The sequence below is a fragment of the Lentibacillus populi genome (genome assembly GCA_014642895.1).
Taxonomy (GTDB): Bacteria; Bacillota; Bacilli; order Bacillales; family Amphibacillaceae; genus Lentibacillus_C; species Lentibacillus_C populi.
Window position 1 is genome coordinate 1 of sequence record BMJD01000011.1, and the last position, 57,671, is coordinate 57,671.

The 57,671-nt window shown below is 40.4% G+C and carries 50 protein-coding genes and 3 pseudogenes (1 of these 53 running past the window's edge); 13 read left to right on the top strand and 40 right to left on the bottom strand.

The window, feature by feature from the left end:
- Together IEX12_RS08745 and IEX12_RS08750 are read right to left on the bottom strand one after the other, a co-directional pair.
- Nucleotides 1-275 (bottom strand): annotated as a pseudogene (locus tag IEX12_RS08745) (hypothetical protein); the annotation flags it as partial.
- A 443-nt stretch (nt 276-718) separates the two neighbouring features.
- Complete coding sequence (locus IEX12_RS08750) at nt 719-1,336, bottom strand: hypothetical protein (RefSeq protein ID WP_088049342.1); 618 nt, start codon at nt 1,334-1,336, stop codon at nt 719-721.
- A 415-nt stretch (nt 1,337-1,751) separates the two neighbouring features.
- Between IEX12_RS08750 and IEX12_RS08755 the strand changes: the two genes are divergently transcribed.
- The 5 genes from IEX12_RS08755 (at nt 1,752) to IEX12_RS08775 (ending at nt 3,434) form a co-directional block, all read left to right on the top strand.
- Nucleotides 1,752-2,285: a GNAT family N-acetyltransferase gene (locus IEX12_RS08755; RefSeq protein ID WP_088049341.1), complete on the top strand. Its 534-nt coding sequence runs from the start codon at nt 1,752-1,754 to the stop codon at nt 2,283-2,285.
- A 137-nt stretch (nt 2,286-2,422) separates the two neighbouring features.
- On the top strand, nt 2,423-2,647 hold the full coding sequence (locus IEX12_RS08760) for a YrvL family regulatory protein (protein WP_230856177.1): 225 nt from the start codon (nt 2,423-2,425) through the stop codon (nt 2,645-2,647).
- 24 nt (nt 2,648-2,671) lie between these two features.
- Entirely contained in the window at nt 2,672-2,881 is a 210-nt protein-coding gene (locus IEX12_RS08765) for a hypothetical protein (protein WP_088049340.1), read from the top strand.
- Between the two features lie 55 nt (nt 2,882-2,936).
- Entirely contained in the window at nt 2,937-3,116 is a 180-nt protein-coding gene (locus tag IEX12_RS08770) for a hypothetical protein (RefSeq protein WP_088049339.1), read from the top strand.
- A 138-nt stretch (nt 3,117-3,254) separates the two neighbouring features.
- A complete protein-coding gene (locus tag IEX12_RS08775) occupies nt 3,255-3,434 on the top strand; it encodes a hypothetical protein (RefSeq protein ID WP_188724959.1) in 180 nt (59 codons plus the stop codon).
- 257 nt (nt 3,435-3,691) lie between these two features.
- Here IEX12_RS08775 and IEX12_RS08780 read toward each other — a convergent pair whose 3' ends face one another.
- The 6 genes from IEX12_RS08780 to IEX12_RS08805 form a co-directional block, all read right to left on the bottom strand.
- Nucleotides 3,692-3,886 carry a type II toxin-antitoxin system PemK/MazF family toxin gene (locus tag IEX12_RS08780; RefSeq protein WP_088049338.1) on the bottom strand — a complete coding sequence of 65 codons (195 nt, stop codon included), beginning with the start codon at nt 3,884-3,886 and terminating at the stop codon, nt 3,692-3,694.
- A gap of 1 nt (nt 3,887) precedes the next feature.
- Nucleotides 3,888-4,034, bottom strand: a complete 147-nt coding sequence (locus tag IEX12_RS08785) for a hypothetical protein (protein ID WP_188724960.1) — start codon at nt 4,032-4,034, stop codon at nt 3,888-3,890.
- 3 nt (nt 4,035-4,037) lie between these two features.
- A complete protein-coding gene (locus tag IEX12_RS08790) occupies nt 4,038-4,526 on the bottom strand; it encodes an ABC transporter permease (protein ID WP_088049337.1) in 489 nt (162 codons plus the stop codon).
- A gap of 24 nt (nt 4,527-4,550) precedes the next feature.
- Nucleotides 4,551-4,838, bottom strand: coding sequence for a hypothetical protein (locus IEX12_RS08795; RefSeq protein WP_088049336.1), 288 nt, complete (start codon nt 4,836-4,838; stop codon nt 4,551-4,553).
- The gene (locus IEX12_RS08800) at nt 4,838-5,137 is read right to left on the bottom strand and encodes a DUF2089 family protein (protein WP_088049335.1); all 300 of its coding nucleotides are present in this window, start codon (nt 5,135-5,137) and stop codon (nt 4,838-4,840) included. Before IEX12_RS08800 ends, IEX12_RS08795 begins: the two co-directional genes overlap by 1 nt.
- 172 nt (nt 5,138-5,309) lie before the next feature.
- Nucleotides 5,310-6,875, bottom strand: a complete 1,566-nt coding sequence (locus tag IEX12_RS08805) for a BCCT family transporter (protein WP_088049334.1) — start codon at nt 6,873-6,875, stop codon at nt 5,310-5,312.
- 459 nt (nt 6,876-7,334) lie between these two features.
- Here IEX12_RS08805 and IEX12_RS08810 point away from each other — a divergent pair, with 459 nt between their 5' ends.
- Complete coding sequence (locus IEX12_RS08810) at nt 7,335-8,210, top strand: ATP-binding protein (RefSeq protein WP_088049333.1); 876 nt, start codon at nt 7,335-7,337, stop codon at nt 8,208-8,210.
- A gap of 15 nt (nt 8,211-8,225) precedes the next feature.
- On the top strand, nt 8,226-10,148 hold the full coding sequence (locus IEX12_RS08815; RefSeq protein WP_102415685.1) for a vWA domain-containing protein: 1,923 nt from the start codon (nt 8,226-8,228) through the stop codon (nt 10,146-10,148).
- 66 nt (nt 10,149-10,214) lie between these two features.
- On the opposite strand, the gene IEX12_RS08820 is transcribed toward IEX12_RS08815, so the two are convergent.
- Nucleotides 10,215-10,514 (bottom strand): hypothetical protein, encoded by a 300-nt coding sequence (locus IEX12_RS08820; RefSeq protein ID WP_088049331.1) that lies wholly within the window; start codon nt 10,512-10,514, stop codon nt 10,215-10,217.
- Nucleotides 10,515-10,785: 271 nt separating this feature from the next.
- Between IEX12_RS08820 and IEX12_RS08825 the strand changes: the two genes are divergently transcribed.
- Both IEX12_RS08825 and IEX12_RS08835 read left to right on the top strand, forming a co-directional pair.
- On the top strand, nt 10,786-11,181 hold the full coding sequence (locus IEX12_RS08825) for a helix-turn-helix domain-containing protein (protein ID WP_088049330.1): 396 nt from the start codon (nt 10,786-10,788) through the stop codon (nt 11,179-11,181).
- Nucleotides 11,182-11,220: 39 nt separating this feature from the next.
- Nucleotides 11,221-11,729, top strand: a pseudogene (locus tag IEX12_RS08835) (Rpn family recombination-promoting nuclease/putative transposase).
- A 311-nt stretch (nt 11,730-12,040) separates the two neighbouring features.
- On the opposite strand, the gene IEX12_RS08840 reads toward IEX12_RS08835, so the two are convergent.
- The 6 genes from IEX12_RS08840 to IEX12_RS08865 all read right to left on the bottom strand — a co-directional run bounded on the left by IEX12_RS08840 (nt 12,041) and on the right by IEX12_RS08865 (nt 18,582).
- Nucleotides 12,041-13,288 (bottom strand): YeeE/YedE family protein, encoded by a 1,248-nt coding sequence (locus IEX12_RS08840; RefSeq protein ID WP_088049327.1) that lies wholly within the window; start codon nt 13,286-13,288, stop codon nt 12,041-12,043.
- 182 nt (nt 13,289-13,470) lie between these two features.
- Complete coding sequence (locus IEX12_RS08845) at nt 13,471-14,613, bottom strand: ABC transporter permease (RefSeq protein ID WP_088049326.1); 1,143 nt, start codon at nt 14,611-14,613, stop codon at nt 13,471-13,473.
- Complete coding sequence (locus IEX12_RS08850; RefSeq protein ID WP_188724961.1) at nt 14,614-15,732, bottom strand: ABC transporter permease; 1,119 nt, start codon at nt 15,730-15,732, stop codon at nt 14,614-14,616.
- Nucleotides 15,733-15,749: 17 nt separating this feature from the next.
- Nucleotides 15,750-16,688: an ABC transporter ATP-binding protein gene (locus IEX12_RS08855; RefSeq protein WP_088049324.1), complete on the bottom strand. Its 939-nt coding sequence runs from the start codon at nt 16,686-16,688 to the stop codon at nt 15,750-15,752.
- Between the two features lie 127 nt (nt 16,689-16,815).
- Nucleotides 16,816-17,940, bottom strand: coding sequence for a sensor histidine kinase (locus tag IEX12_RS08860; RefSeq protein WP_088049323.1), 1,125 nt, complete (start codon nt 17,938-17,940; stop codon nt 16,816-16,818).
- Nucleotides 17,941-18,582, bottom strand: coding sequence for a response regulator (locus IEX12_RS08865; RefSeq protein WP_371871291.1), 642 nt, complete (start codon nt 18,580-18,582; stop codon nt 17,941-17,943).
- A 311-nt stretch (nt 18,583-18,893) separates the two neighbouring features.
- Here IEX12_RS08865 and IEX12_RS08870 point away from each other — a divergent pair, with 311 nt between their 5' ends.
- The gene (locus IEX12_RS08870; protein ID WP_102415686.1) at nt 18,894-19,742 is read left to right on the top strand and encodes a C40 family peptidase; all 849 of its coding nucleotides are present in this window, start codon (nt 18,894-18,896) and stop codon (nt 19,740-19,742) included.
- Between the two features lie 281 nt (nt 19,743-20,023).
- Here IEX12_RS08870 and IEX12_RS08875 read toward each other — a convergent pair whose 3' ends face one another.
- Nucleotides 20,024-21,196, bottom strand: coding sequence for an MFS transporter (locus IEX12_RS08875; RefSeq protein WP_088050929.1), 1,173 nt, complete (start codon nt 21,194-21,196; stop codon nt 20,024-20,026).
- A 943-nt stretch (nt 21,197-22,139) separates the two neighbouring features.
- Here IEX12_RS08875 and IEX12_RS08880 point away from each other — a divergent pair.
- Both IEX12_RS08880 and IEX12_RS08885 read left to right on the top strand, forming a co-directional pair.
- Nucleotides 22,140-22,880 (top strand): annotated as a pseudogene (locus IEX12_RS08880) (MerR family transcriptional regulator).
- Between the two features lie 426 nt (nt 22,881-23,306).
- The gene (locus IEX12_RS08885; RefSeq protein ID WP_188724962.1) at nt 23,307-24,323 is read left to right on the top strand and encodes a serine hydrolase domain-containing protein; all 1,017 of its coding nucleotides are present in this window, start codon (nt 23,307-23,309) and stop codon (nt 24,321-24,323) included.
- Between the two features lie 209 nt (nt 24,324-24,532).
- Here the strand turns inward: IEX12_RS08885 and IEX12_RS08890 are convergent, their stop codons facing one another.
- The 16 genes from IEX12_RS08890 to IEX12_RS08965 form a co-directional block, all read right to left on the bottom strand.
- Entirely contained in the window at nt 24,533-26,158 is a 1,626-nt protein-coding gene (locus IEX12_RS08890; protein WP_088049317.1) for an amidohydrolase, read from the bottom strand.
- A gap of 38 nt (nt 26,159-26,196) precedes the next feature.
- Nucleotides 26,197-27,765 (bottom strand): bifunctional GNAT family N-acetyltransferase/carbon-nitrogen hydrolase family protein, encoded by a 1,569-nt coding sequence (locus IEX12_RS08895; protein WP_088049316.1) that lies wholly within the window; start codon nt 27,763-27,765, stop codon nt 26,197-26,199.
- Nucleotides 27,766-27,886: 121 nt separating this feature from the next.
- Entirely contained in the window at nt 27,887-29,296 is a 1,410-nt protein-coding gene (locus tag IEX12_RS08900; RefSeq protein WP_088049315.1) for an NAD-dependent succinate-semialdehyde dehydrogenase, read from the bottom strand.
- Between the two features lie 14 nt (nt 29,297-29,310).
- A complete protein-coding gene (locus tag IEX12_RS08905) occupies nt 29,311-30,393 on the bottom strand; it encodes a C45 family autoproteolytic acyltransferase/hydrolase (RefSeq protein ID WP_088049314.1) in 1,083 nt (360 codons plus the stop codon).
- 123 nt (nt 30,394-30,516) lie between these two features.
- Nucleotides 30,517-31,890, bottom strand: coding sequence for an aminotransferase family protein (locus IEX12_RS08910; RefSeq protein WP_308777567.1), 1,374 nt, complete (start codon nt 31,888-31,890; stop codon nt 30,517-30,519).
- A gap of 524 nt (nt 31,891-32,414) precedes the next feature.
- Nucleotides 32,415-34,529 carry a sigma 54-interacting transcriptional regulator gene (locus tag IEX12_RS08915; protein WP_188724963.1) on the bottom strand — a complete coding sequence of 705 codons (2,115 nt, stop codon included), beginning with the start codon at nt 34,527-34,529 and terminating at the stop codon, nt 32,415-32,417.
- Between the two features lie 218 nt (nt 34,530-34,747).
- Nucleotides 34,748-36,271 (bottom strand): bifunctional GNAT family N-acetyltransferase/carbon-nitrogen hydrolase family protein, encoded by a 1,524-nt coding sequence (locus tag IEX12_RS08920; RefSeq protein WP_188724964.1) that lies wholly within the window; start codon nt 36,269-36,271, stop codon nt 34,748-34,750.
- Between the two features lie 77 nt (nt 36,272-36,348).
- Entirely contained in the window at nt 36,349-37,626 is a 1,278-nt protein-coding gene (locus IEX12_RS08925) for an NAD(P)/FAD-dependent oxidoreductase (protein ID WP_188724965.1), read from the bottom strand.
- A 263-nt stretch (nt 37,627-37,889) separates the two neighbouring features.
- Nucleotides 37,890-38,741 carry an ABC transporter permease gene (locus IEX12_RS08930; protein WP_102415688.1) on the bottom strand — a complete coding sequence of 284 codons (852 nt, stop codon included), beginning with the start codon at nt 38,739-38,741 and terminating at the stop codon, nt 37,890-37,892.
- 14 nt (nt 38,742-38,755) lie between these two features.
- On the bottom strand, nt 38,756-39,535 hold the full coding sequence (locus tag IEX12_RS08935) for an ABC transporter permease (RefSeq protein ID WP_088049309.1): 780 nt from the start codon (nt 39,533-39,535) through the stop codon (nt 38,756-38,758).
- A gap of 101 nt (nt 39,536-39,636) precedes the next feature.
- Nucleotides 39,637-40,704 carry an ABC transporter substrate-binding protein gene (locus IEX12_RS08940; protein WP_088049308.1) on the bottom strand — a complete coding sequence of 356 codons (1,068 nt, stop codon included), beginning with the start codon at nt 40,702-40,704 and terminating at the stop codon, nt 39,637-39,639.
- Nucleotides 40,705-40,754: 50 nt separating this feature from the next.
- A complete protein-coding gene (locus IEX12_RS08945; RefSeq protein ID WP_140392724.1) occupies nt 40,755-41,813 on the bottom strand; it encodes an ABC transporter ATP-binding protein in 1,059 nt (352 codons plus the stop codon).
- A 398-nt stretch (nt 41,814-42,211) separates the two neighbouring features.
- Nucleotides 42,212-43,567 carry an APC family permease gene (locus tag IEX12_RS08950; RefSeq protein ID WP_088049306.1) on the bottom strand — a complete coding sequence of 452 codons (1,356 nt, stop codon included), beginning with the start codon at nt 43,565-43,567 and terminating at the stop codon, nt 42,212-42,214.
- 93 nt (nt 43,568-43,660) lie between these two features.
- A complete protein-coding gene (locus IEX12_RS08955; protein WP_155555320.1) occupies nt 43,661-43,816 on the bottom strand; it encodes a hypothetical protein in 156 nt (51 codons plus the stop codon).
- 699 nt (nt 43,817-44,515) lie between these two features.
- Nucleotides 44,516-45,976, bottom strand: a complete 1,461-nt coding sequence (locus IEX12_RS08960; protein WP_088049305.1) for a CoA-acylating methylmalonate-semialdehyde dehydrogenase — start codon at nt 45,974-45,976, stop codon at nt 44,516-44,518.
- Nucleotides 45,977-46,030: 54 nt separating this feature from the next.
- Entirely contained in the window at nt 46,031-47,398 is a 1,368-nt protein-coding gene (locus IEX12_RS08965; protein WP_155555321.1) for an aspartate aminotransferase family protein, read from the bottom strand.
- 223 nt (nt 47,399-47,621) lie between these two features.
- Between IEX12_RS08965 and IEX12_RS08970 the strand changes: the two genes are divergently transcribed.
- Nucleotides 47,622-49,253 (top strand): PucR family transcriptional regulator, encoded by a 1,632-nt coding sequence (locus IEX12_RS08970; RefSeq protein WP_230856197.1) that lies wholly within the window; start codon nt 47,622-47,624, stop codon nt 49,251-49,253.
- Nucleotides 49,254-49,296: 43 nt separating this feature from the next.
- Here IEX12_RS08970 and IEX12_RS08975 read toward each other — a convergent pair whose 3' ends face one another.
- The 8 genes from IEX12_RS08975 to IEX12_RS09010 form a co-directional block, all read right to left on the bottom strand.
- Complete coding sequence (locus tag IEX12_RS08975; protein ID WP_155555322.1) at nt 49,297-50,532, bottom strand: Zn-dependent hydrolase; 1,236 nt, start codon at nt 50,530-50,532, stop codon at nt 49,297-49,299.
- A 35-nt stretch (nt 50,533-50,567) separates the two neighbouring features.
- A complete protein-coding gene (locus IEX12_RS08980) occupies nt 50,568-50,789 on the bottom strand; it encodes a hypothetical protein (protein ID WP_088050925.1) in 222 nt (73 codons plus the stop codon).
- 23 nt (nt 50,790-50,812) lie between these two features.
- The gene (locus IEX12_RS08985; RefSeq protein ID WP_155555323.1) at nt 50,813-52,288 is read right to left on the bottom strand and encodes an NCS1 family transporter; all 1,476 of its coding nucleotides are present in this window, start codon (nt 52,286-52,288) and stop codon (nt 50,813-50,815) included.
- Between the two features lie 366 nt (nt 52,289-52,654).
- The gene (gene preA / locus IEX12_RS08990; RefSeq protein ID WP_155555324.1) at nt 52,655-53,926 is read right to left on the bottom strand and encodes an NAD-dependent dihydropyrimidine dehydrogenase subunit PreA; all 1,272 of its coding nucleotides are present in this window, start codon (nt 53,924-53,926) and stop codon (nt 52,655-52,657) included.
- Nucleotides 53,927-53,952: 26 nt separating this feature from the next.
- The gene (locus IEX12_RS08995; protein ID WP_188724985.1) at nt 53,953-55,284 is read right to left on the bottom strand and encodes an NAD(P)-dependent oxidoreductase; all 1,332 of its coding nucleotides are present in this window, start codon (nt 55,282-55,284) and stop codon (nt 53,953-53,955) included.
- A 309-nt stretch (nt 55,285-55,593) separates the two neighbouring features.
- Nucleotides 55,594-56,079, bottom strand: a complete 486-nt coding sequence (locus IEX12_RS09000; protein WP_088049301.1) for a hypothetical protein — start codon at nt 56,077-56,079, stop codon at nt 55,594-55,596.
- A 7-nt stretch (nt 56,080-56,086) separates the two neighbouring features.
- The gene (locus tag IEX12_RS09005; protein WP_102415695.1) at nt 56,087-57,649 is read right to left on the bottom strand and encodes a sodium/proline symporter; all 1,563 of its coding nucleotides are present in this window, start codon (nt 57,647-57,649) and stop codon (nt 56,087-56,089) included.
- Nucleotides 57,650-57,651: 2 nt separating this feature from the next.
- Nucleotides 57,652-57,671, bottom strand: partial view of a hypothetical protein gene (locus IEX12_RS09010; protein WP_188724966.1) — the end only. 118 nt of this gene lie beyond the right edge of the window; only the last 20 of its 138 coding nucleotides appear in the window; the start codon falls outside the window, past its right edge; it ends in the stop codon at nt 57,652-57,654.

Genomic DNA, 57,671 nt, shown 5'->3' on the forward strand with positions numbered 1-57,671 from the left:
ATTTTTTTCAGTTCGTCCAGACTTTTTAATTGAGCCTTGGCAGCTTGAACAGCACTATTAGCGTAATAGTCGTCCAATTGATATTTTTCCTTGACGTGTACATGGATCGATTTTTCCCGTCTACTCTGGCCCGAACGCTTTTCCTTGACCAAGGTATTCAAGACGAACTGTTTTGCACGGTTGAAGCGGGAAAGGGCATCGAAAATAGCTTCAACAAATGAATTGGAAAGCGTATTTTTATAGATTCGATCGGAGAAATATGCCTTTGTGCTCATCCCTTAAAAGCCTCTTTTCTTCCATCTATGCCTATTATCACACGAATACACGTTCTTGTCAACTTCAAAAAGTCTCCCTTGGAGAGGCGATTCATCCCCTACCTACTCATTGAGTTTCACCCTATACATTCCTTGAGGAAGGGGTCTTCTCGCCAACGGAAGATAAATTCAATGGAGGCACCCTTCTCTAGCAATTTTAAAGTTACTTTCCTTTTCTCTTCAGCTTTTCCCCATAAGAAATCGGGATCTCCATAATTTTATTCGACGCATCCATGTGTTTGATTTCATCCTTCAATTATTTTTCTTCGTGTTCATTTAATTTTAAGTAACGTTCAAAAAGTCCGTAGACCTGCTTTGTTTCGTGGATCCAATTTCATTTTGACTAACCTTTTCCGTTTGGATCCCCACTTCCTACTATAAACAATCTAACCCGAAATCACCTGCTAAACCACATCGATATACTCCCCCAACGTATCTGTTGTAAAGTACTCGGCAATCCCCTTTTTTCCAAGAAGATAGGATACTATTTCATCATTGGTTAAACCCAATTCTCTTAACCCCCGCACAATCATTGTTAAATAGGAGGCTGAAGGCTTGTTGAATGTTGTTCGGTCCATCGGCGTGTTTGCTGTAAATGTAAACATCGGAAATCCGTCTTCTTCGCCAAGATAAAGAAGGCTTCCATACCATCCATCCGTTATGGTTTGCTTACCCTTTTGCAGCACCTGCTGCAACTCTACTAATAAGCCGGGCTGATTATTTTCTTGGGCAACAACCTCTGAGAATTGCTCGGCGGTAATCAAATATTTCCGGGCATACGTCCGATCCGTATAAACTGGCCTGTCCCCAATAAACGCTACTCCGCCATCACCCCATTTGCTCCGTTCTTTGGCAAAATATAGCGGGTACGGCAACTCCACCTTTTCACTTCTTTTCGGCGGGGTTTTATCCGTGCATCCGCATTCTTTTGCTGTCGATCCTTTTGGGGTATCTCCGTATATATAGCACAGAAAACGATCTTCGCAAATATTGGAACCATAGCTTACGTACCAAACATCCATTCATATCTCCCCTGTCGTACGGTAGTTTTGTAATAATTATAAAGCACGCTACCGATTTTAATCCAGTTACACGAACTTCTCATTGACGACACCAATTCATGGGTATAATATGTGACTAAAAAAGAGTCTTTTCATGAAACGCATTCAGGAACAATGGAAATCTATAAGGTTTATCAGGATGGCAAGGTGTTAAGAAATAAAAAGTTGTAAAATTTATAATAAGTCATTTAATTCACAAAAAGGTGGTTTGAATGCTGTGTGCTTACGAGAGATATATGGTACTGTTTAAGCAAAGGGTTATTCAAGAATGGAGCCAGATTATGAATAAACTTAGTAAAACGTGAATTTATAAAGTTTAGGATAGCTTCTAGGACTACCATGTTTTCCTAGAAGAATTATAGATGGGGGGAGCCTGATGAAAAACTCTATTGTGTTACGTGCAGTAGATATCGGAAACGCAGAAGACTTATCGTTTGTAAAAAATGCAGCACAGTTATTACAGGAACTCGTTTCAAACGGTGCAGCAATTGGGTGGGTTGATCCACCCTCAACAGAAGAGGTGGCTAGCCTACTTCGAGAGTTGGCCATTGCAAGTGAAAATAGTGACGCATGCCTAATTGCGATTTGGGTCGATCAAGATCTTGCGGGTGTTGGGTACTGGAGACGCTACAATCGTCCGACTCATCATCCCCATGCCGACATAGAAAAGGTGGCAATCGATCCACGGTATCAAGGTCGTGGCTTAGGTCACCAACTCATGAATCAATTGATTTCCGCTGCTATCAATGCTGGGATCGAGGTGCTAACGCTTGACTTTCGTGGTGACAATACGCGGGCCGCAAAACTGTACAAATCTCTAGGATTCACAGAATACGGTCGATTGCCCCGTTTTGTTGCCGTCGGTAATGCCCGATATGACACAATATTCTATGCCCTTGATCTGCGATAATCCAGAAATGGGCACGCTAATCGAATAAAGGACGTCCTTCTGAATTGTGCCGTTTTGTTGAAGTGAATCTGTAAGCATTTTATAAAAATAGCTTAATTAAATTCTTTGTTCTTGATTTAAGGAGAGTTGTTATTTACATGTCTGAACATAATGATGATTCATTTCGTGATATGAATATGAAACAAAAAATAGGAACAGTTGTGGGAGTAACACTTTTCATAGCCGTAGTATCAGGTTTTATTATAGGGATTTACCTGTTTGGGATGGCGGGTATTTTTGAATTGCTTGGTATTCAATACACATCTGTTTGGTCATTGATTATTTTTGTTGTCAGTTTTTTTATTCTTAAAAACTCACCGTAAGTGCAGGAAAGGAGTGTATTTATTATGAAAAAAGGTATGATGATATTTTTACTTGTTGTAAGCGTATCAATTTTACTTATGGGATGTGGTACAGGAAAGAAAAACGATGATAGCGGTCTTGCAGATAGCTTTGAAAAAACGCAAAAAGTTGAAGTATTCTCATCAGATGGTTCTGATGTTACAACAATTTCAGACGATAATGATATTGAAAACTTTGTTGATGCGTTAAATTGATAAGTAGGATTCAGCGGATATCCCTTCAGGAGCTACTAAAGGAAAAAGATTTAAAATGTATCAAAAGGATACTGTTAAACTAGGCGAGTCAGAAAAGCAAAAAGATAATTTAAATGAAGTTGCTGCTATGACAACATACAAAGATCTTCCTTATATTGAATTTAGTGTAAAAAGTTATTCATTTAATTTCAAGGTGCCAGAAGAGGTTGCTGAATACTTGAATTCAAAGCAATAATAATTACCGCAAACTGGGGCAATTATGGAATAAGAACGCGTCCTTTAACTGAACAATAGGACCAGGCTATGGAGGAACTGCTATCTTTAAAGTTGGATTTTTACGCTAAGGCGAAAATATATGAAAGGAGTGTCGAATATGTCATTAACCATTATTATCATAGTAACAACGCTTATCTGGATTGCGGTATCTCGAGAGGCTGTAAAACCTTCAGAAGAGATAAACTGGCGAAAAACAATAACTTTAATGTCAACAGGTTCCTTACTGACACTAGTCCTGACCATTTCACTCTTTCAAGACATCCCATTTTTAAAATAGTTTTTGTTTAAGTTGCCACAAACGGCCGCAATTGTTGAAGAGATATAAGAGGATCACCCATTGTATTGATGATATGGGTGATCCTCTATTTTATGTCCACGTAAAATAAGCACCAAAACAGAGCAAATTAAATACTAACTTGATAAGCTATTCATCGAATTGAAGTTCTTCATAAAGATAAGTATGTATCACCTATTCGAGCACTTCTTGTTTTCCAATTCAAATCACCTGATCACTAATGATTACACCCTCAACCGCTAAACCTTCAGGAATGGGACATCGAACCCCCATTCCCTTTCTGTTCTGCTGATGGGACAAACGGATGGATAACCAGTAACTCCATTAAATTTTTTGGTTGACAGAACAATTGCGAGTCTACGTTCTGCTTGCTCTGTTCCTGTTCGAGGATTAAAGTCAAAATAAATTAAATCCCCTCTATCTGGAACTTGCATATTATAATTCTTCCTTTCCAACTGATTCGCTAAAAAATTCTTCGTGTGGATTCTCTCCTGCACAATTCGCTAACAAATCATCCAATGATACTGTCGCGATTAAGCCGATAAATGGCAGCGAAATACCAAAAAGAATACCCGAGAACATCGTTCATTTTGTCTTTGGGATCAAGGTTGAAATGAGCAGAACAAAGCTTACAATGTAAAACAAGAATATTAGGGATTGAAGATAGTCTTTTAGAAACCATGAACCAGAAATGATCAATAATATGGAAAAGGATACGGATATGACAACAACCCAAAATAACAACGTGCCTAAAAATTTCCCGAGCAAAATTTGTAATCTGGACGTCTTTGTTACGAGTAAACGCATCGTTCTCATTTCTACTTCCCTGTTTATCGAATCGTGGGATATTGCAAAAGCAAATAAAAATCCGAATACCAGGACAATCAATGCAATTGCGGCAGTATATACTGACCCTTCCTCCCCGCCATTTTCGAGAATTTTGTTGATCAACGCTTGATTGTTATCCGCAAATTTAGCAAACTGGTAAGAAACGAACGTTATGAATAAAACAATGATAATAGACCTTATACTTCTAAAAGAATCAATAAATTCCTGTTTTAGTATATGAATCATTTTTCTACTCCTTTCTGTGATTACCTATTGCATATCGTAGGTTTTCATTTTATTTAATTCTCTTATTCTTTTTTTCTTTAATGACTCTCTTCCTTCAATCCATCCACCTAGTAAAATAGCCAATCCGAGAATAAATGCGAAATAAAAATCAGAGGTATCTCCATCTTTTACTTTTGCAAATACCCAGCCCCACATGAAGACCGTAAAAATGATTGGTAAGATGGCACCAAAATAAGCTCTTTTTCTTGTTGAAAGAAAATGTTGAATTACAAGGGTTAAAATCGCGAATATAATATTGTAAACATATTCCATCACTTGTCACCTTTTTCCTTTTTATATTTCTCAATAATCAACTTCGCATCCTCTAAACTAATGCGATCATCAATCGAAAGTCCCTTAATAAATTTCACAAAGTCCTCGTTATCCGCAGCATCATTTACTGTTATTTTCTGAATTAGCCTATCCAGCCTAATTCGTACAGTTGGATAGGAAACATCATAGATTTTGGCGATTTCCTTTAAGGAGCCTGAATTCAATACAAACTTTTTAATGAATTCCATATCTTCTTCATCTAAAGCCAAAATCCAATTTGGCACATTTTTAATATCCATCCCTTTACTCCTTTCATTTTCTAAATATAGTTTAACATATTTATTAATAAAGTAAAACGAAAAATAAATATTATTTAAGTTTATTTGTATATTTTATTTAATAATAGTTACTCAACACAAAAAAATCCTGTTTTTGAAAAGCTAATCAAAAACAGGATTTTGTATAATATCCTTAGTATTCTCGCTTTTTATCTCTCCTAACATTATTCACCCAGGCTCTATCCTCATCCATCATTTTCTTCGCCGCATAAATCGTCAGAAACTGGATGACGATAATCGGGATACCCATGATTCCGGAGAGAACTTCCAGTGGATCCAGACCGCCGATGCGCATTAATAGCAAGGCAAGCGCGGTAATAATTGCCGCTACAATAATACGTACCGATTTTGACGGCTCGGCTTTACTCATATTCTGTGTACCCGCATACGTGGCAATGGTATACGTCGTAGAATCAAGTGTTGTCGTCAAAAAGATCGTGGCGATGATAATAAATGCCGCAATCATAATCGATGAAAAAGGCAGCGAGTTTAATATTGCAGGAATAGCTGCCATTTCATCTTCAGCGACGATATCCAGTACTGACACTTCGCCGGTCAAATACCGGTGAACACCAAGACCTCCGAGGATACCGGTTGCTACCCATGATATCATCGTCGGCGCTAATAAATATGTCAAAATCATTTCTTTTATTGTCCGCCCTTTTGATACTTTTGCTGCGAAAACACTGTGTAGCATTGCCCACGTCGCACTGTAGGCATACCAGAATACGGTATTTGTTTCGATAAATGTACTGCCGTTCAGATCCAGGGAATTGGTATAAAACGATAAATCAACATAATGGGAAACGAGAAATCCAATCGTATCGGTAAAGTAATTCAAAATAAATATTCCCGGCCCAAAAAGCAGGATTCCCAGTGCAAAAATAGCTGCCAGGTACATGTTGAGCGTACTTAACTTTTTAATTCCTTTTTCAATCCCCAGGTAGGCGCTTGTTGAAAATAGACAAACCCAAATAATCGTTACAATTAAGGTCAGGCCAAACGTGATGTCAATATCAAATAACTCTGCAACATTATAGGTCACAATCGGTGCGCCAAGTCCCAGGGTTACCGCTGCCCCAGCAAGTATACTAATAAGAAAAATAATATCTAGAATTTTCCCGCCGATCCCATCGGTGAATTGGTCACCAAATATAACGCGACATGCTTCCGATATCCGCATCATCGGGCGTTTCCGAACGTGCAATATGTACCCCATTGCTGGCGCCGCCATCACGAAGATTGCGAATACTTGCAGATTCCACATAAACATGCCATACGCATTTCCCCACATCAATGCGTCAATAGATTGCGGCTCAACTCCCAAGGGCGGGTCATTCGCCACGGTTGCCCACTGAACCATCCCTGTCCGCATGATGGTCGAACCGAGCCCCATCGCAATCAAAATGGACGCATATTCGAACAACGTAAATCTTGGTTTCTCATTCGGATCACCGAGTACCACATCCCCATATTTGGAAAATGAGAGAAATAGTCCGGCGCCAACCAGAATAATCGTATACCAGATATAGCCCCATTTAAAGTTAGCCACGATACTTTCAAATATGGTGTTCATTAATTCCAGCGATCCGCTTTCATTTAATGAAAATGGGATGCTGATCGCTATAATAATAATCAATGAGGGCAGGAAAATACGATAGTCAATCAGCCCTTTTCTATCTTTTACTCTTTCTTTCATACTCAATGAAACCACCAACTCCTCATATATTTTTTCTTTATTCTGTATCCGTTTATAGTCTTTCTTAAACGGGTCTTTCCATACAAGGGGACGAAATTGATAGAATCCTGCCTAAACCCGACTGAGATTGGGAAGTTGAGCGCTAATCAGAGTGGATTCGGCGTATTTTCTAGTTTGTTCAGCACTAATCTGGGCGGGTTCAGCACTTTTCCAGTCATGTTCAGCGTATTTTGAAAAAATTGTTCAGCACTAATTCAGACGGGTTCAGCACTTTTCCAGTTTGTTCAAGCACTAATCCAGTCATGTTCACATAATCAGAGCAAGTCCGCGAGGTGCACAATTTTAAGCGTGTTCGACGCAAAAATCGATCAAGAAACCGATCCCTTTATCTCCCATTACACATCCATTGCCTTCCCTCCCCACAACCTTTACAATGATCAGTGTGAAAGGAGTCTAGCAATGAACACAAACTACAACCTGCCTGAACAGATAAAGAACATGCTGCAAACAACGAAACGGAAAAATAACCACACTTTGCAAAACCTTATCGGGGAAGGCGGCTATGTTCCACCACATATCGATTTGGTCATTGACGCGATTTCCGCCTTAAGCCTGGGGAAAAATATTTTACTAAAAGGTCCAACCGGGGCTGGGAAAACAAAATTTGCGGAGACGCTATCCAATATGTTCTATCAGCCGATGTATAGCATTAACTGTTCGGTCGATTTGGATGCAGAAAGCTTGATGGGCTTTAAAACGTTGGCATATGAAAATGAAAAACAAGTAATTGAATTTGTACCGGGCCCAGTTACAAGCGCAATGATGCATGGAACTTTTTTATATATTGATGAAATCAACATGGCAAAACCGGAGACATTGCCGCTTCTAAACGGGGTGCTTGACTACCGGCGAACCGTTACCAATCCGTTTACGAATGAGATCATAACAGCCAAAGAAGGTTTTAATGTCATTGCTGCGATCAACGAAGGTTATGTTGGTACCGTCCCACTGAATGAGGCATTGAAAAATCGCTTTATCGTAATTGACGTTCCGTATTTGGAAGGCAAACAGCTCAAGCAATTGATCCAAACGAATACAAGGCTAGCCAATGAAACGACAATTGATCTATTTGTGAAACTGTCTGCGGATCTCATTCAGTCTGTCTATCAAGGCAAGCTGTCTGAAGATGCCGCATCGATCCGTGCGCTGCTTGATGCGTGCGATCTGAGCACATTAATCCCTGCAAAACGGGCAATTATCCGGTCGATTGCAGATAAACTGGAGGAAGAGCGCGAACGGAAATTTGTCAGTAATATAGCAGATACACTGTTTTAGAAAGGAGCATGCTGGATGGTGGACAACCGGTGGATTAATACAACTATCGATACGAATCTGTTTCTGCAGTTACAAGATTTAACGGCAGTATTATCCGGAAATGCGGATTTTACCTTTGAATACACGTATGGGTCATCAATCGATATCATTGATCATAAAGTGACTGGCAGCAGCCTTTGGGATATGGATAAACGGGACATCAAGGAATCTGGCTATAAGACGGATATATTTTTGCGAACAGAAGGGACATTGCATCACACCCATGTCCCTTCTTTAAAAGCGTATTTGCAAGATATGGATGAATCGAAGTTGTTAAAATTCGCCATCCAGCTCGTCACATTATTGGAGGATATTAGGCTAGAGGAAATGATAAAAAGGGAACGACCTGGGACGAAACGGGACTTTGCCATCCGTACCAAGTATCTCAAACACTATTTTGCGACACAATTAGCGACAAACGTGACAAGAAGCTATGCCCTTGATGAACTATTCTGCCTCATTTATTTATTATTACAAGCAAATGAGCCCGATCCAGCTTTTCCTCAGGCAAACACAGCCCAGCTTGATCGTCTGGAAAGCCTGAAACCGCTCCTATTTGCAAGCTTTGAAGCGAAAACGACCGCCGATATTACCGAAATCGCCTATAATATAGCATTTTCACTAACAGATCAGAACAAAGACATGGTCAATGACTATTTTACGTTTCCGATTTCTCATATAGAGCACTTGACACAGAACACGTTGTTTGATGAATTAACCCGGACAGACGAGCTGGCGAACCAGAACACGGAAGAAGTGGATGAAGAAAACAACAAGTATTTCGATCAGCCCTTCTCCACGTGGCATCGGGAAAACCAAAATAGTGACCGGAAGCAAAATTTTCTCCAATTCGAACTGGAGGTTGGCACGAAGACAAACATCCGGGGCGGTGCAGCACGCGAAACCGAGGATGCTGATCAAGCGATGGGCAGTGTTCAGGGTGCTTCCGGAAATAGTAAACGTAACGACTATTCCGAATTAGAATCACTAGAAAAACAGGAGGATAAGCGGTCGGGAAATGAATCCAGTGACCGTATTTATGGTGAGGAAAACAAACATGCCGTCGCAATCGAAAAAAATGCAGGAACGTCATCTAACGCTGATCTGGATTTATATCGACAATACGTCCAAGAGATTGAGCCGTTCAAACGGAAGCTCGCGGCTACCATTGAAAAAACAATCGAACACAAAAAGAATGCTCCGAGAAAGGATTTGGTTATTGGCCGGCTTTCCAAGAAATTGTTGCCGCTTGTTATCGACGAAAATCCGCGCGTGTTTTATAAGAAAAGTCAGGAATCAAGTGACATGGACGCTGTATTCACCCTGCTTGTTGACTGTTCCGCATCAATGCACAATAAAATGAATGAAACGAAACGAGGGATTGTCCTATTTCATGAAGTATTAAACCAATTAAAAATTCCTCACGCCATTGTCGGTTTTTGGGAGGATGCCAATAAGGTGAAGGAAAATTACCAGCCGAATTTTTTTCACCGAATCCATTCCTATGACGATTCTTTCTACAAAAACGACGGAGCAAGGATCATGCAACTCGAACCGGAGGAAGACAATCGGGACGGCTTCAGCATCCGTGTCATGACGAAGGAATTAGCCGCTAGAAGAGAAAAGAACAAGTTCCTGCTCATCTTTTCCGACGGTGAGCCGGCAGCTTCGGGATATGATCAGAATGGCATTGTCGATACGAATGTTGCGGTTGTGGAAGCACGTAAAAAAGGCATTGAAGTTATCGGTATGTTTCTTGCAGATGGCGTGATTGACGAGCATGAAGATGCCACGATGCAGAATATTTACGGGAAAGAACGCTTGATGATCCCGAGTGTTGCCGAGCTGCCGGAGTTGTTTGCACCGTTGTTGAAGCGACTATTGTTGAAGGTAATTTAAGAGAACAGTCCCTTCCGCTCCGTTATAGCGCCATGGGACTGGTCCCGACTTAAAAACGTTCTATATTTATTGATTAACCTCGTCCTCTTCACGAAAATATTCAAAAATAGGTTGAAGATTACTAACCGCTTCTTCCTCAATACTACCTATATTTACGATTGAATAATCCAATAATGTTATCAGCGATTTTAGTTTCCTTTGCATTATTCCTTCTTTAAGCATGAAAGACGCAGCATCCGAATGAACCTGCATTTTGTCAACTAATTCTTTTAAGAACTCCAACGCACCATATGCTATTTCTGTTTCTGACTTAATTTTAATCAATTGACTGTCCAATTCAAACGCAAGTTCCCGATACCTTTTCATTATTTACCCGCTCCTCTTTTATACCCCTTTGATACTTGCAAACCTGGCACCTTAGTAATCCAGCATAACGGTTGATTAATCAACCGTTATGCAAAAAAATAGATGCGTGAACAGTAGCAGCTTTTAGTTATTTCACTTCTCCTCCCTATTTATTTGTTAACTATAGTATAGAATTTTTCGGTTGATTTGTCAACCGATTTTATAGAATTGTTTGCTCAACTTACCATTATAAAGTAAACTTAGTATATAAATTCAAAAAAGAGGTTTTCAAATGGACTTTGGAACATATATTAAGGAAATTAGGAAAAGTAAAAATGTTTCATTAAGGGAAGCTGCGAGACGTTCGGGGATATCCCATCCCTATTTGTCACAAATTGAGACAGGAAAAAACACGAAACCTACTCCTACTATTATTAAAAAACTTGCCTATGGATTGAACGTTCCATATATGCAATTAATGGATAAGGCCGGTTATACTGATTATACCTATGATACTATTGCGGAAACGTTAGATGCAGATAATCACTTAGATAAAAGTCAAGATTTATATGTTTTATTAAATAGGGAAGATGATTTGTATTACAGAAATTATTTACTAACCGATGACGATAAAAGCTTTTTGATTAACATTTTGGAGAGAACAGTTCCCAATAAAAAGTCAAATTGAAGAAGTAAAAAAGTAGCTTAAAATATATGTGAGCGGACTTTGTTTTACTGGTCCAAATTATATACGGCAGGATTTAAGAAAAGCAAGGATTATCAGGAATTAAGCCGGACAATTGCCATAAACCTCTTAGGATTTAATGTTGATACCGCAGCTGACTTTCATTTTTGTTATCAACTTCTAAACAAAAAAACAAAAAACGTTTGACGGATAAATTGGAAATCCACTTTATCGAAACATTAGAATTCATGGATTTCATAAAGAATATAGACCTTCATAACCCGCTGCACCGATGGCTGATCTTTCTAAAAGTTGATAACAATTTGCTTTTGAAGGTGGTAATTTCAATGGATAAAAACATTACCGAAGCAGAAGAAAAGCTTAGCGCTCTAAACCTCGATAAAGAACTCAAGAAAGCGTGTGGTGTCAGGGAAAAAGAGATAAACGACGAAATAACCCGTATGCGCGGCGCTAGAGATGAAGGGAAGATAGAAGGAAAAAGAGAAATAATTGAAGCAATGAGAAAAAACGGCATCACAGACGAGATATAATCAAAATGACCGGGCTTAGCCCACATGAATTAAAATTAATAAGCAAAAGAGATTTATGAACATCCTGATATTTATAAAAATCCTTCACACCGGACACGCATCCCGTATGAGGATTTTTCTTTTAAACAAAACTACAATAGCGAGGTGTTACAAGTAGCTCAGCTCACTATATCAATAAACTAGTAAATATCCCAGGGTTCATGTCTATAATATTTCATTTGCTAGTGATCAATGAATTGTTTATTTTCAGGTCGCACCAACCCAACCGGTTCACCATCGTATCACAACAAACTTGTATATGGAAAAATGAATCAACAGAACGAATCATTTTTGCGTGGATTTTTAAGTCCGAAAATTTTCCGGAAATATAAACCGAAATAGGATCCTGCGAGTGCCATCACCATCCAAACCCAGCCATGCAGACTGAATGAGGCAATCCCGCTAAAATAGGCACCAATGTTACAGCCAAATGCCAGTCTTGCACCGTAACCCATCAGAAGACCGCCGATAATCGACGAAGTAGCTACACCAGGTTTGATTTTTCCCGGCTTGAAATTGCCCTGGAAAGCAGCGGCAATAAAGGCACCAAGGATAATTCCAAAGTTCAATACACTTGTAGAATCGGCAAGTACGGTTTGCTGAAGTGCCTGTGTATTGTCTTGCCAATACGACCAGCCTGCGACATCGACACCGAAAAATTGCAGGAATTTGGATCCCCAAAGGACGAAAGCAGACGTAACGCCCCAAGGTGTCCCTCTTACAGTAAGCACCAGTGCATTAAGTACAGCGAGAACAACACCCGCGGTTACTAGCGGCCATGCACCGCGCCATAATTTTTTGACTCCTGCTGTTGTAGCGAGCGGCTTCATTTGTGGCGGTTTTCTCTTATTAGCAATTTTTACTGTAACACCATAAATACCAAAGAAAATAAGCAGTTGCACCAGCAATCCGCCAAAATAGCCCAAGCCAGTTGATTCAGCTAAAGAAAGTGGTGGCAGTGATGGCAGGTCAAGCCAAAAACCAAGGTGATATGCCCCAATGACAGATCCGGCAATAAAGCTAATCAACGTGAGTACCATGGAAGACTTTCCGCCACCCAAATTATATAATGTTCCGGATGCACAGCCATTTCCCATTTGCATACCGATGCCAAATAGGAAAGAACCAACAATGATACTAACTCCGACTGGCGAAATATTTCCTGTTGGCGTTTCTCCGGTAAAACTGAAACCAGTACTTAAGATAATGGCAAATAATATAGATGCTACGGCAAGCATGATCATGTGGGCTTGCAATCCTTGCACATTACCCACTGAGACCAATCGTCTAAAGGCTGAAGTGAAACCAAAACGTGCATGCAGTAATGTAACCCCCAAAGCGATGCCTAGCAAATATAAAACTCCTTGTACGGCGCCCGAACTAATAACAATCATTGCTAATAATATAATGGCCGCGATCGAACCAATCCATACAAATGGCCGTTGAATCGGGTCAAGATTTGTTACGATCGTTGTTGGCTGTTTTTTCTCATAATGTAAAGCGTGTGCTTCTTGTGCCATCCCAATTCCTCCAATTCTGATAAAATTACTTGTATTTAATAGTAACGATTATTGTAATACATTTTTGCGGGATTGTAAATAGTCAGTCCCTACCCCCGTTATATTCATGAACGCTCCTTCCACCTCATCCATAAAAAATCCTCCATACCGGGCACGTTACCCGTATATGGAGGTTTTCTCTTTTAAATAAAACTCTTCGTGCTATTATTGCGGCTAAATTTATATATAGCGATGAGAAAAAATGCAGCTGCAAAAGCGAATAAAATTAAAATGTTTAAATACAAACTGCCAAAGCTGCTCCCTTCCTGCAGTTTCGTCAACGTATCCAACGTCCAGCGCTGCGGCAGAAACTCGGATATTTTCTGAACCGATTCCGGCATGACTTCTACCGGCCAAAAACAACCCGACAACATGACAGTCGGCATGATAATCAAATTAGTTAGGGCATTTGCTGCACCCCGGCTATTGGAGAACGCTACAATAACCAACGACACTCCAACCGAGATCAGCGAAAATATCGCCATCACCAGTAACGCCTTCCAAAGGGAAATATTTAAATCAATATGAAAGACATAGGACAGAAAAGCAAGCGTAATAACGACTTGAACGAGCATGACCATCATATTGACAAGTACATTGGAAAAAATATATTTTCGTGCCGAAATTGGTGTGGACAATAATCGAAAGTATGTGCGATTTGCCTTTTCCGCCAAAATAATTTCTGATAGGTTAGCGGCTGATATCATCATGATCATGATCAAAAAACCAAGGGCAGACAATGTCATCGATTTGCTGGTAGATGAATCCTCAAGCGCAGTCGTATTCAACTGAAAGTCCGTTTGCTTATAATCATGATACAAGCTGCTAAATGTATCCAGTTCCCCTTCAGCTGCCTTGCTAAGCGCAGTCAGGTTATCGATATACTGATACAAATATGATTTGACAAAACCTGTAACACTTTCCCCTTTAATCGATGTCAGGTCAAGTGAATCTGGTTCTCCAGTTAACACACTTTCGGAATAGCCTTGTTCAAAGGTAATAACACTGTCAACCTTTCCCGATATCACATGTTCCTTTACATCTTCCTCCTGTATTTCCTTCACCCTGATATTGTCTAGTCCTTTTAAAAAGGAAATCGTCTCCATAGAAATTTGCTTATTATCATGATTGACCACACCAAGGGTCAATTCACTCCCTTGATCTCCGTTAGCAAGTAGCGCAATAAAGATGCCTACAAGTGGTGTGACCAAATATAATAAAATATTTCCCTTTTTTCGGAATGTGGTCCGTAATGTTTTACGCATTAACCATAAAATATCTCCCATTTATATTCCCTCCCCCCGTCGAAATGATGCCGTCGAAATCAGTAAAAATAGGAAGGCAAGCCCAATATTCATGACGATCGCTGGCATTATGAAAGATGAATCATTTGCATAAACGAGATTGAAAACAGCTTTATTTTCCAATGTCAGCGGAGACAGGCTGCTGATAACTTTTAATATACCTTCTGGATTCTCAATTGGAAAATAGGCCCCTCCAAAAAGCGATGCCAACTGGACGACAATCAAGACCACCATTGTTGGCGCTGCAGGCGTTTTGATTAAAAAAGAAACCCCAACTCCAAAGCTAACGGCAAAAATGATTTCTGTCAGCAGTACGAGAAATACCAAGCCCAAATGCTCTCCCCAATTGGCATGAAACACAAGCTTACTAAAGGCGACCACCAACATAATACAAGCCATATTAATGACAATACTGCCCATTACTTTGCCAATAAAAATGTCCCGTTTATGAATTGGTGCCACGATTAATCGGCTCGCAGTTTTACGCGAACGTTCATGGGCAATCAGTTGACTTCCCGACATGGCCGCATACAATGCAATCATCGTTGTCATTACAATCGCATAATAATCCATCGAACCAGGTTGTTTTTTCGGTACGAGTGCATGATCATCGATGTAATCATGTTTGACTGCATTCGAAAATACGATCTCAGCCTTTTCAGGAGCCACCTTGGTAATCTCAGACACCAGATTGTACCGGTCCACAAAAGAAGCAAGTGCCCCCTGTAAAATACTTCCTTCTATACTACTTTGATCATTCACAAATAGATGAAATCCCGACTGATCGACAGAAACGTACCCATCCACTTTTCCTTGCTCCACCTGTTCTTTACCGTTCATACCATCCGAGAGCGGTTTAAAATGAATCCCTGATTGTTCCACTTCCTCTGTAAATGCCTTAAACGGTTCAGAAAGGCTGTCATTCGTATTCTCATACAACACATCCATATCATCAATCGAAATATCTTCGTTGAATGCTCCCGTCAATGCCGTACCAAGCACAAGCATGAGTACAATGGGGAAAGCAAGCATAAATACCAGTGTCCGAATGTCACGAAATTCATGTTTGATTTCCTTCCAGGCTATTTGCAGCATGTTCATCGTATTTGCCCCCTTCGTTACGAATCCCGTAAATTTCTGCCGGTCAACGTTAAAAATACCGTTTCCAAATTTGGTTCCTTTTCATCGAGTGACCGGATTTCTAATTGATTACGGATAAAATAGTCAATGATTTGATTTAAGTTGTTCACGCCTAACTCTGTATGAATTTGTACCGTATTTTCATCCACTTTTACGTCTGTCACCCCTTGGATCTTATAAATAGTATCCACGTCAATCGCTTCTTGCGACTTTACCTCGATAAAGATAAGTTTGGAATCTGTAATGAGCGATTTTAGTTGCTCCTTCGTTCCTTCTGCTATAATTTTTCCATGATCGATAATCGCAATCCTACTGCATATTTCCTCAACTTCTTCCATGTAGTGACTCGTATAAATGATCGTGCATCCCATTTCATTCAGCTTGTGGACCGACTGCAATATATATTTTCTCGATTGCGGATCAATCCCGACAGTTGGTTCATCCATAATAATCAATTTCGGCTGATGGGCAATGGCACAGGCGATATTTAACCGACGCTTCATCCCGCCGGAAAATGTTTTGGGATAACTTTTCTGCTTTTCGGTTAGACCGACAAATTCCAACGCTTCTACCGTCCGATCGTGCAACTCACCACCGCGCAAGCCATACAAACCAGCGAAAAATTTCACATTTTCATAGGCGGTTAAATCCTCATAAATTGCTATTTCCTGAGGTATCAGTCCGATATGCCGCTTGACAAACTCGCTATCTTTGCTCGTTTCTTTCCCCAGAATCATGATTGATCCTTTGTTTTTGCGCAAAAGGCCGGTGATCATATTGATCGTCGTACTCTTACCAGCTCCATTCGACCCCAGAAAACCAAATATCTCTCCCTCCGCAATCGCTAGTGACATGTCATCAACAGCGATAAAATCATCAAATTTTTTCGTCAGATCTTGTATTTCTAAAATATTCATCTCTTCACCTCTCCGATTGGTGTCAGTTGTCAATAAGACTGCACTTGCTTTTTTATTGATGCTTTAATTATAAAAAAAAGAACGCACTGGCATAAGTGCATTCTTTCATGACTTGATATGAAGTTTTTCATGATTTACCTTCATCTTGTTGAATCGGCAGCAGGGTTGTCACAGAAAATCCGTCATTGCCATCAATAATGATTTTTCCGTCGAGCGTAGCTGTTCGTTCTTCCATCCCGATAATTCCCAGCCCCTTTTCGATTTTAGCTGCGCCCTTGCCATTATCCTTCACAACAATCCGAATCAGCTTATTCAGGACGTTTACATCAACTGCAATCAGAGTACTCGCCTCCGCATATTTCAACGAATTGGTAAGTGCTTCTGTCACATTCTCTTGGATAATCTTCCACTGCATGTGTGTAATTCGGTCCATATTCCCTCTATAGGTCAGCATAGTACGCTTATCGTGTCTGGCTTGAAATTCATCAATATACAGTTTTAAACGGTTAATCCCCACCTGCTCGATTGACGGTTTCAGATTTTTTAATGTCAATCGAATGCTCTCAATGCCGTCCTGGGTAATCCCAATCGCATTTTGCAATAATTGTTCTGCTTTTTCCTGATCGCCTCTCATAAGCCTTTTCGCTGCTTCCATTTGAATAAGCGCTCCCGTAATCGCATGACCGATATCATCATGAATCTCCTGGGAAATTCGGTTGCGTTCCTCCAATTTAAACATATAAGCAGATTGCTTCATATACGCATCATTCTCATTGATTTGTTTCATCAGTTTTTGCTGCATGATCCGCATTGCATCCAGCTGCTCTTCCTTTTTTACCAGCTTTTCGTGAAAAAATTTCCCCATTGTATATGTAAAAAATGTATAAATTGCTATTAATACATATATCGCTCTTATTTCTTGCTGCACGTAAAAGACAGGAACAATGGCCAGAATAAAAGACAAAATTGTGCGCGTCTTCCATTTATCCAGCAATTCCACAACTGATAATGGTAGCAGCAATATAAATAATGCACTTACATGAACATTTCCCATGATTGACAAAGTCATGGAAAAAAGTAAAAACAGGGTAACAAGCACCTGCCGGGATGAAAGGTGCAAGCAAATATTGATGCACAGATACAATAAGAGCAAAAGCACTGCCCAGGAAAGACCGATCGTTTCCTGATAAATAAGGGTCAGCCCCATAAAGAAAATAAGGATCAGCTTATTGAGAATCGCCCATCTTTCCATCTAATACACTTTTCCTGTTAAGTAATAAACGGCAATTTGCGTACGGTGCTTCAACCCGGTTTTCCCCAAAATGGTGGTGATATAATTGGCCACCGTTCCCCCTGAAATATACATATGTTCAGCTATTTCCTTGTTGGAATAACCCTTCGCAATAAAAGCCATAATTTCCAGTTCCCGCTTGGTAAATAAGCTTGTGTCGATCTTTACCTCAGCAACCTGTTCGTTATTGGATAGGCTTGATTTAAGCTTATCCAGCATTTCATCCTGGATAATGCTTGTGCCATAATAAACACTTTTGAGAGCATCGCGTATCCGCTCAGGGTCATTATTCTTCAGCAAATAACCTTTCGCCCCATTTTTGATGGCACCAAGTATGTATTCATCATCATCAAACGTCGTTAAAATGACTGGCTTTGTTCCCGTGGTATCCACAATCTGCTTTGTCGCTTCCACCCCGTTCATACGGGGCATCCGTACGTCTAATAAGGCAATATCGACATCATGGTTCTTGCAATATTCCACAGCTTCATCCCCGTCATTCACCAGTACCAGCACTTCAAATTCTTCATAGGTTGATAGAATGATATTCAGTCCTTCCCGGATGAACGAATTGTCATCCGCGATAATTAGTTTAATGGCCACAAGCATCCCTCCCGTTGGTATGTTTATTTCGAACGTATCTAATTTACATAAATCATAATGGAAACGGGGATGTTTGGCAACGTCACGAAACACAATTGTACCCTTGCATACGAAGAATCCATTTCGTTCAACAGATAGCCGTTCACAGATATTTAAAAGTCCATAATGCAGACTTCAATACTATAGGATTACATTTTGTCATATTTTGAAATGAACTGTAATTAAATTGTATCCTCTTTCTAATCTAATAATCTATATAATTTGCTAGAATAGAATCTAGTAATCAAAAATACACCAAGGGAGAGTACATAATGTTAAACAGGAACCATTCTTTAAAAAAGTATATAGTATCTACAGGTTTTGTCACGTCACTCGCATTTACACCAGTGGTCGCCGGAAGTGTTTTTGCTCATGGTGCAGCACCAAATGAGAGTACAAGCCAAAACAATGCAACCGTTAATGAAGCAGCTGGTAATGAGGAAGCTGCACCCGCTGTTACCATAAGTTCAGATCTTATTTCAGCGGGTGACAGAGGTAAAGCTGTTACGAATGTACAATCAGCATTAAATAACCATGGTTACAATCTGAATGTTGACGGAATTTTTGGACCAAATACGGATAATGCTGTAAGAGATTTTCAACAGGATAATGCTCTTGCAGTCGACGGAATTGTCGGACCAGAAACGAAAAAAGCTCTAAATACTGCATCTAACACGGAGGAAGAGGAGTTAACCATTACCGAGGCACCTACCCAGCAAACAGAATCTGCAACAGTAAACACTTCATCTTCTTCAGCGTCTGATGTTGTTTCGATTGCCGAAAGCTTGGTTGGTACCCCTTATCTATTTGGCGGAACAACGCCTGAAACAGGGTTTGACAGCAGTGGTTTCGTCAACTATGTATTTGAACAAGTCGGCATCTCATTAGACAGAACCCACGCTGAAATGTGGGAAAATAATGGTACGCCTGTAGATAACCCAAGCCCTGGCGATGTTGTATTTTTCCAGAATACGTATAAAGACGGTGTATCTCACAGCGGTATCTACATTGGCAACAACCAAATGATTCATGCAGGTACAGAAGAAACAGGGGTAGAAATTGCATCTTTGGATAACAGCTATTGGCAAAGTCATTATCTTGGTGCAAAATCGTTTCAATAGACAAGCCCAGTATTGAATTAAACACCTTCCAGTTGAAATTCCGTACTATTTTTCCACTGGAAGGTTTTTTTAGAGTCCCACTACAATGATGCATGCCTTTCCCCCAAAGCTGGCACCTATCAAGTCCTTTTTCCCAAGGCACGTAAAAATTCAATTAAAAGTTTTGCAATTAAAGGTTTTGTATGAAATTCCAAAAAAATGCAGGTGCATGAATCAATATCATGCGCCTGCTCTCGTTTTGTTCGTAACATTGGTTTTTCACTTTACAAATTGTATAATTTTTACGCATGATCTTTGGCGAGGTCCTTCCACGCAAAGGTTATGCCAATACCTACTGCCAGTAAAATAGCTGCAAAGTAAAAAGGATAATCCAAATCTATATCAAACAAAAGCCCGCCAATTACTGGACCAATCACGTTACCAATACTCGTAAACATGGAATTCATACCGGCAACAAAGCCTTGCTCGTTTCCCGCAATCCTTGACAGGTAATTGGTAACAGCCGGACGCATTAAGTCAAAGCCGACAAAAATGGTTACCGTAACAGCCAATATCGTGTAATATTCGTGTACAAGAGTCATTAAAAATACCAAAACGGTCGAGAAAATCAAGCAGTAACGGATTAAACGAATCTCACCAAACCATTTGATAAAATAGCCAAAGAAGACGACCTGAAATATCGCACCCAATATACCGCCACCAGAAATCATAATCGCAATATCTGTCGGTGTAAAACCAAATTTGTGGTCAGCAAACAATGAGAACAACGATTCAAACGATGACAGGCCAAACGAAAATATAAAGATAATCAAAAAAGAAATGAGATAAACTGGTGCGAATATCCGCTTCCAGCCTGTTGTTTGTGCTCCTGGTATCTGCTGTACATCATCATGGTGCCGCTCAGGCTCACGTAGCAGAATAACCGATAGTACAACTGCTACCAACGCGAAACCAGCAGCAAAGAAAAACGGCACTCTCGTTCCAATGCCTGCCAAAAAACCGCCTACTCCTGGTCCAATGATAAATCCAGTGTTAATGGCTGCTGACATATACCCAAGTGCCTTCGGGCGATATTCGAGTGACGTAATATCGGCAATGTACGCTGTAACGGCGGACATGATAAAAGCTGCACTAACACCACCAAACATGCGGGAAATGAACAGGACAACAACATCCTGCCCGATGCCGAACAGAAATTCAGAAAAAGCAAAGATAACTAATCCAATCACAATCATTCTTTTTCGTCCCAAACGATCCACCCATCTCCCAGCAACCGGTGAAGCCAGTAGCTGCAAAAAGGCAAATGCTGCAACAAGATATCCAACAATCGAACCGGATAAATGTAATTCATTCATAATGGTTGGTACAACGGGAATAACAAGACTAATCCCCAAAAATGCCAAAAATAAATTTATTAATACAATGACAAGTGCCATCGTTTGTTTTTTCTCCATACCATGTTACTCCTTTTATAAACTGTAAAACATAATTTAAACCTTCACATAAGGGAGAGTCAAACTTTTTTATCCTGTTGTTTTTGTTTTTACAGATAGAATAAACGATTACTTACAGTATGCGTGAAATTGTAAAAAACATGATCATACATATCAGGATGAAAATAACTTTCTGAACTTATCGTTTCATCCATTTAATCCAATCATGATTGTACTATATTTTAGTTCAAAAGGTCCTTTACGACGACTTTATTTTTCGTAAAAAAGGCAAATAGCACCTGCTACCAACAAACAATAACTGTTCCAAGCATCCTCAGCAGACTCTTGGACAGCCCTATGTCAAAAACAATATGAATCCTTATTACTGTAAAAAAGTTAAGGAGGATTAGGACTAATTTCGATCCAATAATTAATCGGGGATAAGGAGTACTCTTTTGTGGATACCTGAGGAGTTCTTATCACCTGAATTGCTTAATATCCATCTCTATGAATATACTTTATTTATGCAGTGTTTTGGAGGGCATATCAAGAGTGAGTGATATACTCTTTGACAAGCCGAAATTGTTATTCTGAAGTGCGAGAAATCCCCTGATTATACACAATACTTCGAACTTGATAATCAAGTGGCTGATGAGGACATTCATCGTTATGAATGAAAAATATTTCATAATCCTCCCGTCTAGTTTCTCTAGGATTTCCGTTATGTCGGGTGCTTATATGGAAGAGAACACGGAGGAAAATAATGTTGGAGATGACTTCGACTTCGGCCTTGAAAGGATCTTGGATGGGATTGAACAGTATCTAGGCTCGAAAAAGGGACAGCAGTCCTTCTATGATTTGCTAGTCAGGAAAAGGCAATTTTACAAGAACGTTAGAAAAAATTCATTTAACTGTTGACCCTCCTCTTGGGGAAGCCTTTAAAGTACTAAATGAGGTGGTTAAAATGCTTTACACGGTAAAAGAAATGGCTAAATTCGCAAATGTAACGATTAAAACACTTCATCACTATCACAAAATCGGCCTTTTATATCCATATAAGGTGAGTGAAGCCGGCTATCGCCTTTATGGAATGAAAGAACTCGAACGGCTGCAGCAAATTCTATTTTATCGAGAATTGGATTTTCCCCTCAAAGAGATCAAAAACTACTGGATGGTGGGCCTGACCGAATATCCGTCTTGTCCGGGCAGAAGCAGCTAATTCTTGCCCGTAAACAAAGACTGGACCAGCTCATTCAAACGCTGGATGAATCCATTCGGCATGCTCAGAAAGGAGAAATTATGGATCAATCAGCAATGTTTAACGGTTTTAAAAGCGAAGAGGAATGGAAGGCGGCCTTGTCGGAACAAAATGCGCATCTCAAGCAAGAATACGACTTCGATTTACTTGGAAAAAACGCGAGACGTTCCATCCATGAATGAAGCGGCGTTAGAAGCTAAACATTTTCAGGACGCGATGGCTAAGTCGCTAAGGGAAGGATTAAGCGTTAACGACGAAAAGGTAGAGCAGCTAATCCGTGAACATCTTGATTTTCTGAATCAGCATGGACATGAAACTAAGGCAATCGATTTTGTAGCCCAAACCAGGTTCTTCTTACACGATGACTTTCATCTTAACATGCTGGAGAACCAGCAGACGGGCCTTGCCTATTACCTCTGTATCGCGGCAGAAGCGTTTGCTTCCTAAGATGATTTAGAACAAAACAGCGACTTCTGTAACAATAAAGATCCAATCTACCCTGCTTAAATAGGGAGATTGGATTTTTTGAATTCTGCCCCCTATAAACTGGATGAAAGACTCTTTTCTTGCTATCCAAACGAGATTGGGCGCTCATCTAGAAAACAACCCAAGGCTATTGAAGATAGATGTATGCTATTATGTGCAAAGCATTTTCTCAAACTAAAAAACCGCATATTGGCGGGTGATAACATGTACTTATAATCTTTATTACACTATTTACAGAATCACCGTACCGTGCTAATCTTGTAAAAAAGGAGGGAATTTTCAAAATGGTTATGATTTATCAAATCTGAAGGCTCTAATCATTATCTTTTTTCAAAGTGGAAGACAAAACGGTACATGTAAAAGTAAAAGATAATGAGGAGAATATATATGAAGTTCAAAAACGTAATAAACAGATTAAATGCTATACAAAAAGAAGTGGATTTTTCAGGAACCGTATATGTAAAAGTAAAAGATTCCGTTTTCACAGAAAGTTATGGCTATGCAAACCGTACGGAGAAAATTGCCAATCAAGTAAAAACAAGGTACGGGATCGCCTCCGGTTGTAAAATCTTTACAGCTATAGCGATTTGTCAGCTTGTCGAGCAAGGGAAGCTGAGATTTGAGACAAGGCTGGTCGATTGTCTTGACATCCCCTTTCCTTATTTTGATGAAGGTGTCACCGTTCATCATTTACTTACTCATACATCAGGCATACCAGATTATTTTGATGAAGATGAAATGGATGATTACGAAGAGCTTTGGCTGCAAAAGCCAATGTATCTGATCAGACGTTTGCATGACTTTCTGCCATTTTTCCAAAACGAACAGATGAAATCGCCTGCTGGTGCGACGTTTCACTATAATAATGCAGAATATATTGTCCTGGGATTAATTATTGAACAGGTGTCTGGCTACACTTTTAGTGATTATGTGGAGCAGTTTATCTTTAAGAAAGCCGGTATGAATGATTCCGGCTATTTTGAAATGGATTCCTTACCTGAGAGAGTCGCTTATGGTTACATCAAAAAACCTGACGGCGGATACCGAACAAATATATATTCCATTCCCGTAAAAGGTGGCTCAGACGGCGGTGCTTATGTAACTGCAGAAGATATGGTCAAGTGCTGGGAAGAATTATCTAACTATAAGCTTTTAACGAAAGAAATGACGGAAAAACTTCTGACCCCACAGATACAGGTAGAGGAAGATATCTTTTATGGCTATGGGCTGTATATGCAAATGGATCAAGATAAAGTAGTAAAGTATATACTGATGGGCTATGATCCAGGAATAAACTTTCGTGCGGTGTTTTATCCAGAAACATCTTTGAATATTGTTGTTTGTTCAAATAAATCGGACGGTGCATATGAGGTAATTACGGGGATACAGGAAGCATTGAGGTGATGAAAAGGGAGCTGTGCTGGCTCCCTTTTTGTTATTCTCCTTTTTTTCCAGCAGTTCGATTGACTCTGGGATACGCTCAATCGGTTTCGGTGCAAGCACGATCAACTTTGGGCACGGTTCGATCAATTTAAGGTGCCCTCGATCGAATTTGTGTGCGGCTCGAGCGTTTCCAGAGCACGCCCGATCGATTTCTGAAACCGCAGCTCAATTCAATCCTGAAATACAACCTTTCCATCCATAACCGTTAATTCTACTTTCGCCTCTCTAATTTGTTCAATAGGCACATCAAACAAGTTACGGTCAAGAACAATTACATCAGCTAATTTCCCTTTTTCCAGCGTTCCCAAATCATGCTCACGGAACCCTCCATAGGCTGATCCTAATGTATAACTACGTAATGCTTCCGCCAATGTAATCTTTTCATCCGGATTCCAGCCATCTTCCGGATTCCCGTCATTAAACACCCTTGTCACGGCACGATATATTTCCACCATCGGATCCAAATCAACGACAGGGAAATCAGTTCCGAATGCCATTTTAGCTCCATGCTGTTTCAAAGTGTTAATCGGCCAGGTTAAATGTTCGCGTGTTTTTCCTAAACGATCAAGGTAGTCGTTTTCCTTAAACCTATCGGATACAGCCAAATGTTCCGGTTGCATAGATGCAATAACGCCTAATTCAGAAAAACGATTAAGATCATCTGGATGGATCACTTCAATATGCTCAATCGTATGCCGGGAATCCCGAATTCCATTAACTGTTTGTGCTGTTTCAAAGGAATCCAATCCTAAACGGACTGCACCATCACCACAAGCGTGAAGACGAATACGAAAGCCTTCGCTATCTGCATCTACAATCCATTGTTTGACTTCATCGACCGGTATAAGCGTATTGCCGCGCGTTTCCGGACGGTCCGAATAAGGTTCCAAGAGATAGGCGGTGTACGTAGTCGGGACGCCATCCAAAAATTGTTTCAGGCCAGAAAACATGAGTTTATCAGAATTGTATTTTTTTCTTAACATCCTGGGTCGCTCCAAATCTCCGTTTAATGCGGTCAGAAATTGGATACGGGTTGTTAATTTCCCTTTTTCTTCAAACGCTTGATATAGATCAAGATCCCCTAATTCGAGATTAGGAAGCGGAAGCATATCGCTTACCGTTGTAATTCCCAATCTAGCTGCTTGCCCCATGAAATTTTGCAGTATCCTCTCTTTACGCACTCTTGGAATACTAGTAAATGCTTCTTTGGCCAATCCCATCGCTGTTTCATATAAAAATCCTGACGGTTCCCCATTTTCGTCTCTTGTTATCTCGCCAAAAGGTGGATCAGGTGTATTTCGATCAACATGAATAAGCTCCAGTGCTTTACTATTCAGCCAAGCACCGTGGCATTCCGCATTGAAAAGGAAAACGGGGCGATCCGGGATAAGTTTGTCAAGGGTTGAACGATGTGGAAGTTTTTTATCATCCCAAAATACATGGTACCAGCTGAAGCCAATCACCCAAGGATCATCAGGCCGACTGTCAGCAAATATCTTGACCATTTCAGCCGTTTCCTGCTCAGACTTTGCACCAATCAGTGATACACTGTCCTGCGATAGACTCCCAAGAAATAAATGCAGGTGAAAATCCTGAAAACCAGGCATAATTAATTTTTCCCCATAGTGAAGAACCTTTGTATTTGGCCCGATGAAGTCCTTTATTTCTTCATTGGATCCCACTGCCAAAATATAACGCCCCTTAATTGCCACCGATCCGCTAATCGGTTTGTCCTCAACTCCGGTAAATATCGCTTCACTATTTAATATGAGATCTGCCTTTTCAAACGAATGCATTTGCTTCCTCCCCCTAATTTACTAACGGGCCAATTTGATTAAGAATTTACAGTTGTTATGTTTGGCGTTCCCACTATTTCTCCCTGATAAAGATCCCTTCTCTGATCCTTAAACGGTGTAACTGTTCCGACTAAACGATTGCGCCGCAGTGATTCAAGATCTACCTCTCCAACGACCATTGTCTCCGTATTAGGATCACTCTCTCCAATAATTCCATTTTCGGAAAAGGCATAATCAATTGGTGAAAAAATAGCCGATTGTGCATAGTGGGTATTCATATGATAAACCTGAGTTAGATTGCCAACTGCACCTGCAGTAATAACGATGGCCTGATTTTCAACAGCCCTTGCCTGCGCACAGTAACGAATCCTTAAATAGTCTTGTTTGTCTGTCGAAGTATACGGTGTGAAAATCAATTGTGCACCACGTTCTACTGCGATTCGCGCCAACTCTGGAAATTGGATATCATATCCGATTAAAATGGCAACTTTTCCACAATCTGTATCGAAAACATTCACTTCATTACCGGATTGAATCCCCCACCATTTCTGCTCATCTGATGAGATGTGAAGCTTATATTGTTTATCAATCGTCCCATTGCGGTGGAACAGATAAGCGACATTATACACCGAATCACTTTCGGCAACGATATGTGATCCGGCCACGATATTGATACTATATCGAATTGCAAGACTGGTAAATAGTTGTATATAGTCCTCCGTATATGCTGCGACTTTCCTCACCTGTTTACTCGGAACTGTTTCGCCAAGAAATGACAACAGCTGCATGGTGAATAGCTCCGGAAAAACAACAAAATCGGAACGTATCTTTGAACTTGCATCCACATAATATTCACTTTGAGCCGCAAAATCCTCAAATGATTTAATCCCCTTCATTGGGTATTGAATCGCTGAATTTCTTACAGGCAAGGAACGCTTATAATTTTGATCTGACAATGTTGCCAAGTAATCCGGATTGTGCCATTCCATCAAAGTCGCATATTTTAATGAATCATAGTCATCTGGTAAATAATTCGGCATCACTTTTCTTAATTTAAAACCATTCATTAGTTGAAAGGTGAGTACCGGGTCGTAAAGGTTTCGTTTCATTACTTGATCCGTATACTCATCTACAGTCATTTGGTCTGCGTAAAGATGAAAATTGGGGATCCGGCCGCCAAATAAAATACTTTTTAAATTGAACTTTTGACAAATATTGCGTCGTGCTTCGTACAATCTCCGTCCAATTTTCATATGCCGGTAATCCGGATGAACAACAACTTCAATTCCGTACAAATTTTTCCCATTTGGATTATGATTACGAATAAAACCTTCATCGGCAATCTCATCAAATGAATGATCTTCCCCATATTCGTCAAAATTCACGATAATACTCGAACAAGAGCCAACAATTTCCCCATCATATTCAATACAAGCTTGCCCTTCAGGGAAAATTTTTAATTGGCTCTCAAAATGTTCCCGTTTAAACGCGATATCCGGATTACCGAATCCGAGTTGATTCATTTTAATAATATCTTCTATATCTTCATGCTTTGTTTGGCGAACAATTAGTTTTTTCTCCATATGGGATAAATCTACACTCGACACGATGGGTTCCTCCTCTCGGCAACTTAAACTAATTGGCAGGGTTTTATAATAGCTATCAAAAGTTTATTCATAATAAAATCTGATTCTTTTATGCATCTAGGAAAAGGTTTGTTCACGTGAATTAATTTGCCTTAATGGAAACATATTTTTCTTCCAAATACTCTAAAAGTCCATATTTTCCGCCTTCTTTACCAATACCACTCTCTTTCACCCCGCCAAATGGAGCCTGAATGGTAATTGGCGTTGGATCGTTAATACCAACAATTCCGAACTCCAACTCATGCATCATCCGAAGTCCACGGCCCAAGTCCTTCGTGAAACAATACGCCGCCAACCCATAAGAAGCGTGGTTAGCCCTTTCCACCACTTCTTCTTCCGTTTTAAACGTAAAGATTGGCGCTACAGGACCAAATGTTTCTTCTGTGGCGATCTTCATTTTATCATTAGCGTAATGAATAACAGTAGGTTCATAGAAATTTTGGCTGCCAACCGTTTTTCCACCGCAGAGTACCTTTCCGTTATGTTTTTTGGCATCTTCTACATGACTTGAAACCTTTGCTAAAGCTGCATCATTAATAAGCGGGCCAACATCGACTCCACTTTCCAATCCGTTACCTACCTTTAATTTTGAAACTTTTTCCGCCAGCTTTTCCCCGAATTCTTCTGCTATATCTTCAGAAACATATACCCGGTTTGTACTGATACAAGTTTGACCGGTGTTTTTAAACTTTGAAAGCAGGACACCTTCGACTGCTGCATCCAGGTCAGCATCCTCAAAAACAATAAGCGGTGCATGGCCGCCAAGCTCCATGGAGATCTTCTTCACCGTGTCAGCTGAATCACGGATGAGCTTCTTGCCAACAGCTGTTGATCCGGTAAAGGTAATTTTTCGTACGTCAGGATTGCTCGTCATTTCCCCGCCGACTTCCTCTGCTGGACCAATCACAAGGTTCGCCACCCCTTTTGGTAATCCAGCTTCATGAAAACATTCAAACACTTTAATCGCTGATAAGGGGGTTGCTGGTGCCGGCTTGAGCACGATTGTACATCCAGCAGCGAGTGCCGGGGCGATTTTTCGTGTGATCATGGACATTGGAAAATTCCACGGGGTAATCGCTGCTGCCACCCCGATTGGCTGACGAATGACCATTAAGTGTTTATCAGGATGGGACGCGGGAATAGTATCTCCATACACCCTTTTCGCTTCCTCGGCATACCAATTAAGATAGTTAATAGCACTATTAACCTCGCTTTTGGCATCGACAAGTGGTTTTCCGTTTTCTTTTGTAATCGTTTCCGCCAATTCATCCTTTCGTTCCTTCATTATACGGACAGCCTCTGCCAAATAATAGCTTCGTTGATCACCCGTTGTTTTCTTCCAGGCAGAAAATGCCTCCTTGGCACATGTAATAGCTTCTTTTGTTTCTGCTCTGCCAACAGTTACCACAGAGGTGATCAATTCTCCTGTCGCCGGGTTCATAACATCTATTGTTTCGTTGGATTGTCTCCATTCTCCATTTATATAAACCATGTGATTTCCCCCTCCTATATTTCTACAAATTTACCTTCAGATGGTTTTCCGATACAAAGCAGCATTTTCCGCTTCGATAGATTCATAATGACCGAAAAGACCGTCTCCATCCTGCGATGTTCTGGAGCTAACTCGTTTGGAAAATGATTAATAGAATTCGGGGCATTAAATTCATCAGCAAGCCATTCTTGGAATGATCCCTCATTAATCGATTGTTGTTTTGCAATGGCCGTATTGATGAGTTGTTCCGCCCTCCGTTTTCGAAGCATGGAATCGTCGTACTTAAACTCATTCATGTCTTGTAAATGTTGTTTAATAGAATCCGAGCAAATGTGGTTCGTATGTACGAGCTTACCATCATCACCACCGATATAATCAATTCCAAACGGAGAAACCTCCGCATTGACAGCCATTCCATTTCCATTTCCCTCATCACTGCCAATTAAAAAACTTGCTGCAGCAGCAATTTTCCCATCTTTAATCTTCGAGATCGCTTCCGTCAAAGAATAGGAATTTAAGACAGCCCGCAATCCTAGATGAATTGGTAAACCTTCTGATTTTTTATCGGTAATTAATGCATTAAAACAAACACCTACCCCCGCTGAATTAAAACCAATTTTTCCGATAATCCCACCCTCTGTAACCATTTTCACAGCTGGTTTTGTATCGCTCTGAATGTCAAGCAGCAGCAGGCTATTCTTTTGTGTTCCTTTCCAGTCCCAATTCTGGCCGATGATCGTATCATCTGTCACCGGCGGCATTACTGCAATAGCTGTGCAGCCATCAGAGAAGGCTGATCCTTTATAACCTGCCAAAGCAATTTCACTTCGAGCATTTAATGCCAATATATCTTCAAAGTCAACACCCGCACCCTCAGCAATCCCTTCCATTTCCTCTACCATTTGCAAATCATGCTTCTCAATGGCTTGCAAATGAGCAAGCGCTCGTTCCCTGGCATCCTTCCAGCTAATATGCTGATACCCGTGAAACAGTTTTTCATACGTTTTCAGGCTTTGAATTACTTCTTCTTTTCCTTGATGACCATGTTCTCTTCCAATTTCTTTAGCAGACCCAGCAAGTGTCAGACTTTTGATCATTTTCCCGCCCCTTCCATACTAGAGGTGAGATGTTGGAATTGAACCTTTTGAAAAGATGACCAATTCCAACTCTCCTGTTTTATCCTCTTCCAAAAACAATAGCTAAACAGATGCTGTATCTCACTACTCAAGCTTCTTTTCAAACGCGGTGATAGCGTCATCGATAATCGTAATCATTTCTTCTACCTCTTGCTTATTGATGACAAGCGGTGGGGCGATCGCTACTATTTCACGATTGGAGCCAAGTGTTCTTAAAATTAATTTACGGTCAAAGCATTCATCCACCACAGTAGTTGCTGGTGCTACAGAAAGATCAAACAGTTTTCCAGTATCACGATCCTCATAAAGTTCAAATGCAGCTAGCAAACCAATAGCCCGGCAGTTCGTTACATGCGAATGTTTATCTTCCAAATAATTAAACCCTTCTTTTAACGTTTGTTCCATTTTAGACGTATTCTCGATAATATGATCCCGTTCCAGAATCTCAATATTCTTCAAGGCAACCGCACAAGCTGTCGGGTGTCCGCTATACGTAAAACCATGAGACAATACTCCTTCATACTGTACAATTGTATCCCGGATGCTTTGCTTCATCATTACGCCACCTAGTTGGGAATAACCGCTTGTAACCCCTTTCGCAAAGCACATTAAATCGGGAACGACATCCCAATGTTCGACGGCAAACATCTCCCCTGTGCGGCCGAATCCGCAAATGACTTCATCGGCAATAAACAAAATACCGAATTCATCACAAAGCTTGCGAACGGCTCGTAAGTACCCTTTCGGAGGTATATGAACACCACCTGACCCTTGAACAGGCTCCATGATGACGGCAGCAATTGTCTCCGCACCTTCTTTTTCCACGATATCCCTAATACACCCCTCATAATTTGGGTCATGCCTATCTCCTGATTCACAATTGGTGAGATGCGGCTTCGCATGGAACACATCGGCAATATTGGAATCTGCAAAATCATGAAATGCCGGAATACCTGTTGCTGTTTGTGCGGCCACAGTAACCCCATGATAGCCATTTTCCAAGGCAATAATTTTCCGTTTTTTATATTGCCCTTTTAAGCTCCAATAAAAGCGAGCCAACTTAAAAGCGGTGTCATTCGATTCCGACCCACCAGATGTATAGAAAACTGCATTTAAGTCACCAGGAGCCAGCGCAGCCAATTTTTCAGCAAGTTGAATAGCTGGTTCATTGGAATATCCTTTGAAAGAGGATGCATATGCCATTTTTAACATCTGCTCTTTTGCTGCTTCAGCAAGTTCTTGCTGACCATGACCTAAATTTACGTTCCAGAGCATGGATAATCCATCGAAATATCTTTCACCATTCGTACTATTGCAGTAAACACCTTTTCCATCAGCAAAGATAAGCGGTGTCCCTTGTTCTGCCTGAACCTTCGGCGGTGTTGTCGGATGGATATAGTGCTTTTTATCCAACTCTATTAGTTCCATGGTTTTTAAGTTTTGCGTTTGAACAGCCACGGATAAAACCTCCCAAAAATAATTTTATTTATCATGCTTACATCTTAATCAATGCAATTTCTATGCCAAAACGGATGATCAACCCATTGGCACAGTCATCTTCACACTGTGTCTTAAGTCCACTTATCAGACAAAAAGTAATACAACGGGCTTTTTGTTTTTACAAATATTGTAAATATTTTCCATATATCATTTTGGTATTTTCTCTTTAGAGCTACGCTTTCCGTCATAACAAACGCAAAATTATGAGAAAATGCATACCATTATTTTTTTTTGCATAAAAAATAACGGAAAATCATGCAGCTATTCTACTGTGCACATTCAATTGATCGATAAAGGTCATGATTAGTACAAAACATCCAAAATCATGTGCTGCCGCCCGCACAAAAGTACATGATTGGTGCGTGTTCAAAAGTTGCCAAATTGGATCTAGATAGTCAAGGCGGCGCAGCTTCAAGCACCGGAGAAACCAGTGAGCACGCGAGTTGGCCCTTTTCATTTGGTACCTCTCTGAATATCCTCTATTAGTGATTTTTTTGCCTTTGGGAAATTTTGTGTAACTTGCGACTTACTGCTGATTGGCTAATTCCCAATGCTATTGCCGCTTTTGTTGTAGTTTTGTATTTTTCCATCGCAAGTGAAATTAATTGCTCCTCCACATGGTCTTGTGCTTCTTTAAGTGGTATAATTCCCGTCACCATTGGTTTAGTCTTGCCATTATTGCCAAACTTTAAGAATTGGCTGACAAAGTTCGCTGTAATGACCTCATCATCCGCCGTAACAAATAGTCGTTCAATAAGATTTTGCAATTCACGAATATTTCCCGGCCACGTGTAAACTTCCAATAAACTTAGTGCATCAGGTGTAAAGTGATAATTTTTCCCATACTGCTGATTCAACTTACGAAGGAAATGGTACGCCAATAATGGAACGTCTTCGCTTCTTTCCCTTAGTGGGGGGACATAAATCGGGATAACATTAATTCTATAAAATAAATCCTCACGAAACGTGCCTTCTTCAACCATTTTTCCCAAATCTTTATTCGTTGCCGCAATAATTTGTACATCAACTGGGATTGCTTGTGCGCCACCAACAGGAACAACTTCATTTTGTTGCAGTACCCGTAATAATTTCACTTGGAGATGGGTAGGAATTTCGCCGATTTCATCCAGAAATAAAATGCCGCCATCTGCTTGTTGAAAATAACCCATTTTTCCATTGGGATCGGCACCAGTGAAGGCGCCTTTTGTATAACCAAACAGTTCGCTTTCCAGCAGGTTTTCAGGAATGGCCCCACAATTAATCGTCAAATAAGGTCTGTTCGAACGATTTCCTTCTTTATGAATCGCTTGGGCAATCAGCTCTTTCCCTACCCCGGATTCCCCCAGAACAAGGACAGTAGAAGAAAAGCCAGCTAACTTTCTAATTTGAATCATGATCTTTTCCATTTTCGAGCTGCGGTAAATAATTTTTTTGGAAGCCTCGGTTTTATTTCTAAGACTGTCCAATTCTTCTTTATATTTTCGGGAAATTTCCTTCGTTTGCATTAACTCGGATTTTAGTTTTGTATTTTCCGTAATATCCCTCGAGGCAATGATAATCCGTTGCAGCTTCCCTTCGTCATTAAAAAAGGGATTACCAATAGCTAAAATTTTTTTGCCACTTTCTGTTTCCTGAACAATAGAAACCTTTTTCCCTTTTTCAATTACCAAACGGGCAACAGATGGGGTGAAAACACCGTTTCTTTCCATTTCCAATAAGTTTTTTCCTACTATATTTTTTAAATCTTCCTTCCAAAAATCTGAAATATAATTTTCACTATGACGAAGCAGTATGCCTTTTTCATTTACAACAAGGATTTCATCATAAATGGTTGAGAGGATTGCATTTAAATCCTGGTTTAGATCTTTGACAAATTCAATTTCCATTGCCATCTCTTTCACCATTGGGAGGTCCTGTACAATAATGACAGCTCCATCTACTTTCCCTTGAGAATTCTCGATCGGGCTATAGTCTATAAGAACCCCCATCTCATCCGTAATATGAATCTGATTCAATAACGTCTCACCTGTTGAGAATACCTTTTCCAAATGATCTTTCCTAAAAATGGATCCTGCCTCAATACCCATGACTTTGTCTAATGTCGAGTGAATCATTCTTAACCCGGATTCATTACAATTGACGACCCTTCTTTCGTGATCCACAACAAACATTCCCATTGGGATCGAAGCCAAAAGGATTTTCAACAAATTGATATTTTTATTCTCTTCTCGAAACAGTTCAACAAGCATATCCTCTCTTGTGATATACCCGATCAGTTTATTGCTTTCATCTTTTACTAAAACAATTGGTTCCCCCATTATCCAGAAAATAAAGGGTAATGTTATGGTATTGTTTGGTTTCAGAATTCCTACATTTTCAAGTGAGATCGCATTGGATTGAAGTCTTTTTAACGTTATGTCCGGGCTTGCCCAACTATCAACCCCCAAATCTTTTAAAAAAACGTAAGCATATACTTTATTTTTTTTCTGTAAAAAAACAAAGTGCTCTTTATTACCGGCCAATTGTTCTGATAATGGTTCTACATCTTCTGAAATCGTAAAAATTGGTTTGAGCTTATCCTGAACTGCCTTATTCATAGAAGTGAAAATCCCCTTTACAATATTTTCTGTCATTTCATCATAACACGATTTTTAAAATATATCGAAAAAATAAAAAATAGATTATTTGACAGGTATTATTAATTGTAAATGGGGTTGGCAGCAGCAATCAGGTAATTCTATTGTTTATTATTTACTCCACAAAAATAAAGGAAAACTTCATTCGCTTTTGCAATCACTTGATTATCCGGCCTTCCTTATTTAATGTCATTCCTACTGTCTTTTAACGGTGTAACTGTTCCGATCAAACGATTGCGCCGCAGTGATTCAAGATCTACCTCTCCTACGACCATTGTCTCCGTATTAGGATCGCTCTCTCCGATAATTCCATTTTCAGACAAGGCATAATCAATTGGTGAAAAAATGGCCGATTGTGCATAGTGGGTATTCATATGATAAACCTGTGTTAGATTGCCAACTGCACCTGCAGTAATAACGATGGCCTGATTTTCAACAGCCCTTGCCTGCGCACAGTAACGAATTCTTAAATAGCCTTGTTTGTCTGTTGCGGTAAACGGTGTGAAAATCATTTGCGCACCACGTTCCACTACGATTCGCGCCAACTCCGGAAATTGGATATCATATCCAGTTAACATGGCAACTTTTCCACAATCCGTATCGAACAAATTCACTTCCTTACCAGATTGAATCCCCCACCATTTCCGCTCATCAGGGGAAATATGGAGCTTATATTGCTTGTCAATCGTACCATTGCGGTGGAACAAATAGGCCACATTATACACCGAATCATTTTCTGCAACGACTTGTGAACCGGCAACAATATTAATACTATAGCGGATTGCCAGATTAGAAAATAATTGGATATAGTCCCCAATATATGTAGCGACCTTCCTTACCTGTTTACTTGGAACCGTTTCACCAAGGAAGGACAGCAGCTGCATGGTGAACAACTCCGGGAAAACAACAAAATCGGAACGTACCTTTGAACTTGCATCCACATAATATTCACTTTGAGCTGCAAAATCCTTAAATGATTCAATCTCCTTCATTGGATATTGAATTGCTGAAATTCTAACCGGCAGAGAATGCTTATAATTGTAAACCGATGGTGATGGGATGTAATCTGGATTATGCCATTCCATCAATGTTGCATATTCTAGTGAATCGTGATCATCAGGTAAATAGTTTGGAAGAATTCGTTTAAACTCAAATCCATTCATTAACTGGAAATTCAAGACAGGATCATACAAATTCTTATCGATAACCTGCTTAACGTACTCCTCTGGTGACAGCTTATCCGCGTATTTATGGTAATTGGGAATGCGTCCTCCAAAAACAATACTTTTCAAATTAAATTTCTGGCAAATACGACGGCGTGCTTCATACAACCTTCGCCCAATTTTCATATGCCTGTAATCAGGGTGAACTACAACATCTGTCCCATACAGGTTAAGACCTTTTGGGTTATGATTCCGGATATAGCCATCATCGGTAATTTCATCAATAGTATGTTCTTCATTATAATCATTGAAATTAACGATCAAACTAGAACATGACCCGATGATTTTACCATCATATTTTATACAAACCTGTCCTTCTGGAAAAATTCTCAGATGGCTTTCATAATGTTCCCGTGTAAACGGAATTTCCGGATTAGCAAAACCGATCTTCGCCATTGCAATAATCTCATCGATGTCTCCATGTTCAATCGGACAAACAGCGATTTCTTTTTCGTAATCGGCTTGATCAATTTTCGGCATCAATGTTCCCTCCCTTTTACATTTTTATATTGGCTACAATTTATAAAATAATAATTCCTTATCGATACGTACCCTTTCTACGATATACGGTCACGGAACTTCATATAAAATTTCATCATGCCTACTGCTTTTGCATGTTGACTGTGAAATGGTATGGGACGTAATCGGGCTTTTTCCAGCGGGTTGTCTCCTCCGCCTTCATGGAGTATATTTTTTGCAATTAGTTTTCCAGCCATGGAAGACATTGCAGCACCATGTCCGGCAAAACCAAACGCATAATACGATCCGTCCTCCAATTGCCCCATGTATGGCAGCATTTCCTGCGTAAAGCCGACTTTACCTCCCCAGCGATAGTCCACTTGCGCATTCTTCAATTGCGGAAAAACAGTAATCATCCCCGCACGTAAGTTATTGAAAAGATTCTCTTGATCTCGTTTGCTTGAGGAACGTCCAGATCCCCCGAATGCCAACCGATGATCCGCTGTCAGCCGGAAATAGTAAAGCAAATTCTTTGTATCCGATACGGCCCTATCATGCTTGATTAAGTCCTGACATAGTTCTTCAGAAAGAGGTTCTGTTGCGATCATAATACTTTCAACAGGAACGATGGTCTTTTTTATCGTTTTCTGAAAATCCCCTGAATAAGCATTTGTAACAATAACAAGCTCTTTAGCGATTACTCTTCCCTTGTTGGTGTTTACGACAACCTTACCAGACTCTTTTCGGTAACTCAAAGCCTCTGACTGTTCATAAATTGTTCCCCCCATCTCTTCGACTGCCTCTGCTAACCCGAGCGCATAATTAAGTGGGTGAAAATGAGCACTGCTCTCATCGACTCGACCACCGTGATAAAAAGGTGTGTTTAATTCCGAATGAAGATCCTGCTTTTCAACAACCTTAATTTTTTTATAGTCAAAATCTCTTTCCATCACCTCTTGCTCCCTTTTCATTCCATCTAGGTGTGAAGGTTTATATGCAGCATGAAAGTCTCCATTTCGTCTAAATGCACAAGAAATTTGATGTGTATTGATTATATGTTCAATAAGATCAATAGAATCGAGCGAAAGCTGCCACATTTGCCTTGCTGCTTCTAATCCCTTTTTCTTCGCATGTAACTCCATTGAACCGATATAACCAGTCAGCACCTCCCCACCATTCCTGCCACTGGCACCAAAACCAACACTTTCTTTTTCCAAAATAATGGTTTGGCAGTTTTTCCGCTGAAGATGGTAGGCTGTAGATAATCCTGAAAAACCACCGCCAATTACAACTACATCGCAATGCTGTTCCCCTTGAAGTGCCTGCCGTTCCTTCCGTTCGTTTGCCGTAGCTTCCCATAATGACTGTTGCTCCATTTTTTCACTCCTTCTTTCTCTTTAAAAGCCTAATATAAGTGCGTGTTCAAAAAGTTGCCGAAGAGTGTCTTGAAGGTCGAGGCGGCGTAGCTCCCGGCACCGGAATGTACACAAAAAGGTACATGAGGAGCGGGCTTGCACAGGACGTGCTGACTTCTGCTGTTGGCGATTGTCGTGGGCGGTTTTAGCAGAAGATCCCCTTCCGCCAACTCTAGAGTTCGCAGCTTATCATTTGGTGACTTTTTGAACATCCTCTATAAACCTTAAAACAGAAACTTTTTGTCTTTTGACGATGTAAATTTCATAAAAAGCAAAACAGATAACAGTACCAAAACCATCAATAGGATCGAAAGTGCTGCACCGAGTTGCCAGTTCATCTCGACCAAAAACGAATCACGAATGACATTTCCAACCATCACCAATTTATTCCCGCCTAATAAATCGGCAACTACAAATACACTGATTGCAGGGACAAAGGTCATAATAAAGCCAGCAATGATCCCCGGTAATGTTAACGGTAAGGTAACTCTAAAAAATGTTTTAACTGGATTTGCACCCAGATCCTCTGCCGCTTCCAAATAAGACTTATCCAACTGTTCAATGGAGGAATAGATAGGTAATATCATAAAAGGGAGAAACCCATAGACTAATCCAACAATAATGGCGAAGGATGTATATAACATTTTGACTGGTTCTGAGATAATTCCGAAGTGCATTAAAATATTATTAATGACCCCACCATCGTTTAACAATGCGTTCCAAGAATACAAACGAACAACAAGATTTGACCAAAATGGAATCATTACTAAAAACAATAATATATTCTTCCCTTTATCAACACGTGCAATAAAATAAGCAAAAGGGTAGGCCATGACAAGACAAATGACAGATGCAGCAAATGCCCAAAGGACGGATTGCCATATAATCTTTAAATAAAAGGAACTAAATGCCAGCTTATACGATGAAAGACTAAATTCATAGATTGTTCCCCCGTACCCATCACTAACCGTAAAACTAATGACGACAATCATTGCTACCGGAATGACTAAAAACAAAAGCAGCCAAAGCATACTTGGTGATAGCAGTGAATATGCCAGTTTAATATTTTTTATCATGTATTTCTTCCTTTCTATTTCTTGGTCTGCGTCATTCTTTTACCAACAACTAGAACCATGATAACGATGAAGAAAATCATGATTGTGGAAAGAGCATTAATTTCCGGCGAAACCCCTTTTCGCACCATTGAATAAATCAGGACAGGCAATGTACCTGAACCAGGTCCCGTATTGAAAAAGGCAATCACAAACTCATCAAGTGATATAGTGAAAGCCATGAGTGCACCAGCTAATACTCCCGGAAAAATTAACGGAAAAGTTACCTTCCAGAATGTCTGCCAGCTATTGGCTCCAAGATCTTTTGCGGCCTCTTCCAATGAAGAATCAAACCCATATAACCTGGCAACGACTACAAGCATGACGTATGATGTTGTAATCACTACATGACCGGGAATCACCGTAGGAACACCCAATGTAACATGCAACCAGCCATATATGGCAAGTAGTGCAACCCCAACAACAATATCAGGAATGACGACCGGTATGTAAAACAAAAAATTTACAACTTGTTTGCCAAAAAACTTGTAGCGATGAATCGCAAGTGCTGCCAGTGTACCTAAAATGCTCGCAATTAATGTTGTAATCATGGTTACAATAATACTGTTTTTTAGTGCATTTATTATTTGTTCGTCATGAATCAGTTTAAAATACCAGTCAAAGGTAAAGCCTGTCCATACCGTTCCTAGCTTTGAATCATTAAATGAAAATATCATCAATACAATCATCGGGATATAAAAGAATAGGAATACAAGCATCGAATAGACAAACAATATTCTTTTTGTTTTGACTCTCATTTTTACACCTGCCTTTCACAAGCAATAATGAAAACAATTGTATCAACGGAACATGGGGAAAGTTGTTCATCAACCCGACAAGCATATCCCCATGTATGTTTTTACTTGGCTCGTACCTCTTGCCAGGTTCGATTCATCATTTGCAATTGCTCTGGTTTTAAGTCTTTGTAATACACAGCACTTTCTGGAATAGAAGGATAGGAATTTGGATTATTTTTCAATTCACCACTCATCAATTCCTTTGCTGCTTCATTTGGGTTGCTGCTAGGTGTATTCTCCGACAATTTTGCGCTTACCTTAGCACTTAATACGAAATTAATAAATACTTCCGCAGTGTATTTTTGTTTAGATGTTTTCGGAATTACCAGATTGTCGACCCAAATAGTCCCCCCTTCTTCAGGCATGACAAATTTAATGTTGGGATTTTCTTTATAGGCTCTTGCGGCTGAATCGTTATAAGTATGGGATATCCAAGCTGTTCCATTGACTAAATCAGCATCGGGTTCTGAACTATACTTAAGAATATTTGGGTTTAAATCGATTAGCGCTTGTTTTGCCTCTTTTAAATTTTTTTCATTTGGCTTGTTCGCGTCATAACCAAGTTTTTGCAAAGCCATTGTGAGGGATTCCCGTGAATCATTTTGAATGGTTACGTGCCCTTTATATTTTGGATTCCATAGATCTTCGTAACTTGTCGGCTTTTCTACTTTCGTCTCGTTATAGGCAATACCTTCCGTTCCATACATATAAGGAACAGAATATTTTTTACCATCTGTGCCTGGATCATATTCCGGCTTTTGAAATTTTTCTTCTATGTTTTTGAAGTTTGGAATATTATCCATATCAAGTTCAGCAAGAAGACCCTGTTTAATCATTCTTTCCACAATGTAATCCGTCGGAACAACGATATCATATGGTACATTTGCTTTGTTTAACTTTGTAAGCATTTCCTGATTCGAACTGAACGTATCATAGATCACCTTGACACCATATTTCTCTTCGAAATCCTTTATAATTGCTTCGTCACCGTATCCACCCCAATTGAAAAAGTACAATTCGTCTGCAAGTTCCTCGTCTCCAGAGTCAGCTGTGGCATCGTCTGCAGATCCACAAGCAGATAGGCCGATAAGTAAAACACCAAACGTGATCAACCAGATAAATTTCTTCATTCGTGAACCTAACCTCCAATTCATTTTTGATTCGTGAATTTGCAATGAACTTACCGTAAAATGACAGAATCGGCTGGCTCCCAACTAACGGAGATTGGATTACCCTTTTTTACGCCATCCATTTTCCCGTTGGATTCATGAACAATCATTTCCATCCCGCCATTAAGTTCCACAACAATTTTAGTTGTCGTTCCAATATAAACTTTTTCTTTAAACTCTCCAGTTAGTACAAATAGGTTATCCTGCTGTTGGTCCGATATTTTGGCATTTTCCGGTCGAACGGAAATATATACTTCTTCTGCTTCTTTAAGATTGCTGCTTTTGGGAATCAGAACATGTTGACCAGCAACCTTCAACGAGGCATAATTTCCATTCAGGTTATCAACCACCCCCTTGAAAATGTTTGTTTCACCGATGAAATTTGCTACAAATCGAGTCTTCGGTTTTTCATATATTTCATTCGGTCTGCCCGTTTGTTCAATTTCCCCTTCATTCATGACCACAATCCGATCTGACATCGTTAATGCTTCTTCCTGATCGTGGGTTACATAAATGAATGTAATGCCCAGACTCTTCTGCAGACGTTTTAACTCCATTTGCATTTGTTTCCGCAGTTTTAAGTCAAGGGCGCCCAGCGGCTCATCAAGCAGTAGGACCTTTGGATTGTTAACAATCGCTCTGGCAATGGCAATTCGCTGTTGCTGGCCTCCACTTAATTGTTTAACACTTCGATCCCCATAGCTTTCCAGTTGAACCATTTTCAGTGCCTGTTTAACACGTTCTGCTATTTCCTGTTTATTGATTTTTTTCATTTTTAGCCCAAATGCCACGTTTTCAGAAACAGTCATATGTGGAAATAGGGCATAACTTTGGAATACCGTGTTCGCCTCTCTTTTGTATGGTTCAACATGATCAACCTTTTTTTCGCCAATTTTCACACTACCAGAAGTCGGTTTTTCAAATCCGGCAATCATACGTAATGTTGTCGTTTTCCCACACCCTGAAGGTCCAAGCAAAGTTAGGAATTCCCCTGCCCTGACATTCAGATTTAACTCATTAACCGCCTTATAGTTGCCAAATTGTTTTGTTACATTTTCCAATTGCACCATATTCTCTCCCAAGCTCAACCCCTCCAAATAATTATTTTCTGTAAATGATTAAATATCCAGTTAAGTTTGTTTGTTTACAATTCATGTTGGCAAATTGTGATAGGTATTCTTTTTCAATTAGGCAGATAATGTGATGCCCCTTAACCTGCTGGTAATAATTCAGATTGAACAAATCATTTTCCTTTATTAAAGGATATCAAAGAGTCAGTAAATGATAGTTGTGACCTCCTACACTCCACTGCTCAAAATTATCCTTCCGCCATTCAGACCCAAATTGGCAACTTTTGAACACGCACTCTATGAAAATACTTTTTCCAGTAATAATTGATAAAATTTTCCATTACACTTTACATTTTGTTAAAGTAAGCAACAAAGCAAATTCTGTTGATTTGCTTGAGTTAGAGTGCAGCTGACTTCTCTGCCTCATCCATTTCAAAATCTGCCATTTTGGTTCTGAAAAATTTAGTCAGGAAAAGCATATAAATAAAGCCGATAGTAATCCAAACGAGTCCAGCAATAAGTGCATCAGCATGGAGAAAATACCATAAGACCCCGGTTAGGCCAGCCCCTATAACCGGCATTATTACGTAGGAGAAAAAATCTTTTGGCGTTTTGTACCTCTTTTTACGGAAGACAAAATAAGCAATGACAGACAGATTAACAAATGTAAAGGCAATCAATGCCCCAAAATTTATAACAGCAGAAATCAATTCCAGGCTTGGAGATATTGCAAGCAACGATACAACTCCAACTATAATAACCGAGTAAACTGGGGTTCGGAATTTCGGATGGACATAGCCAAATACCTTTCGCGGCAGTACCCCATTTCGCCCCATTACATACAATAGGCGGGAGACACTTGCATGTGACGCAAGTCCGGACGCTGTCGTTGCTGCAAAAGCACCGGCCAGGAATATCATTTTAAAAATGGTTCCGCCGACATACAAACCGATTTCAGGCAATGTATCATCCGTTACGTTAAAATTGGATACATCCGGGAACAGGGCTTGGGCAAAATAACCTGCAACAAAAAAGATACCTCCGCCAATAAGCACTGTCAGCATAATTGCTTTGGGCATCACTTTAGAATTTTTAGCCTCTTCTGTATACATTGTAATCGCATCAAATCCTATAAATGAGAAACATACAACCGTTGCGCCTGTCAAAACCGCGGTCATCTCTACATTTGCGTGAAAAAGTGGTGCAGTTGTCAAGATTGTGCCCTGTCCCATACCGTTATACAGTTTAACAAACGCAAGGACAATAAAGGCGGCGATTAAAACAATTTCAAAGGTAACGAGAATGGAATTCAAACTAGATGTTTTTCCCATGCTCCAGACATTAATTCCAGTCACAATAATGACATAGCCTACAACCCAAATCCACGCGGGAACATCAGGGAAAACGGATTCCATATAAATTCGAATAATCAGTGCATTGACCATTGGCAGCAGCAAGTAATCCAATAGGGCAGCCCAGCCAACCAAGAATCCAAGATGCGGATTCATTGTCTCCCTCGTATACGTATAAGCGGAACCTGCACTAGGAAACACTTGCACCATCTTTCCATAACTTACAGCAGTAAATAACATCACAATTAACGCAACAATATAGGCAAGTGGGACAACACCATTCGTTTCCTCCGATACAATCCCGAATGTATCAAATACAACTGTCGGTGTCATATAACCTAAACCAAGTCCAACAATGGCCCAAGGTCCAAGTGAACGCTTTAGCGTGTCTTTTTCCGTCATGTGATAACTCTCCTTTTAATCATTGATCTCTTTTTAATAACTTTAAAAGCGATACTAAAATGAAGGATACACAATTGAACAAGGTACGGGTACTCAATCACACAAAATCCCCCTTTGATCCAAAATAATTCGGATAATTTTAATAAATGCAATTTCTGTGCCAACCTTATATCTAGCATCACCAAGCTTTAAAAAACAAAATAGATTTGGTTTCTTATGAATAATTGCATAATCTACTATTTTTTGCATAACCAGGTTATTTCCTCGGAATAAAGGGAAATTTCATTCAGTGGGGGTTTCCTACGGCACAGGACGTGCTAGTGCAGGCGTTGTCACGGGATGTGACGGTTTTAGCCTGCCCTTCCTCCCTCACTGAATGTTAGTTGAGGCTCACACGATGTGGGTAACAAAGACGAAGGCATAAGGCAGTGGCATTCTTAGTCTTTGTTCCTAAAATCAGAAATTTACGGGCTGTTATACCCACCTTCCCATTTTTGGTTTACTCACACTTAGAGGTGGAGGTACTACTGCCCGTTAATGCGTGATAAAATTAAGTGGACAGTAAAAGCTTTTTATCTTTCAATAATACATCAAAGAAAAAGCACCCTTAATTCCTTGCCAAAGGTGCTTTATGCCAAAATTTTATATTAAAGATGGTGCCGGTCCTGCTTTACTTTTGCGAATAATATCTTCCTAGCTAAACCCATCATGACACTCTTTATTGCTTTTTTTATTTTTTTATTGACATTACATATACTCCCTCACTATTCATCTTTTAGAAAATCCATTATAAATGATACGTACTGTTGTTTAGCAGATAACGTCATCATAAACAAGTGGCACACCGCTATTGGTGTGCCACTTTCCTTATTTACACGGTTACCTCAGATTTATTCCAGATAGTAAGTGGACATTATGGCAAAATCCTTTGATCATTTCGTATACTGCTTATATCCAGCGAGTCGTTATAACCTTTTTACGCGTATAGAATTCAATCCCGTCTTTCCCATTCACATGAAGATCTCCATAGAAAGAATCTTTCCAACCCGAGAAAGGGAAAAAGGCCATTGGCGCCGGTACACCGATGTTGACTCCAAGCATACCTGCATCAATCGTTTCACGGAATTCACGAACACTTCCACCATCATTGGTAAAAATACACGAACCATTCGCAAAACGTGATTTATTTGTTAATGTTACAGCTTCTTTAAGATTTTTCACCCGGGAAATAGATAGGACTGGCGCAAATATTTCATCCTGCCAAATCTTCATTTCGCTCGTGACATTGTCAAAGATAGTCGGCCCGACAAAATACCCTTCTCGTTTAATACTTTCATCATTTCTTCCATCCCGAACAAGTGTCGCACCTTCTTTTTCACCTGTTTCAATATATTGGAGTGTTCGTTCCTTATGCTGATCACGGATAACGGGTCCGAGAAAAACACCTTCATCCAAACCATTGCCAATCTTAATTTCATTTGCCTTCTGTACAAGTTTTTCAATTAGTTCATCGGCTATTGGCTCTTCCACTGCTACCACAGAGCAGGCCATACAGCGTTCTCCAGCCGAACCGAACGCAGCACTAATGATTTGTGTTGCAGCATTCTCCAAATCAGCATCTTTAAGAACGATTGAATGGTTTTTAGCTCCGGAAAGCGCCTGAACACGTTTAAGGTTTTCCGTTCCTTTTTTATACACATACTCAGCTACAGGCTGTGAACCAACAAACGAAATAGCACCAACCTTTTCATGCTCCAATAGACCATTTACAACATCATGTGCTCCATGAACAATATTAAATACACCCTTTGGCAAGCCGGCCTCTTCCAGTAATTCCGCCAGACGATTAGCCAGAAGCGGTGTACGTTCGGACGGTTTTAACACAAACGTATTCCCAGTTACAATCGCCATCGGAAACATCCAGCACGGAACCATCATTGGAAAGTTGAATGGGGTAATTCCTCCAACCACTCCGATCGGATAGCGATAAACGCCCGATTCCAGTCCTGACGCAATCGATGGCAATTGTGATCCCATTGATAAAGCAGGTGCTCCCGCAGCAAATTCTACACATTCGATCCCGCGTAAAACTTCCCCATAAGCTTCTTTATAGCTCTTGCCGTTTTCAACAGTAACCAGTTCGGCAAGTTCCTCCCAATGGTCTACCAGTAATTGTTGATACTTAAATAGAATTCGCGCACGTTTGGGGACTGGAACCTCCTTCCACGACTGGAACGCCTCGGAGGCTACTGCCACAGCATTGTCTAAATCTTTACTTATTGAAAGGGGTACCTGTGCGATAACCTCTCCTGTTGCTGGATTGTATACTTCCGCAGTCTTATCCGATACAGCCTCAATCCATTCCCCACCAATATAATTTTTAAGCGACTTTAATTGAGTTTGTGTCATATATGAATTACCTCCCGCTTTTTTGTTAATAAGAAAGTCTTGTTATTTGATTTTTTAAGACGCATTTTCTTTAAATACCTTTTTTACAACAGAGATAATGAACGCTAAATCCTCATCTGTGCAAGAAAGTGGTGGACATATTGCCAAAATATTATTATATCCAGCTACCGTATCACCATTTTTGCCAATAATCAGGCCACTCGCTTTACAATCACTGATGATTTTATTCACGCGATCAGGTGAGGCTGGTTTCTTCGTATTTTTGTCCTCCACCATTTCAATTCCCATGAGAAAGCCTAAACCACGTACATCACCAACAAATGGATGGTCTGCCAATTCGGCAAGCTCCTGTTGTAATCGCTCACCCAATACCGCAGATCTTCCCACCAAATTCTCCCGTTCCATAATTTCAATATTCTTGAGCGCCAATGCACAAGCTGCCGGGTTGCCGCCAAACGTGTTCACATGACGGAAATGGCTGTTTTCTCCATTATCTTCAAAGGTTTTATAGATATCTTTACGAACCGCGGTAACTGACAACGGTAAGTAAGCACTGGTCAGTCCCTTCGCCATCGTAACCATATCCGGTTTGATATCAAAATGCTGATGGCCAAACATTTTTCCAGTTCTGCCAAATCCGCAAATAACCTCATCGATGATTAATAAAACACCATGCTTTTTACAAATCTCCTGTACTTTTTCCACATAGACACGATCCGGAATCAGAATACCTCCACCCGTGATTAGCGGCTCCATAATGACACCGGCAACAGTTTCTGCTTGCTCCCAGACAATTTTATCTTCCAGTTCCTGTGCCCGTTGCAAATTATATTCCTTCACCGATACCCCAGCTGGTCTCCGGTAATTATCAGGCGGTGAAACGTGTAAAAACCCGGAGGTAAGCGGTTCATATTTATATTTTCTTAATGCCTGCCCTGTTGCCGATAATGCCCCCAATGATCCACCATGATAGGCCCGGTAACGCGAAATAAATTTATGTCTTGCCGGTTCTCCATTCTGCTGATGGTATTGCCGGGCGATTTTAAAAGCAACCTCATTGGCATCAGAACCGCTATTGGAATAAAAGATCATATAGTCATCGTCAAGCAGCTCATTTAACTTTTCAGCAAGTTCAATTCCTGGTACATGGCTCTGCGTCATCGATGTGTAAGCCATCTGCTGCATTTGTTCATATGCTGCCCGCGCCAGCTCCTCGCGACCATAGCCAACATTTACACACCATAATCCTGACATGCCATCCAAATATTTATTGCCAGCATAATCAGTGATCCATGCTCCCTTTCCTTCCGTTACCACCACTGGCTGTTTCTTGTCGTTATATTGTGAGATATGATGCCACACATTCTCGCGGTCTTTCTCCACAATAGATTGGGATTGCCTTGCATCTTTAGCAGTCTTCATCTCCACTTTCTCCTTCCAATAATTGATTTTATCCTTTGTCCATAACCTATTATTGTAAGCGGTTACTACCCAATGCTGTTATTCCCTCCTAAATCAGTCGTCCTTGTGTTGACAGCCTCTTACCGATCCTTCATAATTTATTTTACAAAGAATTATAAACATTGTAACTTCACACTTTGTAACATGATACATGAATTGCTTTAACATTGTGGAGGGATGCATTTTGATCGGAAAATTCGAATTAACCATAAGTGATATTCTGCAAAGAGATATCTTTAAAACTGCCAAAGTGATTGCCGGAAATGAGGGATTAGATAAGCTGGTAAGATGGACACATATTTTAGAAACGAACAAATTTGATTCCCTAATCAATGGTGGTGAGTTAATTCTAACCACCGGCGCTGGCCTGAAACTCGACTCTTCCACGGAGTTGACTTATTTCAGGAATTTAATTAATAGAAATGCAGCAGGGATTTGTGTAGAAATTGGCACACATGTCACTCATATTTCCAATGAGGTGATACAATTAGCCAATCAATATCAATTCCCCATCATTGTATTTGATCGTTTTGTAAAATTTGTTGATATTACGCAGGACCTTCATTCCCTAATCATTAACCAACACCACCAAATGCTCAGTCAGTTAAATGAATTATCAACGAAATTTAATGAGCTTTCATTATTGCCCAATGGTATTTTGAAAATCCTTCAGGAACTGAATACTTATTTAAAAGAAGAAACCTTATATATTACGGATGAGGCGCGGTCATATTATTACCCACCCGAAACAAAGTACATAGAAGAAAAAGTTCGTTCACACTTATCAGATTTTGACTTCCATCCTGCAAAGGAAAACTTCATTTCACTAGATGAAGGGAAATTTGCTGTAGTAGCAGTTAAAGGATTAGGGCAAATTTGGGGTTATCTATGCTTGCAGGTTGGTCAAAACGTATTGAAGGATTTTCTTTTCTCCGTGATGGATCGAGCGGCACTATCCATTGCACAAATTACGTTAAGAAACAGAACTATTGAAGAGCGAAAACAGAATATAGAAGATAAGGTTGTTCGAAACCTATTACATGGAAAGGACTACGATGCTGACGAACTCCACACCATAGTACCTTTGTCTGCGAATAATTTTCATTACAGGCTGATTTTAATGCAAAACAATCGACCGGAAATTAACGCCGAAGAGGAAGATTGGAACGAAATAAAACTGCAACGATCAGTGATGTTCCGCTCTTTGTTTAAAAAACACGGGTTCTACCCTGCTGTATCTGTAAGTAAAAGTGATACCGCTATTATTGCATCCTTTCGGGTAAAAGATGAATCCGAACAAGGGATAGCTAAATTTTCTCCCATCGTGCAGGCAATAATGGATATGTGTGTCAAAAATATTTTTGACGGCAGTACATGTATTTTAGGAATTAGTAAGATTAATAAAGATATATCCGCTTTAGCAACCAGTTATCAAGAAGCTAAAAAAGTTCTTTTCTTACAGAAGGCTAACATCAAATCATCCATTTTCTATGAAAATATTGGCGTGTATCGATTGCTTTTCGATCATCGAGGTGAGCATTTAAAATCTTACATTAACGATTTGCTGACACCCTTAATCAAGTATGATCAGGAAACGAAAAGCGAACTATTAAGAACCCTGGAAGTATATTTGAATTGCCGCGGTTCCAAAAAAGAGGCTGCAGAGCAATTATTTATTGTCCGGCAAACACTGTATCATCGTCTCCGAAAAATAGGAGAATTACTTGGGAAAGATTTTATGGAACCGAGCAATCGCCTAGCCCTGGAGCTTGCTATTAAGGCCTATTATATTTCAAATGTTACCGGAAATGGTTGAAAGAGATCATCTTGATTTCTTTCAACTATTCCCCATAGAACAACTACTTTGCCGTCAGATCTAAAACGGCCTGCAGCATAACATTTACTCCGTTTTCACAGTCCTCCCATGGTGTCCATTCATCTTCCGCATGGCTCTTACCGTTTACACTCGGCACAAAGATCATAGCAGTTGGAATATATGTTGCGATAAACTGTGCATCATGTCCGGCACCACTGACCATGCGCTTATAGGAATATCCGATATTTTTCGCTGATTGTTCTACTGCATTTACGATTTTCTCATCAAACCATACTGTATTCCGATCCCATTGTTTCGTTGTTTTCACCTCACATTTTTCTCTGCCAGTGGATTCAGGGAGCCCCTGAATAATTTCCTCCACTTGCCTGATGGTTTTGGCATCCTGATGTCTTGCCTCAAGGGTAAACACAACCTTATTGGGAATGACGGTATGAATGTTTGGACTAACATTCATTCTGCCAATCGTATAGACCAATTTATCATCCAGTTTGTTCATTTTCTCACGTATTTCAGTAATTAAATTATTGGTAGCAAATAAGGCATCTTTTCGCATTGACATTGGAGTTGTACCCGCATGGTCGGAATCACCGCTAACCTCGATCTCATAATTGACCATCCCAACCACACATTCAACGACACCAATCTGCAGTGATTCACTTTCTAACACAGGCCCCTGTTCAATGTGTAACTCTAAAAAGGCAGCTGCATCTGTTAACCGATTTGTTTCCTTTCCTGCAAAGCCACTGTTCTTTAGTGCCTCCCCAAATGTAATGCCCTCCGTGTCTGTTGACTGCAACATGGTCGATTTATCAAACCAGCCGGAAAGCACACCGGAAGACATCATCGCGGGTTCAAATCGCGCCCCCTCTTCATTGGTAATATTGGCAACTACAATAGGCACCTGAGGCTTGATGCCATTTTCAACGATGGTCCGGACAACTTCCAGTCCTGTCAATACACCAAGCACACCGTCAAAACGTCCACCTTTTTTTACGGAATCCAAATGGGACCCTACAACCACTGGAGGCTGATCATTATCTATTCCCGGCAATGTTGCGTACATATTGGCCATATCATCCCACACGACCGTCATTCCAAGCTTTTCACACTCGGATTGGAAATGCTTCCTAGCTTTAAGATCTATGTCAGACAATGCTAAGCGGGTAACACCATTGTTTTCGGTTCTGCCAAAATCAGCGAACTCCTCGATGGTATTTTTTAGCCGTTTCCCATTGATCAGTACCTTTTGTTTTTCCATCATTTTTTGCCTCCCCTTCCATTTCTCTCTTGTGTTTACTCAGTCATTTGTTCTTGCTGCTTGATGTACAATGTCGTAAAATACTTTCGACTATCCGGGTGTGTTAAACGTATTGTCTTTTTATCTGAAGTCATTTTATTCTCGAATTCGACTACATCTCCATCAAGCGTACCTTTTGAAGCCGTCATGATATACCCTTTTTTCACCAAATCATCCACTTGACGTTTTTCTGATAGAAATGCATCATAGCTTGACAAGGCCATGTTCCCTCCTTTATCCATTAACCTACTACTTCTTCCTGACTTTCTCCACTACTTTCCTTAATTACCCAATCGCGTCCGACGGTAATTCCCAAGTATTTTTCGTCGTTTGGATCCTCTATTTCGGCCTGTGGAAATTTTTTGAAGTACCAATGTTTAGCCAGCACATAGTAAACAGCTCCTGCTATAATAAATCCGACGATAAACGAATAATCCATGAAAAGAATGGCTACAATACCGCCAATCACCCAAGCAATAAAACCAACGATGTTTACACCACCATGGAACCTGAACTGTCCGTCATGCTCGTATAGTTCCTGTACATTTACCCTTCGCTTCCGCAACATATAATAATCGACAACGAGAATCCCGCTTATCGCTGACAAAACGGCCCCAAAGAATAACAACGCCTGAGTCAATATTTCATAGACACTCCAAGGCTGAATAACCGTTCCGACAATCCCGACAACAAATACTGCAATCGCATTGGATACTTTTGGCCCTAATACATTTGAAAAAATAGCAGCAGCAGGTACGATGTTTGCAGCCGTATTCGTGGACCACTGTGTCAGTACAATCATCAGAAGCAGCATTGCCAGCATCCAGCCGGAAGCAGTCTCCTGTAACGCGATAACCGGGTTAGAACTGCCTGCAACCATAAAGGCTGCCGCACCAATCATGATCATAAATGTTTCCGTCAATGGCATGGCAATCAGGCTACCGATCAAATTCGTTCTGTTTCGTTTAAACCAATTTCTTTCATATTTAGGTGCCTTAAAAAACCGTGATATGGTCGGGATATCGCACCCCAGTGTTGCCCAGAAACCCATATTGGCAAAAATAACGATCATAAATGCTGTAACCGCGGCGCCTCCTGTAACTGGACTTGCTGCCCAAGCCCATACATTGCCACCTTGTTCGGCAATATCCGCTGTTAACGTGTTATAGATGATCAAGGATAAAATAATAATGATCGGGGCAGCAATATCGGCAAAGCGTTCCACCCATTTAATACCGGAAGCAGTATTAATTAACTGTACAATGGCAAATATCAAATAGCATAACAACCAGTTATCAAATTCCGGATTGATCGTATGGATGATCGAATTGATCGCGGTTGAACCGAAATACGTATTTAGCCCAAACCAAAATGATGCTGTGACTGCTCGTGCTATCGAGGGGATATGAGTTCCAACTATACCAAAGGGTGCTCGCATATAAACTGGAAAAGACAAGCCATGTTCCACCCCGATATCTCCGACAATTGAAATAAAAATACCAACCGCAATACAGCCGATCAACGTTGCCAGTACTACCCAGGGCAAGGAAATACTTTGAACTCCGGAGGCGCCGATATCAAAGGTTGCTAAAAGTATGGCCATCCCAACCCACATTGCAAAAAATCCCATGACTCCTATCTTCCGCTGATTATAACCAATTGGAAGTAAATCCGGTGACTTTAGGTACGAGTTGTTGTTTTCATTAGTCTTTCCCATCGTTTTTCCCCTTTTAATTTATTGAGGATCACGAAGCTGTTTGATCGTCAAACAGCTTCCTCCTCAATTACTCAGTTTCATTCACGAAATCCTCCACCTTTTCCGTTTGCTTATTTTCAGAACTAACTTTTAGTAACAAAGGCGTAAGCGCCCGTTTAGAAACGTACAAACTGGAGCACTTCGCAATGAGATAAAGGAAACACGGTGAGCTGGAAGCGAACCGATGTTGACTTATCGTAGTGGAGAAGTGTGAAGTTTGCTAGTTGCTGGACGCTGGAGCCGGACGTGGCTGTCGCAGAAAGTGACATTAACGCAGCCTGAATGTTTATACTTTCCTATAACTTAAAAAATGCTAACAAATGAAAATCAGCTGTTACTATTCATCACTTGCAAAGCTGCCTGCCGGTCATTCCAGGACATTGGCGGTTCGGCTGGCTCAAGATCCACCATATCGATTGCCCCCTCAACTGGACAAACAATTGAACAAAGGTTGCAGCCGACACAGTCGTCTTCCCTGACCTTTAAATAATCATTGCCATTTTCATCGACCAGCATATCGATGCATTGATGGGAAGTATCTTCACAGGCGATATGACACTTATTGCAATTAATGCAAATATCATTATTAATGCGTGCAACTATTCGGTGATTTAAATCCAAATTGCTCCAGTCTGTATATTTTTCAACTGATTTCCCAACTAGTTGACTAACAGATGCAATCCCTTTGTCATCCAAATAATTGCTCAAGCCCTCGGTCAAATCATCGATAATACTAAATCCGTGATGCATGGCTGCTGTACATATTTGCACACCGCCGGCACCCATCAGCATAAACTCAACCGTGTCCTGCCAGGTAGAAATGCCGCCAATCCCCGAAATCGGGATATGGAAGTCCGGTTGCCGTGCGCATTCACCAATCATATTCAGCGCAATCGGTTTAACCGCCGGTCCGCAGTAACCACCATGCGCTCCCTTTCCATTCACATTCGGTATTGGACTCCACGTATCAATGTCTACGCCTATTAAACTATTAATTGTATTGATCATACTGACTGCATCAGCGCCACCACGTTGTGCAGCTTTTGCTGTCGCGGTAATATCGGTAATATTCGGTGTTAATTTCGTAATGACCGGTACTTCTGCGACTTCCTTGGCATATAGCGTTGACTTTTCTACTAGGTCCGGATGCTGGCCTACCGCTGAACCCATTCCTCGTTCAGACATCCCATGCGGACAACCGAGGTTTAACTCAAAACCATCTACCCCGACATCTTGTACCCGTTTGACAATTTCGTGCCATTTATCCCGCTCTGGTTCTACCATTAATGAGGCAATAATGACCCGATCCGGAAAGCGTTTCTTTGTTTCATAGATTTCTTTTAAATTTTCCTCAATCGGCCGGTCGGAAACCAATTCAATATTGTTAAAACCGGCTACCCGCTGACCGTTAAAGTGATACCCGCCAAAACGCGAGGTCACATTCAACACCGGTTCACAAAGTGTTTTCCATACGGCACCGCCCCATCCGGCTGCAAATGCACGCTGTACCTGATAACCTGTATTCGTTGGCGGTGCAGATGCAAGCCAGTAAGGATTTGGAGACTTAATTCCTGCAAAATTGATACTGATATCAGCCATATTCATCCTCCCATCACATTTTTTATTTAAACCTTTTCTTTAGACCCTTTTAACTGCTGATGTACCGCATACGCTGTCTCTTTTCCCTGCTGTGCTGCAGATACGGCCATCGCTTCACCGATACCCTTTGCAAAGACTACATCACCTGCCGCATAGACTTTCGGTTCGGTCGTTTTGAAGGTTACAGGATCTACTTTGACAACCCCACCCTGATGGTCCAGGTCAAATGCTTCAATTAACTGATGATGCCGTGTCTGACCAATTGCTTTAATGACGATATCAACATCCATTAGAAATTCAGATCCCTTTATTTCTATTGGCCGCTTGCGCCCGTCTGATTCCGCTTCCTTTAATTCCATACGAACGCATTCCATCTGTTTGACATGACCACTACCATCACCGATCAAACGCTTCGGGGCAACTAACCACCTGAATTCCACACCATCCTGTTTGGCAAAGTCGTATTCAAACTTATACGCAGACATTTCCACTTCCGTCCGCCGGTAGAGAATTTTAACGCTATCCGCACCGAGTCTCACCGCTGTCGTTGCACCATCGATCGCAGTATTCCCTGCACCGATAACAGCAACGCGCTTCCCAGCAAATTCAGTTGGATAATTTCCGTTCTTTACTTCTTCAACAAGATCAATAGCGTCGTAAATACCTGCTAAATCTTCTCCCTCGATTCCTAACATTGGCACCTTCCCCATTCCTGCAGCAAGGATAACCGCATCATAATTATCCACAAGATCCTCTGCAACAATATCTTTGCCTACTTCGGTATTTGTGCGGATGTCAACACCCAAGCTCTTAACCTGTTCCACTTCCCATAAGGAAATATCCTTTGGAAGCCGAAACGGAACAATACCATGCGTGTCTAATCCGCCAGCTTCGTCTTTAGCTTCAAAAATCGTCACCGTATAGCCGAGCCGACCCAGTTCACGGGCTGCCGATAAGCCTGCTGGACCACTGCCAACAATCGCAATCTGCTTGCCGTTTTTCTCTCCAGCTTTAAACAATACCTGTTCATTTTTAATCGACCAGTCGGTTGCAAAGCGCTGTAGGTCTCCAATCATAATCGGTTTCGTGGAATGATTAAGTACACAAGCCCCCTCACACAATTCCTCTGTCGGACAAACACGTGCACAGCTTGCTCCAATAGGATTCGCTTCCATAATTGTTTTTGCCGAACCCTTTAAATTTCCGGATGCAATCTTTTTAATAAAACCTGGGATATTAATTTCAGTCGGACAGGCCGTAATGCAAGGTGCATCATAACAGTACAGGCAGCGGTTCGCCTCATCTAATGCCTCCTGAGCATTAAAACTAGGCTTAGATTCATCAAAATTCTTTTTCATATCTTCCGCTGACAGTAAATTTTGCAGTAAATGTTCCAATGAAAAGCCTCCTTTTCAGGGTTCATCACTTAAAAATCAATCTAATTATGAACCCTTTTTTATTTTTGTCCGATTACAAATACGAATTGATCTGGAAATCACCCCTTGCATATACAATCTGCATGATGAGACCTTCAATTAACGAACAGTAAAAGTAAGCGTTTGTATCCTATGTTTGCTATTATATTTTTTAAAATTTATAATATATTTTACATTGTGTAACAATTTTGTGGTTATTATTAGCCGCTTTGTAATGATACAGCAGTTCAACTACAACGGGTGAAATTTTCCGCTTACTGCATCAACCGTGATAAAAAAATGATTAGGAAGGTTTAAAATCCCTTCTACTATCCAGTAAGGTCGGTAAAATATTTCCTGTTTGGTTAGGGTTAATTTTGGAATCGTGAGTATTTTCTTTTTGCTTGAAAGAGAATGATATAAAAAATCCTCTGCCCTCTCCTTAGCATCTGCTAGTGTTAAATCTGGTTGAATGAAATCCCGATCAGATACTTCCTGTTTCATAAGCTGCGGAAATGTATCAGCCAAAGCTCCAACTTTATTAACGCCATCAATAGTGCAACCTACATGACCTTTTAGCGGATGGAAAAAGTTCCTTCTATCGATTACATATTCAAAAATCATATAAGGATAAAACACAAGCCTTTGCACCTTATATGTTGTCTCTGGATCTAACTTTTCCAGCCGCTTTTTAACTTCCTCTTGACGAAAGCCCGGTTGTTCTGCGTTAATGATCATCAGCGATTCACCCTTTTACTGGTATATTATTTTGAATGAAGGTTGAAATAATTTTCGCCTCCGGACTAATATCACGATTGATATGTTTATCAATATTTTTCGGTAGTGGTCGTGGTCCCTTTGCCTCTTCAAATACTTTTTTAATCGGTTCTGAAGGTGGTGTACCAAACGGGTTCCCAATCATCATTGCAATAATGGAGATAATTAAACCGGCAAGGAATGGATGTATACCAGTTACACTTTGCCAGTCAAACGACGTCCATAGTATATTTGTCACCCCACCACAGATCATCGAGCATAGAACCCCAACACTATTTGCCTTTTTCCAATAGACAGCGGCGATATAAGGAACCATAAAACTATTGCCCAGTGTACCAAACGCAAACACAACCAGATCAAAAACCTTTGGTGGCTGTACGATGGCAACGATAATACCGATTACCCCAGCTAAGAGCACACTAAGTCTGGACACGAGTATCATTTTGTTATGGCTTGCTTTTTTATCGATAAACCGTTGATACACATCACGTGACAAAATGGTCCCTGCCTGCATCAAAATAGAATCAGAAGTCGACATGATCGCTGCCATCACCGCCGAAAGTAATAAAGCTGCAAAAATCCCTGGGAAGAACGTATACGCAAGCGTTGGAATAACCATTTCGGGATCACTCAAATTTGGCAAAAGAATGATCCCTATAAAACCTAACAGATATGGTGAATAAGCAAATAATTGGTTATAGATAGCTGTCCAGAGTGTAGCAGTCTTCACAGTTTTTGTACTTTTCATGGACATATGTCTGACCACAACATGCGGCAGTCCCATATAGCCAATCATGTAAATTAAACTGGAGCCTAAAATAACACCCCATTGTCCATAAAAGACATAATCCTTCCCCCAAATACTTAAGTATGACGGGTCAATTTCACTAAGAGACTGGTTTAAGCCGGAAAGCCCGCCTACATGGACGAGACCAACAATTAACAGGCATAAAACCCCTAAAAGCATAACCAGTGCCTGAAAGAAGTCTGTCCATACAACAGCCAGATAACCTCCAGCAACTGTATAGATGATAATGATACCAACACCGATAATCACGGCCCACTCATATTTCCACCCCGTCAAAGACTCCAAAGCTTTGCCCGCAGCAAGAAATTGGGCAAATACGTAAGCAAATAAAAAAACGGTGGCAATGATCGATCCCACAACTCTGACAGCAGCACTTTCATAACGCTTTTCCAAGTATTCAATCGGCGACAATGCCCCCAGAATTTCCGACATCCTCCTCATGCGTTTCCCCAAAACGGATAGATTAATAATTCCACCGCCCGCATCACCAATTGCATACATAATGGCATACCAACCTTGTTGAAAGGCTAACGCCGGGCCGCCCAAAAACATAAACCCGCTCATGGAGGTACTTTGCATCGATAATGCGGTAACAGCAGGACCAACCTTCCTGTCACCCAGCAAGTAACTATCAGGTGATTTGGAGGCCTTTTTGGAAAAATATAAACCGATACACAAAAGGACTAATAGATAGATAACGAATATAATGACATCAGACCCCACGTTTATTCATCCCCCTTTTCTT

Bases quoted from the DNA above. Each gene is read 5' to 3' on its own strand.
- IEX12_RS08925 (WP_188724965.1), bottom strand. From the start codon at position 37,626: ATGGAGCAACAGTCATTATGGGAAGCTACGGCAAACGAACGGAAGGAA.
- IEX12_RS08960 (WP_088049305.1), bottom strand. From the start codon at position 45,976: ATGACACAAACTCAATTAAAGTCGCTTAAAAATTATATTGGTGGGGAA.
- IEX12_RS08900 (WP_088049315.1), bottom strand. From the start codon at position 29,296: ATGGTTTATATAAATGGAGAATGGAGACAATCCAACGAAACAATAGAT.
- IEX12_RS08930 (WP_102415688.1), bottom strand. From the start codon at position 38,741: ATGATAAAAAATATTAAACTGGCATATTCACTGCTATCACCAAGTATG.
- IEX12_RS08995 (WP_188724985.1), bottom strand. From the start codon at position 55,284: ATGAAAAAGAATTTTGATGAATCTAAGCCTAGTTTTAATGCTCAGGAG.
- IEX12_RS08825 (WP_088049330.1), top strand. From the start codon at position 10,786: ATGGACTTTGGAACATATATTAAGGAAATTAGGAAAAGTAAAAATGTT.
- IEX12_RS08780 (WP_088049338.1), bottom strand. From the start codon at position 3,886: ATGCAAGTTCCAGATAGAGGGGATTTAATTTATTTTGACTTTAATCCT.
- IEX12_RS08875 (WP_088050929.1), bottom strand. From the start codon at position 21,196: ATGGAGAAAAAACAAACGATGGCACTTGTCATTGTATTAATAAATTTA.
- IEX12_RS08795 (WP_088049336.1), bottom strand. From the start codon at position 4,838: ATGGAATATGTTTACAATATTATATTCGCGATTTTAACCCTTGTAATT.
- IEX12_RS08770 (WP_088049339.1), top strand. From the start codon at position 2,937: ATGTATCAAAAGGATACTGTTAAACTAGGCGAGTCAGAAAAGCAAAAA.
- IEX12_RS08815 (WP_102415685.1), top strand. From the start codon at position 8,226: ATGGTGGACAACCGGTGGATTAATACAACTATCGATACGAATCTGTTT.
- IEX12_RS08785 (WP_188724960.1), bottom strand. From the start codon at position 4,034: ATGTTCTCGGGTATTCTTTTTGGTATTTCGCTGCCATTTATCGGCTTA.
- IEX12_RS08840 (WP_088049327.1), bottom strand. From the start codon at position 13,288: ATGGCACAAGAAGCACACGCTTTACATTATGAGAAAAAACAGCCAACA.
- IEX12_RS08890 (WP_088049317.1), bottom strand. From the start codon at position 26,158: ATGCATTCGTTTGAAAAGGCAGATCTCATATTAAATAGTGAAGCGATA.
- IEX12_RS08775 (WP_188724959.1), top strand. From the start codon at position 3,255: ATGTCATTAACCATTATTATCATAGTAACAACGCTTATCTGGATTGCG.
- IEX12_RS08845 (WP_088049326.1), bottom strand. From the start codon at position 14,613: ATGGGAGATATTTTATGGTTAATGCGTAAAACATTACGGACCACATTC.
- IEX12_RS08955 (WP_155555320.1), bottom strand. From the start codon at position 43,816: ATGCAAAAAATAGTAGATTATGCAATTATTCATAAGAAACCAAATCTA.
- IEX12_RS08940 (WP_088049308.1), bottom strand. From the start codon at position 40,704: ATGAAGAAATTTATCTGGTTGATCACGTTTGGTGTTTTACTTATCGGC.
- IEX12_RS08950 (WP_088049306.1), bottom strand. From the start codon at position 43,567: ATGACGGAAAAAGACACGCTAAAGCGTTCACTTGGACCTTGGGCCATT.
- IEX12_RS08810 (WP_088049333.1), top strand. From the start codon at position 7,335: ATGAACACAAACTACAACCTGCCTGAACAGATAAAGAACATGCTGCAA.
- IEX12_RS08915 (WP_188724963.1), bottom strand. From the start codon at position 34,529: ATGAATAAGGCAGTTCAGGATAAGCTCAAACCAATTTTTACGATTTCA.
- IEX12_RS08820 (WP_088049331.1), bottom strand. From the start codon at position 10,514: ATGAAAAGGTATCGGGAACTTGCGTTTGAATTGGACAGTCAATTGATT.
- IEX12_RS08870 (WP_102415686.1), top strand. From the start codon at position 18,894: ATGTTAAACAGGAACCATTCTTTAAAAAAGTATATAGTATCTACAGGT.
- IEX12_RS08750 (WP_088049342.1), bottom strand. From the start codon at position 1,336: ATGGATGTTTGGTACGTAAGCTATGGTTCCAATATTTGCGAAGATCGT.
- IEX12_RS08920 (WP_188724964.1), bottom strand. From the start codon at position 36,271: ATGCCGAAAATTGATCAAGCCGATTACGAAAAAGAAATCGCTGTTTGT.
- IEX12_RS08945 (WP_140392724.1), bottom strand. From the start codon at position 41,813: ATGGTGCAATTGGAAAATGTAACAAAACAATTTGGCAACTATAAGGCG.
- IEX12_RS08855 (WP_088049324.1), bottom strand. From the start codon at position 16,688: ATGAATATTTTAGAAATACAAGATCTGACGAAAAAATTTGATGATTTT.
- preA (WP_155555324.1), bottom strand. From the start codon at position 53,926: ATGGCTGATATCAGTATCAATTTTGCAGGAATTAAGTCTCCAAATCCT.
- IEX12_RS08975 (WP_155555322.1), bottom strand. From the start codon at position 50,532: ATGGAAAAACAAAAGGTACTGATCAATGGGAAACGGCTAAAAAATACC.
- IEX12_RS08805 (WP_088049334.1), bottom strand. From the start codon at position 6,875: ATGAAAGAAAGAGTAAAAGATAGAAAAGGGCTGATTGACTATCGTATT.
- IEX12_RS08760 (WP_230856177.1), top strand. From the start codon at position 2,423: ATGTCTGAACATAATGATGATTCATTTCGTGATATGAATATGAAACAA.
- IEX12_RS08860 (WP_088049323.1), bottom strand. From the start codon at position 17,940: ATGGAAAGATGGGCGATTCTCAATAAGCTGATCCTTATTTTCTTTATG.
- IEX12_RS09000 (WP_088049301.1), bottom strand. From the start codon at position 56,079: ATGATCATTAACGCAGAACAACCGGGCTTTCGTCAAGAGGAAGTTAAA.
- IEX12_RS08985 (WP_155555323.1), bottom strand. From the start codon at position 52,288: ATGGGAAAGACTAATGAAAACAACAACTCGTACCTAAAGTCACCGGAT.
- IEX12_RS08850 (WP_188724961.1), bottom strand. From the start codon at position 15,732: ATGAACATGCTGCAAATAGCCTGGAAGGAAATCAAACATGAATTTCGT.
- IEX12_RS08790 (WP_088049337.1), bottom strand. From the start codon at position 4,526: ATGATTCATATACTAAAACAGGAATTTATTGATTCTTTTAGAAGTATA.
- IEX12_RS08755 (WP_088049341.1), top strand. From the start codon at position 1,752: ATGAAAAACTCTATTGTGTTACGTGCAGTAGATATCGGAAACGCAGAA.
- IEX12_RS08885 (WP_188724962.1), top strand. From the start codon at position 23,307: ATGAAGTTCAAAAACGTAATAAACAGATTAAATGCTATACAAAAAGAA.
- IEX12_RS08935 (WP_088049309.1), bottom strand. From the start codon at position 39,535: ATGAGAGTCAAAACAAAAAGAATATTGTTTGTCTATTCGATGCTTGTA.
- IEX12_RS08800 (WP_088049335.1), bottom strand. From the start codon at position 5,137: ATGGATATTAAAAATGTGCCAAATTGGATTTTGGCTTTAGATGAAGAA.
- IEX12_RS08965 (WP_155555321.1), bottom strand. From the start codon at position 47,398: ATGAAGACTGCTAAAGATGCAAGGCAATCCCAATCTATTGTGGAGAAA.
- IEX12_RS08765 (WP_088049340.1), top strand. From the start codon at position 2,672: ATGAAAAAAGGTATGATGATATTTTTACTTGTTGTAAGCGTATCAATT.
- IEX12_RS08905 (WP_088049314.1), bottom strand. From the start codon at position 30,393: ATGATCAAAAGTCTGACACTTGCTGGGTCTGCTAAAGAAATTGGAAGA.